We start from the raw sequence: 56,319 nt of genomic DNA on the forward strand, positions 1-56,319 counted from the left end.
TACTTACTACTTACTACTTACTACTTACTACTTACTACTTACTACTTACTACTTACTACTTACTACTTACTACTTACCTCGGAATATCCAGCCCGTTAATAATCTGCCGGATCACTTCTTCCTCTGTTACGCCTTCCATTTCTTTATCCGGCGCCAGGATAATGCGATGACGCAACACAGGCACGGCCACTTCGAGGATGTCTTCCGGCGTTACGAAATCGCGACCCGCCATTGCAGCTATTGCTTTGGATGCGTTCATGATCGCCAGCGATGCGCGTGGAGAAGCACCGAGATAAATGGATTTATGATTTCTTGTCTGATGAATAAGCTTTGCGATAAAGATCAGCAGCTTCTCCTCGATCAGCAATTCTTTGATTTGTTTGCGCAGCGCAACGATTTTGCTGCCATGCAGAACAGGTTTCACCACATCATCCACAACGGTATTACCCATGTGATGAAAGCGTGTGAGAATGCTGAGCTCCTCCTGTTCGGTAGGATAAGGCACTACGATTTTAAAAAGAAAACGGTCGAGTTGCGCTTCGGGAAGACGATAAGTCCCCTCCTGTTCAACCGGGTTTTGCGTGGCCAGTACCATGAAGGGTGCTTCCATTGGATAAGAACGGCCATCGACAGTAGCCTGTCTCTCTTCCATGATCTCCAGCAGGGCCGCCTGTGTTTTCGCCGGGGCGCGATTGATCTCGTCTACCAGCACGATGTTGCCGAAGACGGGTCCTCTTTTGAATTCAAAAGATGCTTCACGCGGATTGAACACGGGTGTACCGATAACGTCGGAAGGCATAAGGTCTGGTGTAAATTGCACGCGGGCAAACCGTGCGTCGACACTGCGCGCTACGAGTTTAGCCGCCAATGTTTTTGCCACACCGGGCACCCCTTCGATCAATACGTGACCATCGGCCAGCAATGCCGCCAGGATCAGTTTCACCATATCATCCTGCCCTACAATTATTTTCTGCACTTCGCTGCGGATGGCCATGACAGCACCGTTCAGTTCACTCAGGTCTGTACGGCTTTCAAAGAGCTGATCCTCTAACTGAGGCTGCTCCTGCTGTTGGTCTTGATATTGTTCTTCCATAAACGTAGTTTACTTATTCAGTATTAAGCCTGCTGGTAAAATTTCTCCAGCCGGCGGTAATAGGTTTCCAGTTGTTTGTCGTTTACCGACACGTTCGATTGCAACCTTACGGCGGTGTCGATGATTGGGCGCACCTCTTCTTCTGCCACACCGGTACGCTCCACCACCTGTTGTATAAAATCATCATTCAGTAATCCGGTTGCCAGTTGGTAGCGGCTGCGCAGGTGTTCCAGGAAATAAGCCGTCATCTTGCGTGCCAGGTTGGTATGGTCTCCTTTTTCAAAATAAAGGCGTCCGACTGTTTTTACAAAATCGAGTGAATCGTTGCGGAGTGGCGGCTGAGCAGGAATCGAGCGCTGGCGGCGGCGCATACCGAGTATAACATACAACAATAAAAATCCTGCCGCGATCAGCAAGGCCGCGAGCAGCTCGCGGTTTTTCGCCATGCTGGAAAACCAGTTGTTGCTTTTTGACTCATTCTGATCTTTCGGACGGTTGTTAAGAAAATATTCATCCCACACTACATGTGTTACGTTGGGATTGATAACGGACAATGCTTTTTCGTAATAATTTATATTACCTGGCTGCAACAGGAAATAATTGGAGAAGGACAGCGGCGAAAGATGGATGTACAGGTTGCCTTTACCGGCTTTCAGGTGGATGAAATTCACCTTGCCTTCGTGACCGCGGCCAAGTGGTGTGGCCAGGGTGGTGTCAAGTGGGTCAAAATATCCTTCCATTCTTTTTCCCTTATAACTGTATTGCCCTGACCAGGGTGTTACCAGCGACTCGGTCATGCCATCGGCTGCCAGATCGTTGTTCTTGAACCAGGAAATATCGGTATAATCCACATCGAGCCGGGCATAAGAAGAAACCGATGAAGAAACCGCCAGCGTACTGATGAATACATCGTTGCCATTTTCCGCGAAGCGTAACAGGTTTCTGAATTCATATTGCGAAGCCATTACCCGTGGTGAGAAAATAATAACGGCCTGGTCCGATCCGAAGAAAGCAATCGAATCCCACTGACCGGGCTGGTCGGCGGATGTGGTGATATTGGCTTTGGGAAAAAGATCCGCTAATCGTTCATAAGCGACATACAGGCCATAAGGCTTTTTGTCATTTTTGCGCAGCGTAACCTGGTTATCGGCCTTCGACCATTTCTTTTTGCCCTGAGAAGATTTGCCGGCTGAATTGCCCGGCGAGAACAGCAGTAACCCGATCGCAAGGATCAGCACCAAACCAAATATGACCGGTAATGCTCGTTTCATTTTTTAGATTTTCGCCCCCAGCTTTGCAAATTCATTACGGATGGTTGTGAAGATCTGTTCGCTTACGGGAAATTGTCCATACCAGCTATACTCATAGTGGCGTGTCACTCTGAAAAAATCGTTATACAGCGGCGTTTTATAAAGCTGTGCGAGGTAATCGGAGTTGGTGCTTTCCTGCCGGTAATGTATCCGTCCCTTGTCGGCCAGTTGTTTCAGCAGGCTGAGATAAAGCAGGCGGACCGCCAGGCGGTAATTGCCTGCGGCGATGGCTTTATCCAATTCACGCTGATAAGGGATTTTGAAAATATCCTCCGGCATCTCCTCCATCTCCGTTGCATCCGTGTTTTTCATTTTTCGGTTGCGTTGGAACAGTCGGATATTGCTGTTGCTGAGGTACCAGATTACCAACGCACCGAAACCGCCAATGATCAGCAGCCAAAGTAAGGCATTCATTCCTCCTCCGGAAAAACCGGAATCACCGGAACGATTATCGGAGCGGCTTGAGCGGGAAGACGATTTATCCTGTTCGGCTTTTTCTTTCTTTTGTTCTTCTTTCCTGTCTGCTGAGTCCGGAGCAACGTCGATATACCAGAAGCTTTTATCGCCTTTCAGTTTGTTCAATGCGGTAGGTGAAACTTTGCGCAGATCGCGTGTATCCGGGCCACCGCCGTGCGGTTGTAGCCAGCGATAGGTAAAATCACTTTCATCAGCTTCTTCCGGGTCAGCAATCTCCTCAACAGTGATCTCCTGCTTTACGACGGTGTCCATTTGATAATCCTGCGCCTCGCCTTTTTGAGAAAAGCCGGCTATCAGCGCTGCAACAAAAATCGTCCGCAGGCAGGCAGTATTGGAAATAAATGAGTGTGAAACCTTCACTTAGATCTCCTCCCGTTTGATCCCGAGTCTGCGGCGCAGCAAAATGGGATAGATGATAAAATACCAGATCACAAATATGGCCGATACGATAGTGATGCCGGTAGTGAGATACGAATATTTCTGATACAGTCGTGTGAACGTACTTTCGAACAAAGCTGCTCCGGCGAACACAGGCATCAGCCCGATCATGATCTTCATGCCGTCTTTGGCTCCTCGCCTGAATGCCTGCATACGGGTGAGTGTACCGGGAAAAAGAAAACTCGTTCCCATTACCAGGCCCGCTGCGCCGGCCACCACGATGCCCGTCATCTCTAACGTGCCGTGGACAAAAACAACCATCCAGAAGTCGGTACCATAACCATGTGCTGCAAAAAACTGATCGAAAATGCCCAGCATGACGGTGTTCTGTGCCAGGAAAAATAAAGTCGGTAACCCGAAAAACAATCCCGATATAAACATGATCAGTGCAATCTTATAGTTGTGGCTCATGAAATAAATGAACATCATGAACGGGTTGCCGCCTTCATAAATACCGAAAGGATTTCCCGAGTAAATATTGTCCAGCGTTTGTTCCACATACCCATCGCCGAAGAAATCGCGGGCAACCTGGGTATCCTGCCCGGAAATAAAATAACCGATGCTGAAGAATACGAGAGAGAATATAAAAGAAAATAGCAGGTAGCGATGATGCTTGGCAATGGTCAGCGGCACATCGTATTTCCAGAAACGCCAAAGGCGGTTGCCTTCTTCTTTACGGTTGTGGTAAATATCCAGGTAAATGCGGGAAGCCTGTTTGTTGAGATAGCCGGTTACTTTTCCCGAAGGATAAAAAGTTTTTGCGTAAGCAAGGTCTTCAACGAGTTGAGTGAAATCGCTGGCCATTTCGTCGGGGTTATCCGACGGCATGTGCTGGTTGCGGAGCCAGCGGTCCTTGTTTTTTTTGATAAATAATGCTTCACGCACGGGCGGCTCGGTTTTGGTTTGTAAAATAATGCTTTTTGCGGGAATGGTCAATGGTGAATCGTCAATCGTCAATATGGCTGCTTTACCTACCACCTATAACCTATTACCCTAGACCTTATACCTTATACCTTACACCTTTCACCAAAACTTACTACTTACTACTTAAAACTTACTACTTATTACTTAAAACTTACTACTTATAACTAAATTTGGCCATGGCTGTCATCAAAGTCCCCACCAGTTTCAACATCGATGTTGAATTTGAGATCCCGGAATTTTATCGCCGGCTGGTAGCTCTTTTAATTGATTGGGCGCTGATCGTATTGTATTTTATTCTCGTTACTTATTTGCTGAGCGACTATGCCAGGGAAGCGATGTTTGATGACGACGAATATTTCACCCTGCAAGCGCTCTGGACTGCCATGATGGTGCCGCCACTACTCTATTTCCCCTTAATGGAAATCACGACCAACGGTCGCAGTGCCGGCAAAGCCATTATGCATTTACGGGTGATCAATGAAAACGGCGGCAAGCCCAATATCGGCCAGTTCATGATCCGCTGGCTCCTGCGTGATATCTGGTTTGTGTTGCTGTTGTTTTTTGCCTTCAGTATCGGTCAGAGTGACTTCAAAGCGATTGGCTATTTTATCCTGATCGCGTCCATCATTTATTTTATTGCGGAGGTTGTATTTGTGGCGGCATCTGCCAAAGGCCAGCGACTTGGCGATATGCTGGCACACACCATCATAGTACAAACAAATGCGCGCGGAAATATCGAGGATACCGTATTCCAGGAAGTGGAGTCAACTTATCAGCCTGCTTATCCGCAGATCATGCAACTCAGTGACCGCGATATCAATGCCATCAAAAGCATTCTCACCTCCGCCAGAAGGAAAAATGATTTTGACCTGGCCGCCAATGCAGCCGACCGGATCAAAACCCATTTGAAAATCGAAACGTCGATGTCGCCGTTCGATTTCCTGGAAATTTTATTGAAAGATTACAATTACCTGTCTACAAGATAATTTTATCCAAGAGCTACCAGCAAAGCCAGCAACATAAAACCGACAAAAATACAGAGCAATACACCGATGACCTTGAAATAGGAAGCAAGATTGCCGAGTCCTGTTGTTATCAGCGCCTGGTTATTGGAATCGATGCCCTGTTTTGTTTTGCGGGCAAATCCTGACAGGAAATAAATCAGTACGCCCCATATAGCAAGTGTGATCACTGTTTGCAGAATTAATCCTCCCATAGAAGGTTCAGGCACACGAAAAGTATTGCTACTAAAACCTTCCATTTCCCTTTTCAATTCCGCAGCTTTGCCGTAAGTAACAAAACTGGCAATCAGGGAAAAAAGCACATTAATGCCCATAACGACAGCCGCTGTTCCCGCTACCACAGCAAAGGAACGAAGCGACACACGCACTTTGTCGTCAAGCGGTTTATCGGATATATCAAAAATGCTATTCATGGTAAAGGGTTAAAATATGTTGATGATTGAACCGAGAATGGACAACACGCCCAGGGTAATACTGATGGAAAAAAATATGCGCATAAAGCGGAAACCGTTGGCCAGCGCATTGCTGTCGCTGGCAGCAAGTCCGTCTTTCAGCAATCGTGCTCCCCGCAGTAAAAAGTAAAGCCATACACCCATGATGAGTACAGCCACCAGTACCAGGGTAATGATCATTCCCCATCCTTCACTGGCGCTCAATCCGGGAATGATCGTTTCCTGTGAAGCCGCACCGTGACCGGCCACTACGATGAGCGCGGCTATGCCCAACATACCCAGGACAAGAAAAGCAATGATCCGCGACCATTGAACAATGGCGGCAATGTGTTGCTGTGCTACCGGGTCCAACTGTACATCAAACAGCGAGGGACTTTCTTTTTCGTTGTTGAATAGTTCGTCTGCCATAGTCAGGTTATAAGTTTTAAGTAATAAGTAGTAAGTATTAAGTTTTAAGTATTGGTTCGTGTCTTCACGAACCAAGGCAGACCATTCACCATTGACAATTCACTATTCACCATTGACAATTCACCCTCACTCAATACGCTCTTGCAAACAGCACACGCTGCGTGGACGGTTTGCCGGTGAGAATGCACACCCCTTCTTCCTGCGGATTGTCCAGCGGAATACAGCGGATCGTTGCTTTTGTCTTTTCCTTGATGGCCTGTTCGGTTTCGTCGGTGCCATCCCAATGCGCGGCAATGAATCCACCCTTTTCGTCCAGCAATTTTACAAATTCTTCCATAGAATTTGCAGGGGTGATATGTTCTTCCTGGTAGGCTTTGGCTTTGCGGAACATTGCGTGCTGGATATCAAGCAGCAGGCTGTCTACGTGTTGGGCAATGCCTTCCAGGCTGATAGTTTGTTTTTCGCGGGTATCTCGGCGGGCGATCTCCACCATATTTTTTTCCAGGTCGCGGGCGCCAAGTGCCAGCCGCACGGGCACCCCTTTCTTCTCGTATTCGGCAAATTTCCAACCCGGGCGGTTGTTATCGTTGTTGTCGTATTTCACCCGCACACCGAGGCGTTTAAGATCGGCCACTATTTCACCGGCTTTTGCATCGATCAGTGCTTTCTGTTCATCGCCTTTGTAGATCGGCACGATCACCACCTGCAGCGGAGCAAGGCGCGGAGGCAGTACGAGTCCTTCGTCATCGCTGTGCGCCATTACCAGGGCACCGATCAGGCGTGTACTTACACCCCAACTGGTCGCCCATACATACTCGAGTTGATTTTCGCGGTTGGCGAATTTGACGTCGAATGCTTTGGCAAAATTCTGTCCGAGAAAATGCGAGGTGCCGGCCTGCAGGGCTTTGCCGTCCTGCATAAGGGCTTCAATACAGTAAGTATCTTCCGCACCGGCGAAACGTTCACCCGGTGTCTTTACACCGCGTATAACGGGCAATGCCATGTATTCCTCTACGAAAGTGGAATACACGTTCAGCATCTGGCGTGTTTCTTCAATGGCTTCGTCTTTGGTAGCGTGTGCCGTATGCCCTTCCTGCCACAGGAACTCGGCCGTACGGAGGAAAAGACGGGTGCGCATCTCCCAGCGCACCACGTTGGCCCATTGGTTCACGAGTATCGGCAGGTCGCGGTGCGATTGTATCCATCCTTTGTAGGTGTTCCAGATAATGGCTTCGCTGGTGGGCCTTACAACCAGTTCCTCTTCCAGTTTGGCTTCGGGATCGACGATCAGTTTGCCTTTGTTATCGGGGTCGGTTTTGAGGCGGTAATGCGTAACGATGGCGCACTCCTTGGCAAAGCCCTCGGCATTTTTCTCTTCGGCTTCAAAAAGGCTTTTGGGAACGAACAGGGGGAAGTAGGCGTTTACGTGACCGGTATCCTTGAACATGCGGTCCAGCACGTCGCGCATGTTTTCCCACAGGGCAAATCCATACGGTTTAATGACCATACATCCGCGTACGGCTGAATGATCGGCCAGATCGGCCTTCACCACAATGTCATTATACCATTGGGAGTAGTCCTGCTCCCTGGAAGTGATTTCTTTGCTCATAAGAAGCTATATGCTATTTTTTTAATAAAACCGTCTCTGTACTGCCATAACTAACGGGCGTTCACTTTTTTAACAACCCATTCTCAGTTTTAAAGCAAACTCCGTGTGTTTTTGTCGTAACTTTATCGGGTGAGGCGCAAAAATAGCTGTTAAAAGCCGAAATCTTGTGCCTGCTGGTGGAAATGAGGTTTTTGTTGCAGGATTTCCACCGACCGCCTAAACTTTAAAACTAAGCCGAATGAAACCCTCACTTTTTACCCTCGCAATAGCAACTGTTGTTGCTCTCAGTAGCTGTAGTTCAGCTTATAAAACAGGTCAGACACCGGATGATCTGTATTTCTCACCGGCCAAAGCTGAGGTACAGGATGAATACGTGAGTACCCCGCGTCAGAATGACCGGTTGTACCAGGGAAGCGATGAATATTATGAAGACCGTTTCCTGCGTATGCGCGCCGGTAATCCTTACCGCTGGTCTTACCTCGACGATTATTATTTCTCTTCGCCTTATGGCTATAATGCATTCCGCTATTCCGATCCCTGGGGTTGGAACAGCCCATGGAATAACTACTGGAGCTGGAACTATTATTACAATCCTTACTACGGCGGATTCCATCCCGGTTTTTACGGCGGCGGCGGCTGGGGCTGGGGTGGTTATGGTCCCGGCGTAATTGTAATTGGCGGCAGTAAAGTTCCCCGTGTATCTCCAAGCCGTCCGATCGCTTTCACACCCAACAGTTATTCAACAGGTGGTGGCAACAGCGGACGTTTCTACAACGCGAATAGTAACAATAACAACCGCATGATGAACTCGTACCGTGGCAGCAATTTCCAGGGGTATAACAATACCAACAGCGGAAATTATCGCAACAACGGACGCAGTTCCAATAGCAACAGCTATAACAACAACAACAACAACTCTCAACCTTCGCGCAGCTACACACCTTCTTCTTCCAATTCGGGAGGACGGAGCAGCGGTAGCGGATCAAGCGGAAGCGGCGGCGGTGTGAGCAGACCAGGCAGAAGATAACAGCGCACAAACACCACCTGCTTAATCTATCATTGAATATACTTGTGACAGGCTTATACGGCACTGTACCTGGCCGGTTATTTGCTGTACATTCCGACTCGCTGCTTACTGAAAGGATTTATATCAAAACGATTATGAAAAAAATCATCACCCTGATTTCCGCCACCATTATCGGGCAGGCTGTTATGGCTCAGGTTCCCGAAGATGTCCTGAAATATTCGTGGGGTCCGGTCAACGGATCAGCGAGGATCAATGCAGTGGGCGGCGCTACCGGTGCCCTGGGCGGAGACATCAGCGCCTTATATGTGAACCCCGCCGGTATCGGTTTTTACAAGTCAACGGATATCGTGCTGTCGCCGGGGTTTCAATTCAACCGCAACAAAGGTTCCTTCCGCGGTACAGATACCACACAACAGAATAATCGGTTTCAGTTAGGGCCAACCGGTGTTGTCTTCGGATGGCCTACTGCCGGCAAATGGCGATCACAGGCTTTGAGCTTTGCCGTAAACAGAAGCACCAGTTTTGCCAATAAAATTTATTACAAAGGCCAGAATGATTTTTCTTCTTATGGTGAACAATACGCCGCAGAGGCGGCTCAGGTAAGCCAGCAGACAGGCATGTCCATCGAAGAAATGATCAACAGCAATTCCGTGTCGTTCGGTACGCGTATGGCACTTTACAGTTACCTTATCGATACCGCTACGATCAGACCCGGCGGTGGGCCCGAGTTTGTAAGCATGGCCATGTACGACAAGCTGCGGAACAACGGCGACTTCCTGGTAAACCAGGAACACCTTATTGAAACCTCAGGAGGTGTTACCGATATTGCCTTGGGCTACGCCGGAAACCGCGAAGACAAATTCTATCTCGGCGGTGCGATCGGCATTCCCATTGTAAATTATGAGCGCATCAGTGTACTCCGCGAATCAGATGCCACCGGCAACGCAGCCAATTATTTTTCTTTCTCTGAAATGCGCGAGCGCTCTACCACAAAAGGCATCGGTTTTAACCTGAAGCTGGGTGCCATTTATAAGCCTACCGAGTCGGTACGTCTCGGCGCTACCATCCACACGCCTTCCTGGTATACACTCACCGATACCTACGAAGCCACCATGACCACCAATACCGAAAACTATGGTGTGATCGATAACGGTGTACCCGTTACATCCGGCTTTTTGAATAATGGCATGCGCGCAAGCTATCAATATGGCCTTTCGACCCCATGGCGTTTCATGATGAGCGGCGCTTATGTACTGCGTGAAGTGGAAGACGTGAGCAAGCAAAAAGGATTCATCAGCGCAGACATTGAATACGTGACCCATAAGTCAAACCGTTTCTCCAATGCGGATGAAACAGTGGAGGACGATGGTTATTATTCTTCCCTGAATAGTGTGGTAAAATCTTATTATAAAAATGCCTTCAACTTCCGCGTGGGTGGTGAATTAAAGTTCACCACGATCATGACACGTCTGGGTTTTGCTTATTACGGCAATCCTTATGCTGACGCAGCCCTGAAAGCAAGCCGCATGTTCCTGAGTGGCGGTCTTGGTTACCGCAACAACGGCATCTTCATCGACCTCACCTATGTGCATGCCATCAGCAAAGACGTAAGTTTCCCTTACCGTCTTCCTGATAAGGCAAACACCTTTGCGAATGTCCGCGGCACAGGCAGCAATATCTATCTGACTTTTGGATTCAAAATATAGACAGGACTAGGATAATTCCAGCCCTCTCAGGGAGATCTGATTGGTGGTAAGCCAGCGGATCTCCTTATCTTTTTTAAACCAGGTAAACTGGCGGCGTGCATACTGACGGGTATGCACTTTTATTTTTTCGATGGCCACGTCGCGGGAGTAAAGCCCATCGAAATAATCAAACATTTCCTCATATCCGACCGTCTGCAAGGCATTCAGATTCCGGTGAGCGATCAGTCCGCGCGCCTCTTCTTCCAGGCCATCTCCGATCATTTTATCTACTCGCTGATAAATCCGTTCATCCAGTTCTTCCCTCGAAAATTCGATGGCCACACGGATCACGTTGAAGTCGCGCTGTGCGGTGGCCCCTTTTTGAAAACTGCGGATTGACTGGCCCGTGGCTTCCAGCACTTCGAGTGCACGCATGAGCCGCTGCGGGTTACGGATTTCACCGGTTTCGTAATACAACGGATCTTTTTTCTGCACCTGTTCCTGCAGCCAGCCCAGTCCAAAACGATCGTACTCCGCAACAATCTTTTCGCGGATAGCCGTTTCTATGCGGGGAATATTGTCGAGTCCCTCGCAGAAGGCGCGGATATACAAACCGGTGCCGCCGACCATTACCAGCGTATCATTTTTCTTAAAAATTTCTTCGGCCTTGCCCAGGGCATACGCTTCAAAATCGGAAGCCGTCACCTGGTCTTGAATAGAATGGGAAGCAATGAAATGATGCGGAACGGCGGCCAGTTCGGCCTCAGAAGGCCGGGCCACACCAATATTGAGTTCGCGGTAGCATTGCCGGCTGTCGGCAGAGATAATTTCCGTACCTAATTCTTTGGCTAAACGTATGGCAGCGGCCGTCTTTCCGGAAGCGGTGGCTCCGGCCAATACGATGACTGTCCTGGATGGCTTTTGTTCCATAGCGATAAAAAGCCCCGAATTACTCCGGGGCCGAATATGTTTTTAGTAAACAGATTAAAGTTCTTCGTTACTGTCTTCGGTTCCCGCTTCCTCTGTTCCGTAGTCTTCGCCGTCAGCGTCTTTTTCCCCGAAGCCGTCGGCACCCTGCGAGAGATCATACTTCTCTTCCACTTCCGCAAATTTTTCCCCCAGCAATCCTTTGGTACCATACTGACTTGGACCGATCCCTTCCGTGCGCACGATGGCAGGATAACTGAGTTTGGGATTTTCTTCTTTTGACACGTTGATCAACTCGATAAGAAATGACCAGTTTTTATTGAAATCGTAGAGATAAAGGAATTTCTGATTAGGGATCTTGATCTCGGAACCGATGGTGGTTTCAGCCATTACCAGCGGTGGTGCTTTATATGGTTTATCGTATACTTCCAGCGTGATCTCCCGGCCCTGTTGCCAGTTATCATTACTGCGGTAAAAAGTAGCCTTGTGTTTGCTGTCGAACTCGTATGCCTTCAGGATGGTCTCATGCAGTTCGGAAAACTTTTGTGTATGACGGATGGCAATATCACGGTAAATACTTTCATCCTCTTCAAAATAAACACGGAATTTTAAAATAGCCATACTGCGAATTTAAGGAATGAATGACGAAATAGCCCAATTTATAGCGCTCAGGCCACCATTATCATGCCGTTAAATGGCAGGTATGTGCAGCCCCTGCTTTTTTACCTGCTGAAGGTTATCTTTGCGCCGATCATGGATATCCGGTGTACCGATAAGGAATTATTTTACCTGAAAAAAATTGCGGCAGCGGCTGCCGAACTGGGCATAGAAACTTACCTGGTTGGCGGCTTCGTACGCGACAAACTCCTTGACCGCCCTACCAAGGACGCCGATGTGGTATGCCTGGGTGATGGCATTGCGCTGGCCCATGCGGTAGCCAGCCGTTTCAAACCGGTTCCCAACGTCAATTTTTTTAAAAATTTCGGTACCGCACAAATCCGTGTCGACGATTTTGAAATAGAATTTGTGGGCGCGCGCAAGGAAAGTTATCAATCGGATTCCCGCAAACCCCATGTAACGCCCGGGTCATTGCAGGACGACCAGAACCGCCGCGATTTTACCATCAATGCATTGGCGGTAAGTCTGAACGAAGCCGACTATGGCCAACTGATCGATCCGTTCAATGGCATCGCAGATATGCGGGCAAAAATCATCCGCACGCCGCTGGAACCTGCGCACACATTCAGCGATGATCCCCTGCGTATGATGCGTGCCATCCGTTTTGCCGCGCAACTGCGGTTCGACATCGATGAAACCACCTTCCGGGGTATTATAGAAACGGCACATCGCATTGAAATCATTTCGCAGGAAAGAATCACAGATGAACTGAACAAGATCATCGCTTCTCCCAAACCATCGATTGGCTTCGACCTGCTTTACAAAAGCGGACTGCTGCAACTGATCTTTCCCAAAATGGTGGAACTGGCAGGTGCAGAATATGTAGATGGTTACGGGCATAAGGATAACTTCTATCATACACTGCAGGTACTGGACAATGTGGCCCGCGAGTCGGATGACCTGTGGCTGCGCTGGGCAGCTATCCTGCATGACATAGCCAAGCCGGCGACCAAACGATTTGAAGAAGGCCATGGCTGGACGTTTCACGGACATGAAGTGGTGGGCGGCCGCATGGTACCCAAAATATTTGCAAAGCTCAAACTGCCGCAGAATGAAAAAATGCGGTTTGTAAAAAAACTGGTGGAACTGCACCTGCGGCCGATCAGTTTAACGAAAGAAAATATAACCGACTCTGCCATACGGCGCTTGCTGTTTGATGCCGGCGAAGACCTCGAAGCACTGATGACACTTTGCGATGCCGACATCACGTCAAAAAACAAGCAAAAAGTAAAACGCTTCCAGGAGAATTTTCGCCTGGTGCGCGAGCGTTGTCGCGAGGTGGAAGAAAAAGACCAGATCCGCAACTGGCAGCCACCGATCGGCGGAGAAGAGATCATGACGATGTTCAACCTGCATCCGTCACGTGAAGTGGGTTTGCTGAAAGATTCGTTGAAAGATGCGATACTGGATGGTATCGTGGCCAATGAATATGAAGCGGCGAAGAATTTTCTAATGGAAAAAGCGAGAGAGATAGGAATCAGGTAATTTGAAAATTTGAAGATTAGATAATATAGGAAGATGGTGAAGACGCAGCCCAACGTGCACTATTCACCATTCACTTATTGACTTATTCACTTTTGAATTTTGACTTGTGACTTTTGAATTTGAAGAAGATATAACCAACAGCCTGCGCGTATTACGTGAAGGCGGCGTAATCCTTTATCCCACCGACACCGTTTGGGGACTGGGATGTGATGCCACGAATGCATCTGCGGTAAAACGTATCTATGAGATAAAAAAAAGAGCGGATGAAAAAGCGATGATCATCCTGGTTGCTGATGAACGGGATGTACTGAAGCATGTGGCCAGTCCCGATCTTTCACTTTTTGATTATTTGGCGCAACGCCCGAAACCCACTACGGTTATTTATCCCGGCGCATTGGGCCTCGCAGATAACCTGACGGGTGCAGACGGAAGTATTGCCATCCGTATCTGTAATGATATGTTTTGCAAGCACCTGATCAAAAGATTGGGCAAACCGATCGTATCTACTTCTGCAAATATTTCAGGGCAACCCACAGCCGGCTCTTTTGCAGCTATTTCAGAAGAAATAAAAAGTCAGGTGGACTATATTGTACATCACCGGCAGGAAGAGACGAAGCCGGCACAACCTTCCTCGATCATTAAATGGAATGGGGAGAATGATATTACGGTGATAAGGGATTAATTCAAAAGTAAAATCGTGAATGGTGAATGGTCAATCGTGAATGGTCAATCGTGAATCGTCAATCGTGAATGGGCTATTTCACTTATTACTTATTACTTAAAACTTATTACTTAAAACTTATGCCCGAAGTATCGGGCGGCTGTTTACTCTCTCATAAATGGCCATCACCGACGCCGCATACACCTCCGGTGCAAACCGCTGAATATGCGGACCGCTTAACTGAATCAACTGTTGCACCAATGCGCTGTCCGTAGCCAGGCGGAACATGCCTTCCGCAATTTCTTCCGAACTATTCGGATTTACATAATACGCACCGGGGCCGCCGACTTCGGGCAGGCAGGAAACATTGGAGGTAATAACAGGCACCTGGCTCCAATGAGCTTCGAGCACAGGGATACCAAACCCTTCAAAGAAAGACGGATATAACATGGCCGTGCTCATCTGGTACATCGCGGGAAAATCTTCCTGTGCCACATACCCTGCCGTCTCGGAAACAAAAATAATCTGCCGCTCCAGGTTCTGCTGACGGATATAATCTTTCACTTGTTCCAGGTACTTGCCGCCTTTCCCTACTACCACCAATGGAATATCCAACCGGCCGCGAAGGAGGAACAGTGCCTTGCAGATATTCAGCAGATTCTTTCTTTCAATAACGGTTCCTACGTACAGGAAATAAGTTTCAGGTAAACCATAGCGTACACGTATCGCAGCTCTTTGTTGCTCAGTCGCCCGCTGAGCAAACGCCGGATCAACACTTTGATAACAGACCGTAATACGCTCCGCAGGAATTTCGTAATAGTCGATAATATCCTGTTTGGTTTGTTCGCTGATCGCCATGATATGATCAGCTACCCTGCACGCATGGCGGTATTTTTTTTTATAGATGGCAACGTCGATCGGTTTAAACTGTTCAGGAAACCGCTCGGGAATGAGATCGTGCATGGCAACAACGGTGCGGATGCCCGTTTTTTCGATACCCATCGGCAATTCATGACTGAGACCATGATACAGATCGATCCCTTGTTTGAGCAGATCTTTTTTCACCCAACTACTCCGCCACGCCGAGCGGAATAATTTATCTAAAAAAGCCGTAGGCCGTACTTCATGCACGGCAGGAGAATCAGGATAGAATTTATCGGAGGATTTAGGATTGTATAAATAGTAATTATGCTCAGGATAATAATGAGCAAGCAGGTTGATCAGCGTGCGGCTGAAATAACCAAGCCCGGTGGTATTATGGTAAGCTCTTTTAGCGTCAAATCCGATCTGCATAGCTGCAAAGTTGCGGATAATTTGCCGATTGACCACAGGGAGGTACAGGGAGGAAATCAACCCGCCTTTCGGGCAGCATCCTTAACTTTGCAAAAAAATTACACTATGCAGGAATTGATCAGCCAGGCCTGGGCCAACCGCGAATTACTCAAGGAAAATCAATATACCGAAGCTGTACATACCGTGATGGAAGACCTCGATAAGGGGCGCATCCGTGTTGCCTCTCCCACCGATAATGGCTGGGTAGTGAATGAATGGGTAAAGCAGGCCATCCTGCTATATTTCAGCATCCAGCCCATGCAAACCTGGGAAGTAGGTCCGTTTGAATTTTACGACAAAATGCTGTTGAAGGATAATTACAAAGACCTCGGCGTACGTGCCGTGCCACATGCCATTGCCCGCTATGGCGCCTTTGTGGGCCGCAACGTTGTGCTGATGCCTTCGTATGTAAACATCGGTGCTTATGTTGATGAAGGCACCATGGTGGACACATGGGCTACTGTTGGCAGTTGTGCGCAGATTGGCAAAGGCGTTCACCTGAGTGGCGGTGTGGGTATCGGCGGAGTGCTCGAGCCATTGCAGGCATCACCGGTGATTATTGAAGATGGTTGCTTTATCGGCAGCCGCTGTATTGTGGTAGAAGGCGTAGTAGTGGAAAAAGAAGCCGTACTCGGCGCCAACGTGGTACTCACCCAGTCAACCAAGATCATCGATGTAAGCGGCAGCGAGCCCGTGGAAATGAAAGGCCGCGTTCCTGCCCGCAGCGTAGTAATTCCGGGTACGTATAACAAAAAATTCCCCGCAGGCGAATATGGTGTAAGCTGCGCCCTGATCATCGGTCAACGCAAGCCCAGCACTGACCTGAAGACAAGCCTGAATGATGCGTTGCGTGAGTTTAATGTGTCAGTGTAAGGTGAAAGGTATAAGGCTTAAGGTGTAAGGTGAAAGGCGTAAGGCCCGAAGCTTCGGGCCGATACTTCGGGCCGATACTTCGGGCCGAAGCTTCGGCCATAGGTTTTAGGTTTTAGGTGATAGGTGATAGGTCATAGGTAAAGTAACGATCTTCACCATTGACTCCCGAGGCTTCGGGATGACTATTCACCTCTCCCTGCATTTTCAAATCTTCAAATCTTCAAATTAATAAAAAAACGGCTGCCGAAGCAGCCGTTTTTTTATTTCCTCCTTATTGTTTGAGCAATTTAAACGTCTCCTCTTTTCCATTATATCTCACCCGCAGCAGATAAAGACCCGCCGGCCATTTCTGCATATCGATCTCTGTCAGCGACTGGCTGGTTGAGGCCTGCCAGAGCTGTTTGCCCTGGGCATCCACCACACTCAGTTCCGCACTTCCTTTCAATCCTTTTAAATTAACGGAGGTACTGCGCACAACAGGATTCGGATACACTTCTGCACGTTGCTCGCCCACGATCATTTCACCGGCGCGTGATGCTGTACCTGTTTGTACACGCAGTGTATAACAATTCGTCGCATTCGACGCATTGCTGTAACCATACACCTGCAAGAAATACGTACCCGCCGTAAAGGTGCGGCTGATGGTTTCGCTGGATGTTCCTCCATTCTGTGAAAGCGCCAATTGCGTTGTGCCATTGCTGCTGTAAAGACGCAGGTCATAATCCGCAGGTAATGTACTCAAGGTAACAGTGGCCGTGCCACCTGTGGTGATCACAAAACGATAGTAGTCTACATCCCCTGCAGGATTGATCAATCCTTTAATATCCGTATTCAGCGGAATAGTAGCCGCACCCGACGTAGTACCATTTGTACTTACATCGTACGTACCCGGGCAACTGCTGGAAACGGCCGTTACACCTGCATTCAGGTTATAACATACCGATGTGCTGAATGCACCGCTGTAACCGATCACACGGATATAATACGTGCCTGCTGCCTGGCTGGCAAGACTGATAGATTCATTGCTGGTACCACTTGCCATGGAACTGCCGATCTGCGTACCGGCTGAATTGTACAGGTAAAGATCATAGTCGCCCGGCAGGTTGCTCAAGGTAACAGCGAGGTTGCTCACACTGCTGACGGCGAAACTATAATAATCAACATCTGTACTGCTGCCGATGGCTGCTGAAACAACGGTATTCACCGGAATAGAAGCTGCTGCACCAATCGTTTCGTTCGACTCGTATGCAGCTACACATCCACCCGATCCGGTCGTGGTGAATTGCGCAGCAGCATAGGTGCTGCTACCGCCACTGCAATTGGTACGTACACGCCAGTCGTATGTTGTGGCAGCGGTAAGACTACCAATAGACACAGACGTTGAAGTAGTAGCAGCCGCGGCGGTTGTCCAGGTGCCGGACGCCGTTGTTTTATATTCTACCGTATAATTCACGGCGCCACTTACGGCAGCCCACGACACCGTAGCGCCGCTGCTGGTGATGGAGGAAGAAGCCAGACTACCCGGAGCCGCACAGGAAGATCCTCCTGTAATCGTAAAGTTTACATTGGAAATATCAAAGAAGATATTGCCCACGGCTTCCACTTTGATACGCGCCGTGCCGGTTGTATTGGCCGGCACCGTGATCGCTTCCGAGCCGTCGTTGGGCGTGCTGGCAGCCAATACGATCGGGAACGTAAGACCGCCGTCTGTGCTCAGGCTGATCTTCACGTTTGCACAATTGATCGGCGAAACATTGGTATTGTTTACACTCCAGGTAACGGTCTGGCTTGAACCGGTGGACCAGCTAACCGCTGTATTGGGTGCGGTAACGGCAAAAGGTCCTGCGCTCCCGTTAACGGTTACGATCATATCATCATCTTTTGTATTGCCACCACCGGCATTGTTGTCACGCACCATCAACCGGAAGTTGAGTGTACGTGCTACACCGGGAAGACGTTCCCACTGGTTTCCGTTGGTTCCATCCAGGATAGAACTCAGGACAGGAAACGTGCGCGAAGGATCCGTAGTGCCGGTGCGCGAACGGAACAGCGGGCCGGAAGTAGCCGTGGTACTGGGATTGGTTGTAGACGATGTACCTGCATTCATTTGCTCCCAGGTATAAGTGAGCACATTACCCGCATTCACATCGGTAGCCGAACCCGTCAACGTAAAAGGAGTAGCGCGGGGAATAACATAATCAGCACCTGCATTGGCAACCGGAGCGGTATTGCCGGTGATAGTGACGGTGGGACAAGCGCCGCCGCCCGTGCTGCTTTTGATATAATCAGAAATCTGTTCGATGCTGCGCGCATGAAAATAATCATCGCTATGCGGCTGCACGTCGGTAGCACCGGTGATGCCTGCATAACCCATGATAGTGGAACCGCTGCCTGGCTCAAACTGGCTGGCTGTGCCGCTTTCATTACTGAAAGTAAAGGTGTGGTTGGCGCCAAACTGGTGTCCCATTTCGTGTGTGAGATAATCCACAACAAACGGATCACCGACGGGTGCGGTGTGCGACGTGAATGCTCCACCCTTACCCACAAATGTATTGGGGTTGGTGCTGCCGTTATGTGTTTTACAAACGCAGGCGATGCAACCGGCATTACCGTTGTTGCTGCCGCGGTGCACGAGGTGACCGATATCGTAATTGGCATTACCGATCACGGCATCGATGGTTTGTTGTGTTTTGATATTGTACTCGCTGGTCCAAGGGTCGGTGGACGCGGTGAGGTAAATGATCGCATCGTTGTTGGCGATGAGTACCATGCGAATGCCCATATCGCGTTCGTAAATGGCATTGGCGCGTGTCATGGCGGTGTTCATGGCCGTGAGCACTTTGGCCTTGCGTTGGGCATCGGTGGTCTCGGTGCCGTTGAGAAAATACTGCGAATACTCTCCGGTAGAAGCCAGTGCGAGACGATACGTGCGCAGGCGTCCGTCATCAGCGGCTCTGCCAGCCGTCAGCGGAGGATTATCGGTGACAGCGGACTCGGGTGTTTCGCAGGAAAAATGGCGATCGCCGAGGGCGGCACTGCGGGCGAAGCTGACGTAATAACGGTTGTTCTCGCCTACCGGATCGATATAAACGGTGGGCTGTCCGGGCCGGAGGATCATGCCATGAAAGCCGTCGGTACCGGTGCTGAAGCGCACAGTTTGCGACGGGTCAGTGAGGCCGGTACCGGCATAAGATTGAATACCGGGATAGCGTGCGGCGAGAGCCGGATCCATTACGGGCGCCTCGACAACACGGAAAGAAAGCAGTTGTCCGTTTTCGTCGGGAAGGGAAATAATGAAAGAAGACTGCCGGGCGCTGACGGTAGATTCTGAAGGGGCCTGGCGGATTTGGGACTGCCACTGCTGTTCGTCAAGCTGCAGCAGGCTGTAGCTGGCGGGGCGATAGCGGTTGTTGAAAAGTGCGGACTCGTTGGTGGGCGTTGTGGCGCGTCTCCAGCCGGATTGCTGGGAAAAGGCTGCGCCTGCCGTAATCAGCCCGAGGCTGAGCAGGAGTAATGATCTTTTCATACAGTTGATTGGTTTAGTGTGTGTATGTGAACGTGATTCCGAATGTACACCGGTAACGCGAACGCTTGTTAGGTACTTTTGCGTGATTTTGCGGGGTGCTAAAAATGCGGTGGGGAAGCGGAAGAGTGCGTGTTGGTGGAGGGTGAAAAGGCGGTGAATGAGGCTGGGCGCGGGGTCGGGCGGAGGGGAAGAAATTTTTGCTATAAAAGCGTGGAAATAAATTCATTTCCCCTTATTTTTGCATCCCCTTTCGAAACCGCCCAGGTGGCGAAATTGGTAGACGCACTGTCTTCAGGTGGCAGCGCCGCGAGGTGTGCTGGTTCGAATCCAGTCCTGGGCACAGAAGCCTTCACAGAAATGTGGAGGCTTTTTTGTTTGAAACATGGTTCGAATCCACGCCGAAGTCTCGGCTCCGAATGGTCGGAGTGGGCACAGAAGCCTTCACAGAAAATGTGAAGGCTTTTTTGTTTCCAGCCCTTATACCTTGGTTCGTGTATACACGAACCAAGGAGCGGAAAGTGGAGACAGCACCAGCACACGCAGCAGCTTAGGTCCCGAGGCCTCAGGACGATGCTGCTGTTATATTGCACAACTATCATCCTTTTCTAACCGCAGCAGGACTTATTCCGAAGAATAATTTGAAGGCACGCCTGAACGAAGATTCGCTTTCATAGCCCAGCTTCAAGGAGATATCGGCGATCGAGTACCCGCCAGCCTGTATCAGCTCCAGCCCATGACTCATCCGTAGCTCATGGATGAACCCAAAAACGGTTGTATTAAACAGTTTACGAAAACCCGCTTTGAGTTTAAATTCATTCAGGAGAAAGGTGCGGCTGATCTGTTCCAGGCTATGCGCTTGCAGGAAATTCAGCGAAAGGTATTCCCGTACAGCATGTAATCTGTTTATGTCTTCTTTATTTAATCCGCTTATAGCGTCCGGCTTCGAAGACCTTCCCAACGTTAACAAGGTAAGCTCGCGAACTTTCGAGAGGAGGAAAGCAGGTTTCAGAGAGTCGGCGATGGGTGCGTCTTTTAATTGCCGCAGTACCTGTAATTGGTGAAAATCGGTGGTCATGCTTTCTTTAAAAAGGCCAAACGGTTTTTGATGAGCAGCATTCCTCAGCAGTTCATCACCGATCTCCCCGCATCCCTCGAGTATTGATTGAAAGAAGGATGGTTTAAGACCGACGCAAATGTATTCATAGTGGTCCTGTTGGGGAAAGATAAAGTCGCTTACAGGCGCTACACAATTTAACAGGTTATGAACGTTCGGTTTCATGCCCAGCGGCTGATTTAGCCCGGAGATACACGCATCGGAATGGCCGCGAAGCTGAAAGTGAAGACTGACATGCGTTATATCTTCCAAGGCATCGACACGAATGTCCTGATAAAACCGGCAAGTGAAATAAAGAATATCAAAATATTCATTCCTGGTCGTGCAGGTGGAGGAGCTAAAATAACCCGGATGATGGGATGTTGACTCGCAGATAGCCAGGTTACCGCCAAACGAACGGGGAATGAGTTCAATAAATTCTTTGCCTTGTATATGGAACATAATCCGTCCAGGTATGTTAAAAATCCTTTTATGCGCATCCCTTCTCCGGCATTAGCGGCAATTTGCCGGCATGCTGACAGATAACAAATATAAAATAAACCTCTCTACCTGGAAACGAAAAGACCATTATGCATTCTTCGGCTTATTCGAGCAACCGTTTTGGGGACTTACTACTGAGATCAATTGCACAAGTGCCTATAATTATTGCAAGATGGCTGGCGTGAATTTTTTTCTATATTACCTGCATAAATCCCTGTATGCAGCCAACTCGGTCAAACAATTCCGGCAGCGAATCAACCGGGATGGCCCGGTTGAATATTCCTCCATATCCGGATCAGTGACTGTATCCCGAACCGACCAGACTTTCGGATTTGCCTATTTTGACTATCATCCCGAATTCAAGGAATTTGCAGCAGGGGCTGGTGAAGCGCTGCGACAAGAAAAAATGAACTCCGGCCTTCGCCCGGCACCAGCATTGGACTCGATCATTCATTATTCTGTGCTGACCGGGATCCGGTTTACGAGCGTGCAACATGCACAGCGTCTTGGCGTGGCAGACTCCGTCCCTAAAATTGTTTTTGGCAAATTATCCGAGGAGAATGGACGGGTTCTATTGCCCATATCTGTACATGTGCATCACGGATTGGTAGACGGATTGCACGTCGATCAATTTATACAGCTATTCCAGGAGAAGATGGAAGTGAGATAGCCGGATTGGTTGTATGTTTATGGAATTCGATCATGCCTTGTAAACTACTTCGGTTGGCATTGGCATGAAGATCAGTCAGGATCCATCATACCAGAAAAAAATTCAACCGGTATATGATGATTGAAAGGAACGAGAGTGAGAATGGTGAGGCAATGCATTCGTGAATCTTCAAAATATATCTTCATCGGCTGCTTGTGCAGTGCCAATAAGACGATTTAAATAGTCCTGAAATCCACGATGTATTATTTCATATCTGGAGTCAAAAAACGTGGAGGCCTTTTTGTTTCCAACTCCTATGCCCTGGTTCGTGTATACACGAACCAGGGAGCGCAAAGTTGAGACGGCTCAGGCACACGCCGAAGTTTCGGCTCCGAATGGTCGGAATGGGCACAGAAGCCTTCACAGAAATGTGGAGGCTTTTTGTTTCCAGCTCTTATGCCCTGGTTCGTGTATACACGAACCAGGGAGCGGAAAATTGAGACGGTTCGGGCACACGCCGAAGCTTCGGCGCTGGGTGTTCCGCGTACGTACAGAAAAAACCCCGCAGATAAACTAACCTGCAGGGCTTTCTGATTGAGGCATTGAAGCCAGTGCCCGCAATTCAAAGCCGGTAAACAATCCTGCCAGTGCAGTTAAAAAAAGCAAGCCTGACCGGATGCTAAGTCCCGTTAGCGGTATTCACGTTATTGAAGCAGGTCGTTCGAATCCTCCGTCTATCCCGGTCAAATAAGTTGCCGCTGACGGACAATTTCTGAACGCACTTTATTCAGCAGGTTTTTCTTTCGCTGTCCGATTTTTTTTAAACCACTCAACAAATAAGGTGGAAGACACTCCTATCGCAGCAATAAGGAGTAGTATCCGAGCCCCCGTATAATCGCGATCTTTAAAAATCAGGACAAAACTCCAAAAAACCAGAATGGCGCATAAAACATAACGACCAGTCTTCCAGTAAAAAAATAGCTTTTTCAAGTATCTTATTTTTTATTTATGCAAGTAAACAAACGGCTGCGGCACCGCCTAAACAACTTGGAATAGCCAGACCACAGGCAATCGTACAAAGCCAATCCGATCCACATACGCCGACAATTAAACAATTCATGCACTCATAAAAAGGTTTGGATGAACAGCCTCCTCCGCCCGGTTCTTCCGGCACAAGAACTGCCTCTCTTGCAAATATCTTCGGCAGATCTTTAACGAATTTCCAATTCCCGATTTGATTTTTATCATTTAAATCGAACTGATAGAACAACTCGTCTGAAGATGATAGAATTTTATAGGTTGTCAAGCCGCTTTCCTGTTTTGTCTCCGTCAGCTTGGTGATTAAAAACTTCTCGCCCTGGATATAAACATTCAGGTACTGGTTCGATCCCCTATCGGCAGCAAGTGGTATCGTCACGAGAGAAATACCGCCACTGTACAGGTATGACCTTTTTATATCTTTTACAAGAATGTTGTTTTTTGCCGTCAGAGCCTTCCATTCAGGAGACGACTTGACAGAAGACAAGACCGAATTATCATATCCAATCCTCGTGACTTTTTCGATATTGCCTCCTATCACAAAGTCAGACATCTTTTTCTTTGACTCGTTTTTAAACAGGAGTTCTTCACGATTGTCTTCGATAGATTGCTGGTTGCTTTTTTGACAGGAGAAAAGAACAAGGGCTGCAATAAGGGCAAATGCCGACGTAAATGCAATTAATTTTGGTTTCATTTGATCAGTTTGAAGATTAAAGATCTCGTTGTCATTCTTTATACATGAATAACCGCGACATAACCAAACAATACTACTTCATCTTTCATTCGGCTTTTCATTTATTACGTGAACACCTGCTTAGCCGATGTGAAATCCATCAAAAAGGTTAAAGAATTATAAATACCGCACAAGACCTGGCTTTGACACCCCTCAGTTACGCTATTACCATGTTTCATTTAGGAAAACCCCAACATATACTATCGATGTGTTTACCAAGCCAAACGATACGTTTACATAAAAAGTTCGGAGCGCCTTGAAGGCTAAAAGATATTTGGATTCAGATGACTGCGGAAACAGGAATTAACAACCAAACCCTTCAACATGAATAATAGCAGAGAAATTTTCAACAATGCGCTAAGCCTTGATCAACTTCAAAGCCAATATGGGAAGTTAGTTGCGGAAATTTATTCTTTCCTTGATATTAGCTGCTGTTTCGACACGCAGCCACCAATGCCTCCGGGAAATCAACAGTAAACAGAAAAGGAATCTAAGAAAGATTCCTTTTCTGTTTATCAACATATCATCCTATAATCATTTTTATGAATAAAGCTGAGTTTACCCAAAAGCGCAATTCCATTATCAGGCAGTATTACGACGGATCGATCGTACAGACCAACGAAATAACGTATGGTTGCTATACCCTGACGAGCGCAAATCTTTCGAACTATATTTCTGATATGCCCCCTGCAAAGCACCAGCAGGTATTCGCCGGATTATTGACTCATCAACGCCTTAGTATACTGGAACAGCAAGCAGATTTCGTTCCAGGTTGTTCATACAGCGAGAATTTGACTGATGACCAATTGCAACTGCTGAAAACCCAACCGTCCATAATCTGTACGTTTCACACAGGCTCCTATCGCATTATCAATTCATTACTTGTTCAAAAAAACATTTCTTTTTCCCTTGTACTGGGCAGTAGCATTATCGCCGCCGAAGGAGAAAGCTATCTCTCACTCTATAAATCATTGACAAAGAAAAATAAAAATACAGGGCTTACAATTATCGATGCGGAAAATCCAAACAGTGGACTGCAAATGATCCGTGAATTGAAAAAGGGGAAAAGTCTTCTGCTATATATCGATGGCAATTCCGGCGCAGGCGTTTCGACTATTAGGAATAACAACAGTTGCCTCATAAACTTTCTCAACCAACAATTATTTGCGAGAAAAGGAATCGGATTCCTGGCTCATATCACAAATGTGCCGGTTATCCCGGCCATTAGTTACAGAGCAGACTGGGATGACATTCGCATCAAATTCTATGCCCCTATTTATCCCAATCTGCAGGAAAACAGAGACCGGTTCGCTCAGAAGATAACACAGAAACTTTATGATATACTAGCCCCCATGATCAATCGGTATCCTGAACAATGGGAGGCATGGCTATACCTGCACAAAGTGGCGAATATAATCAACCCTATCACTCCTTGCAGAGGCCGGACCAGCGGAACACATGTGCAATTTAACCTGAGAGATTACGGAATGTTCCAAATCGACAAAAGATCGTTTTTATTTAAAAAAAATAACTATACATCTTATCCAATAGAAACCTCATTATACAAAAAGTTAAGGCAATGCGCTGAAATGCCGGTAAATAAAACGAAGATTGAAACCGCAGTTCTGGCCGAACTTGAAGAAAACGGGGTATTACACTATCTTTAGTTCTCATTCCTGACCTTAACTATGAAGCCATGTACTCATTTCTTCCAGGAGGGAACAAAAAATTCTGGATAGTTGCGACCCATGTCGCCGCTTGGTTCGTCTATATTGGCTTCCTTTATGCTGCCAATAAATTATCAAATCCTTCCATAACAATCGGGCACGCAGTGCTGTTCATGCTTCCTTTTTGTGCAGTATTTTATACAAGTGTTTTCTGGATAAACAGATATAAAAAGATAGGGCCTTTTTTTAGCGTGGCTTCTTTCGTTGGAACATTTCTTATCCTCGCTGTTTTGACTTATGCATATATGTATAGGGCATTGCCCTCTGCCAATGTTCTGTTATATAAAAAAGACCAGTTCAGAGAATTTATCAAATACTCGGTGTTGGGATACGCTCAATATTATTCCTACGCACTTTTATACTTTGTTGTGGCAGGTTTTTTCAGAAAAGAACATGCGTTGCGGCAGGTCCAGGAGGAGAAATATAAAAAGGATTTGGAAAATGCAAGGTTAAAAGAACAGGAATTGACCGCTCAAAAAGAAAAACTTCAGATAGAATATGCTTTTTTGCGAGCCCAGGTAAATCCTCACTTCCTTCATAATACACTCAACACCTTGTATTCGCAGGCGCAGGAATACTCGGAAACCTTAGCATCCAATATTTCCAAGCTATCCAGCATGATGCGCTATTCTTTCGAGAATATAAACTATGAAAACGATTCTGTTCCAATTGAAAAAGAACTGAAGAATCTTAACCGTTTAATTGAAATCAATAATATACGGCATCAGCAAAATGATATGGTAGATTTTCAAATAACCGGGGACATTCAAAACCAGATGCTCCCACCTTTATCGTTGATCAGCATAGTCGAAAATGCCTTTAAATATGGAGATTTCAGCGATCCCGAATATCCACTTGTTATCAGGCTCACGTTGTTACCAGACGCAATTCTTTTTTACTGCCAAAACAAAATAAAAGAAAAGAGTGCACATAACACTTCGCACAACATAGGCATTCTCAATCTCAGAAAACGTCTTGACGTCTTATATAAAAAAAATCATTCCCTTTCGACCAAGATTGAGAATGGGTTTTATTCTATTGAATTATCCCTAAAAACCTGAGTTATGATTCGATGTATTATAATAGATGATGAAAAAGCGGCCATTGCCGTTTTAACAAGATTTGTCGAACGGATGCCTGAAATGGAATTAGTCGGAGTATCGACAAATCCATTGACAGGAATCGAGCTGATTAAAACCGAGAAGCCTCATGTTGTTTTTCTGGATATACAAATGGAAAGGAAAGATGGCATCGAACTGGCCAAAGAAATTGGCCACATGACTAAAATTGTGTTTTGCACAGCCTACTTTGAATATGCCGCTCAAAGCTATGATTTGAATGCAATCGATTATCTCCTGAAACCCATTGAGTTTGCACGATTTAAAATTGCCGTTCAAAAAGTTAATGACGCCATTACCGGCCACTCCACACCAGTGGAAGCCATTAAAGACGATTATATCCTAGTCAAGCACGGGGAAAGAGGAAAACTTCAAAAAATAGATATTGACGATATAGTTTACATCCAGGCAATGAATAATTATGTATCCTTTCATTGCCCTCCGCAAAAAACATTAGCCTACCTGAGTCTGAAAGAATTGGAGTATCGTCTTCCTACCTGTGGATTTATCAGGGTTCACAAATCCTACATTGTCTCAGTAAAATATATAAAAGCGGTGGACAACAACGAAATTATCATGAAAAGAGAGGATAAGAGAATCCCTATCGGAGCTAATTACAAAGAATCGTTTTTAGAGAAATTAAAAGGAAACCTGATCTGAGACTGACATTTACCATAACTATTTCTTGTATTAGGTACGACTTATAACTTATCATTGTGACTCACGCTGAACAATCTGACATAGCCGCAATTACCGCTCCGGACAGTAGCTGACACAAATTATGCATTGGCGGAATAATGCTGTTAAAAAAAAGGCCCGCCGATTTTGGCAGGCTCTTCTGTCTATTCCTGTATTGTTTTTTTATCCTTATTCCTGATCACAAATTTCCGCATCAGGTAAGTAAATAGCCAGTTTACTGGTCTCCGAAAAATAAGGTAACCCATTATCGCGGCTATTATCGAAATTCCGATCTGCCAAAAACTATCATATCCTGCACTGACTCCTGAAATAACAAAGAGGATAATGAACATGACAAGTGTCCAGGAATCCCAAAGTTTATATTCGGTCTTACTCATCTGATTTGATTTAATTAGCCCCAGAAAAAGTTCCGCACCCGATCCCATAAGTAGGATATTCCTGATGCACTAGCCGCTCCGGCCACCACACCAACAATAGCTCCACCGGCAAGTCCCGCGCCATTACCAAATGTAGCACCAATTCTCGCTCCTTTATAAGCTCCTTTTACCCCTCCGACCATATCAGCCCAAAGAGTTCCCTCATCGGGTGGAGCTTTGCGCATAACCCGGGCATCCCCTTCAAGGGCCGTATAACATGTTGAATTCCAATTGTCAATCTTTTCCAGCCAATAGCTGTTGGAGGCCTTACCTATGCTGACACCGTATTGAAAAGCTAAGATTTCCGCAGAATCTGTCAATAACTCTCCATACATGCCAACCACATTGTCTAAAGCTCCATCCAATTCTTCGGTGAAGCCGTGGTCAGCAACCGCGACTTCTAAAGCGTCTAAGGCATCAAGAAAATCTACGCTTGCATCATTGAATACCGATTCGCTGTTTCTCCAGCCAATAGTCGAATCCTCAATTGTTGTGACCAGTGTCGAAATTTCAGCAGGTGTTAGCCCGGCCGAACTGAAAGAGCTAGAAAAGCTGTTGTCGTTGTAATAATCCATTGAATAACTCAGAAACGCAGCAGGAATTCTCGAGTAAAAATTAGAAGTATCTAAACCATCGAAAAAGTTTATGGAGTCGGCGCGAATCTCTGCGAGAAAATAATCTAACATTGCATTGTGAACTTCGCCTGCATCGAATCCTGTTGTTATTCGCGCCGATAGCACAATGTCTCGCTGTTCGTTTGTTAATTCTTCACTACTTGGTTTCGTACAATTGACCATATATAACATGGTAAAAGCAGCAATTGCTGCGAGCTTTAATCTTTTCATAAATAAAGTTTAAGACCCGCAAACTAGCATAAATTATTTTTCCCAAATACGGGGAAAATGCCCCTTTCTTACTTAAACATAATTATAGCAATTTCTATTTTCCGGAAGAACGACCAGTATTAACAATTTTACTACCTTTTAAAAAAATCACTCATGATACACAAAATGGATTAGTAGAATTAAACTAAAATACTATGTATTAAAAGCCCATAGGTTTACGTACAGTTGCTAAAGCCAACGATAATTTCTGGTCTCGCCAGTAATACCTTACAATAATCACATCTTCCCCAACCGCTTATACTCCTTCCTCCCTAACTCACTCCGCTGAATCACAAAAGAAAAATTCCCCTCAGCGAGCAGCGTCAACACCAGGCCCTTTGAGTATTTGGAGACATAGGTTTTATCATCCACCTTTTTCCACTGATACCTTTTATTTGACAGCGTATTATTTAGCATTTTTTGATAACAGGAATCGCAGCCCAGCACGCGCGTTTCCCTATAACATTTACCCGATGCATCAAAATGCAATACCAGATCTAAATTTTGTTTTGCCGAATCTCTTATAAAAAATGTCAGCGTTGAATCGGTTTCGGTAGTGGCAGTTTGAAGTTTTTCTTTGGCACTGAATTTTGCGAGATAGTTCTTTGATCCGGTTTTGCTCAGATTGATAAACCCTTGTGCCTGAGCTGTCCCAAGCAGGAAAAGCGTTACAATTGCTAAAATTATTTTTTTCATACGCAGATAGATGGTTTGGGTGAGGCTAATAAAATCCCCTCGTTTAAGTTAATCACTTAAAGTCAGATATTTAAACGAGATGCCTCAACCGGCCGCATTACACAGTTCGCTGGTTCGCGAGAACATGAACCGGAAGTATTAAAGCCCTGTTTTTTTCTCTGTCAAATGCCGCCAATACCTTTTCGGCATGTGCTGCAAGTGCAATTTCATGTTTTTCCGGGCCTTGATATTCACGCTACCGAAATAACGCTGCCATAGTTGCTGAAAAAATAACTCCTTATCATCCCATATTTCAACGCCGCCGGATAATTCGTTGAAGGTCATTTCCACCACGGAAACTGAATTCAGATCATAATAGATGCCGTATTTCCTTTTATCATCATAGATCAGCCAGCGCTGGTCGGCATAGCGATCACTGAAATGTTTAGCGATCAACGTCAGCACGTCACAGTCAGGCTCCACCACAGCGTAATAGATTTGATCTTTGGTGAGCTGAAAACGCACAAATGCCTTCATCCGGTGCGATTCGCGGCGGACCATTTGCGCTGCCTTCAGGATATTCCATACGACCGGATTTCGCTGGTCGCCTTCCACGTTTATTTTGCTGGCAAATACATATTGTGCAAACAACCACATCTGTTGTTCTGCATTTTCTATTTCCGAGAAAAAGGTGTGGTATAGCTGCTGATATCCCTGCTGTGATAATCTTTGTTTCAATCCTTTTTTTACCCGTTCCGCTTTCAACAGATCGGTAGTCACCTGCCTGGTCGTGGAAAACATATTGGCCGACACGCCTTCGCTGGAAAATTCCACGTCCGTAAACCGGTATTCGTATATATCGAATAAAGCAGTCAGCCAGCCTTCGAAGGTTCCGTCACAGGCGAGTGTAATCATAGGATCAGAACAGGGTTATTTGCGAAGAGAAATTCTTTTCATATTTACTTTGCTGCAGTTTCAGTATCTGCTGTTTGATCTGCTCCTGCGTAAGATCTTTGTGCAGCGAAAACGGGGTGCTGAATGCCAGGAAGTATTTCGCGCGATTATAAGCGATACCCATTGTTTGCAGATGTTCGGGCTTCAGTCGTCTGTACCTGCGCGACTGCACAATTCTTTGCGCACTCTTCACGCCTACTCCCGGTATGCGTTTGATCATTTCCAGATCGGCCGTATTGATATCTACCGGAAATTGCTCCGGGTTGCGCAATGCCCAGGCCAGTTTGGGATCGATGTCGAGATCAAGATCAGGCTGATCCCAGCCGACCAGTTCATTTACTTTGAATCCATAAAACCGTAATAGCCAGTCTGCCTGATACAGACGATTTTCACGAATGATCGGAACCGGCGTACCCAATGCAGGTAAACGGTTATCCGTACTGATCGGCACATAGCCGGAGTAACAAACACGACGAAGATTCATCTTGCCATAGAAATAATCCGTCATCGCCAGGATTTCGAGATCGGTTTCCTTTGTAGCACCGATCACCATTTGCGTGCTCTGCCCTGCCGGCGCAAAAAGCGGTGCTTTCTTAATGATCTTTTTCTCCTCTTTACGGCCGGCAATTTCTTCTTTCAAAAATGTCATCGGTCGGATAACATCCTGGTGATTTTTATCCGGTGCCAGCAATTTCAAACTTTGCTCCGTCGGCATTTCCACATTCACACTTAGCCTGTCCGCATACAAGCCCGCTTCCCTGATTAATTCATCGCTCGCGCCGGGGATGGCCTTCAAATGAATATACCCGTTGAAATTTTCTTCCTTGCGCAGCTTTTTAGCTATCCTGACGAGCCGCTCCATCGTATAATCAGGATTGCTGAAAATACCCGAACTAAGAAAAAGTCCTTCAATATAATTCCGGCGGTAGAAACTAATGGTAATGTCGACCACCTCTTCTACCGTAAAGGCCGCTCTTTTGATATCGTTGCTTTTCCGGCTTACGCAATAAGCGCAATCAAAAATGCAATGATTGGTGAGCAGGATCTTCAGCAATGACACACAACGGCCATCTTCCGTATAGGCATGGCAAATCCCAAATCCTGATGAATTGCCGATGCCTTTGTTTTTGTTTTCCCGTTTACTCTGCCCCGAGGCACAGGAAACATCATATTTGGCAGCATCTGCCAATATCTCCAGCTTCTCCATCACCCGCTCACTCAATAACATAACCGGCTCCTTTTTCAAAATCAAATATACTAACTTATTTAGTAAATAAAATCCTAAATACATTAGTTAAGGAAAATACCTGAACCAGATCGTGTTTTTTGTGTTGTTGGTAGGATACCAACAACGGCGATTATAATTCTTTAAAATAAAAACATGACATATCTAAAAGGTAAAACGGCTCTTATCACCGGCGGCAGCCGCAGCCTGGGTAAAGCCACTGCTATTGCATTGGCCAAAGAAGGCGTCAACATCGCGATCACCGGCAGGGATACCAAAAAACTGGAAGAAACCGCTACTGAATTAAAAGCGTTAGGTGTCAATGTCACTTATGCAGCATTTGATGTAGCCAACCAGGAGGCAGTGAACGCAGGCATCGAAAAGATTGCGAAGCAATTTCCGAAGATAGATATATTGATTAACAACGCGGGAATTGCCGGTTTAGGGTCGGTGGAAGAAATGCCGACGGCCAAATGGGAAGAAATTATCCAGGTAAACGTTTTAGGCGTTTATTATGTAGCGAAAGCTGTTATCCCTTTGCTGAAAGCGAACGGCGGTGGTGATATCATCAATGTTGCGTCAACAGCGGGTTTGAAAGGCAGCGCAAATTACTCTGCCTACAGCGCTTCTAAAGCCGCTGTTATGCGTTTCTCCGAATCATTGATGCTGGAAATGCGGAAAGAGAATATCCGCGTCGTTACCCTCACGCCCAGCACGATTGCTACGGATATGACGATAACGGATTTAAAAATCACCGATGGCAACCCGGATAAAGTTTTACAACCCGAAGACTTCGCACAGTTAATTGTTGATATCCTGAAGTTCGAAAGAAGGGCGCTGATTGCGAATGCTTCGATTTTCAGCAGCAATCCCTGATAAATTTGAGTGCGATTGGAAAGCCTTTAAGTCCGAACCAGATCGCACGCAAAGGCGCACAAGGAGCAAAGGCGCAATTTTTGCACCTGGTGGAGCGGGTATAAGATATCAACCTGTTTGAACAAAAGCCGCGGTATTTTCTGCGGCTTTTTGTTTAACTAATTTTATTCTTCCCCCGCAAACATTCCTAACAACCAATCCACCGCGCCCTCGCTATGCAATCGCTCCGTTGATTCCAACGTCATTGCGGTCACCTCTGATGCGCGTGAAAGCATCTTTTTTTCATAAGCTGCAATGCCTTCACCTGAAGTCAGCGCTTCTGCCAACTCATACGCATCCTGCATCGCCATGTTTACGCCTTCGCCCGCATAGGGTGGCATGCGATGCGCCGCGTCTCCGAGCATGGTTAAGTTGGGGAGGGATTTCCATTCCTGGTCGGGCGGACAATGATATTGCGGGCGGGCGACAAACCATATTTTTTCCCCGGCAAATAATTCCTGCCATTCTTCATGCCATTCGCCGAAGGCTTTTTTAAACCAGTCGTGTACCTGTTGCTTTTTCGTGAAGTCGATGCCTGCGTTTTGCGCCCAGTTTTCCTCTACGTTGCAGCCGGTATAAAACGATAAACATCCATCTCCTTTGGCACTCAGTATAAGCGATTGACTTTTCCCTAAGGCAAACACCTTCCCTCCTTTCACCAGCTCCCAAAGTTTCGGCGCATTTTGCGAAGCATGATAGATATTGCCTTCAATGATCGTGATGCCGGAATAGACAGGTTTTATATCAGTGATATATGAACGGATTTTGGAATTGGCGCCGTCTGCCGCTATCACTATATCGGCGTATGCGGCTGTACCATTTTTGAATTGCAGTTGCCAGCCTTCGCCCTGCGGGCTCATGGATACAAACTGACTTTCCCATATTATGGTTCCGGCCTTTAATGAATCGAGTAAGATCATGCGCAAATCCGCGCGATCAATTTCAGGGCGATCTTCAGCAGCTCCCTTTTCGCCGGTATGCTCTTCGTACAAAATATGCATGTCTTCATCCATCACACGCAGCTTGCCCGCATCCGGCCGGTGATAGTTATAGAATGCTTCCAGCAAACCCGCGCGGCGCAATGCTTCGAGCCCCGACTCTTCGTGCAGGTCCAGCGTTGCTCCCTGCGATCTTGCTTCTTTGTGGTTGTCGCGCTCGTAGACTTTTATGTCCGCACCCTCCAATTGCAGCAATCTTGCGAGCACCAATCCACCAGGACCGCCACCGATGATGGCTATCTTTTTATCGTTTATCATACCGTTTTATTTACGGTACAAAATTATCAACGGGGCGTGGCGGGGAATTGTACTTTTCGGACGTTTTTGCGTCGCAAGTAATAAGTATTAGGTATTAAGTATTAAGTAGTAAGTATTAAGTATTAAGTATTAAGTATTAGGTATTCAGTAGTGCTTTGCTTCTTTGCATGAACCTGGTGCTCAGGTTACCACAGCCACTTTTTTCCTGACTTTTGAATTTTTACTTTTGATTTAGCAAAGCCAGCTGTATAAACTTTCCGTTTTTATTTTTATTCAATTCCTTCGGCAGTGCACCCGATAACTTTTTTACTTCTTTGATAAAATGCGACTGATCCGCAAAGTCCTGCTGCGGATACAACTTTCCCTCTTTGATGTGATGAAAGGACGCCCGGAAACGGATGATGTTACAGTACGCTTTCAAAGGCAAGCCAAACTGCGGCGAAAAATACCTGTTGAGCTGACGACTGGTCCAGCATAATTTATCCGATAATTCCTTTATAGTGACAGATCCGTTGGATGTATGTATCAGTTCAAACAATTTCTTTTTCCGTTCATCTGTTTTTTCCGGTAATCGTTGCTTTATTGCTGAAGAGGCTTTCTCACAAAACTCTTTAAAGTCTTGCAGATCTTTTTCCGCCAATTCCCAAAATCCGTCCGGCATTCGTTTCCCGCTATTGAGGATACCGGCCACCTGCGGGCCAAGCAATAACTCTGCTCCCAAAGGTTTGAAGCTGATGGCAAACATGATCGTTCCGGGTGCAATCTCCACCTGCTCAGGATGTGTGCTTATGCCTAACAGGCTTGCATGAAAAGGTTCCAACGCCGACCTGGAAAAAAACAGGTCGATGCGACCATCGGGCAGGATCACAACTTCCTTCGCTGTGGTCGATTTGTTTTGCAATAACCAGAAACTTTCGACATAGTCGGCCAGGAACGCGTCAGGTTTTACAAGTTGGTATGTGATGTCGTTCATCATTCAGAAAACGATTACAATAGCTAAAACATCGCTTGAAAAGCCGCGGGCTTCACGCAAAGGCGCATAAGAAGCAGAGCCGCCAAGATTACCTTATACCTTATGCCTTACACCTTACCCCTTATCCCTCACGCCTTACTTCCCCATTACTTTCTTCCGGTGTTCATGCCCCCAATCGGAAAGATTATTGATAACCGATTGCAGCTTGCGGCCGTATTCTGTTAATTCATATAAGACAGTTATGGGCTGTGTATCCTGCACAGTGCGTTTTACCAGCTTGTGCATTTCCATTTCCTTTAACTCTTTACTCAACATACGATTGGAAATACCTTTTACATCCGCAAGGATATCGGAGAAGCGCCGCTGCTGGTGAAAACAGAGTACGGCAATAATGGATATCGTCCATTTGCCATTGAGCACATCCATGGCATCGTGCACTGCCAGTATGTTTTTTTTACAGTCTTCGTGGGAATGTTTTTTGTCTGCCATATGTTACCTGGTTACCTGAAGGTAACCATTACTTTTGATTACCTTGTTACAAAAGTATACAAAGCCGGGCTAATTTTGTCTTTCATTAAAAAATAACTCCATGGCTTTACTAGACGATCTACAATGGCGCTATGCCACCAAAAAAATGAACGGCCAGCCCGTTCCCGCCGACAAACTCAATTACATACTGGAAGCCGCGCGCCTGGCGCCCTCGTCCTCCGGCCTCCAGCCTTACCGCCTTTTTGTGATCAGCAACAAAGAGTTGCTGGACAAGATCAAGGTTTTCTCTTTTAATCAAAGTCAGATCACCGATTGCTCGCATCTGTTGGTATGGGCCGCGTGGGATGGCTATTCATACGAGCGTATCAACGATGTATTTAATTATACGATCAAAGAACGCGGCCTGCCCGATGATGCCATGAACGATTACAAACAACTGCTTTGGGGCATGTACGAACCGCTGGGAGAAGATTGGCATAAAAGCCATTCTGCACGCCAGGCCTATATTTCTTTCGGATTGGCGATCGCCGCTGCAGCAGAACAAAAGGTAGACGCTACCCCCATGGAAGGTTTTGAACCTGCACAAATGGACGCAATTCTGGGTCTCGACAAATTAGGATTGAAAAGTGTGGTGATCCTTCCACTCGGCTATCGCGCCGACGATGGAGACTGGCTGGTGAACCTCAAGAAGGTACGCACACCGAAAGAACAATTTATTACAGAGATAGCTTAATCCCCTGATCGTTGCCGGTGCGCTTTTTCGTTGTACCGGCAACGATTTCATGACTTATGATTCGTACTATGCTCGGTTGAGCATCTTAATTACTGGCTGGTTCGTGAATACACGAACCAGGGTATATGGTTTGCATGAAAAAAGCCCGGGTTCACGCAAAGCCGCAAAGCATCATTTCCATATACCTATTACTTAATACTTACTACTTAATACTTACTACTTACTACTTAATACCTTTCCGCATCATCACATCCATCTGCTCATCCCCGCCAAGGCGGAATACATGTTTATCAAAAGGTATAAACCCATTTTTTTCATAAAAACGGATGGCCTTGTGATTCTCTTCCCATACCCCAAGCCAGAGACTGGTTTTATTCTTTTCCTTCGCTACTTCAAAAGCTTTATCATACAGTAACTGCCCGATTCTCTTTCCGTGATAGGCATTTTTAACATAGATACGTTCGATCTCCAGCGAAGTTGTTTCCTGCAATTCGGTTTGTGCGGCACCCGTATTTAGCTTCATGTAGCCGATGGCCGTTTCATTTTCCCAGGCAATAAAAAAGAAAGAGTCCGGGTTGTCGAGTTCTGATTGCAACACGGAAAGATTAAATTTTTCATCCAGGTATTGCTGCATGTCTGCTTCGGTATTGTCGCCTGCAAACGTCTCGTAAAAAGTTTCCCGGGCGATAGATCGGAGTTCGTTGATATGTTGCGCAGAGGCCGGACTGAGATGAATGGATTGCATTGCCGAAAAAACTGTTTGGTGACAAGGTAAAATATTTTCCCGCGCGGCCATTTAACAAATGATAAAGAAACGGGAAAAATCCCCTCCCCGCCGCGGCGGCGCGTGTTAATGCTTTACCGTAGGTTTACAATTACAACCTTATACAACCCTCAATTATGAAAAAGTCGCTCCTTATTCTTGTTTTTCTTTTCTCCGCCAACTTATGTTTTTCACAGGACATCGCCAGTTGCTGCACTTCGCCCAAAGATGAAGGCCGGTGTACAGGCTCCGCTTATTGTACTGCCTGCAAAAACTGCAGCCGCTGCGCCCATTGCGGCTCCGGCGGTACCTGCGGCGTGTGCGCCACTGTTGCAGAACCGGAAGAACCGAAGAAACCCCGTACGAAGACTAAGAACAGCCCATCCTCCGGTCAAACTGGTAACAAGCTCCGTCCCAAAACCGCTAACAATGATGAGTCAGCCATAAACGCGCCTGCGCAATTCGAAGCTATTGCTGAAGTCAACCTGCGTTCGGGTCCGGGCGAAAATTTCGGCATCGTGGAAAAGCTCCGTAAAGGAGCAAAATTGGTAAAACTCAGTCAGCGCGGTGCATGGTGGAAGGTACGCGTGATCAGCAGCAACAAAACAGGTTACGTTTTAAGCAAATATATCCGTTGAATTACCGTTTCATAATTTCTGGTGGCTATAACTAACCCTTAATACCGCATTTTAGGGAGCGGCAGAACTTTTTATTCCTTGTCTTTTTCATAGTTTTACTTAAGTCAGTTTTGATAATATCCTAATATGAAGAAGGCTCCGATTCCCTACAATGAACAACAGCGTTTAAAAGATCTCTATTCGTTCAATATTCTCGACTCGCAACAGGAAGAGGATTACGAAGATCTCGTTCATCTCGTGTCCGATATCTGCAACTGTCCGATGGCGAGTATTACTTTCATCGACAAAGACCGGCAGTGGTTCAAAGCCACAAAAAATATCGATTTCCCCGAAGGCAATCGTGGTGATTCTTTTTGCGGGCATGCCATCCTGGAAAAAGAAATATTGCTTGTAGAAGACGCTTCCAAAGACGAACGTTTTTTTGACAACCCGGATGTGACCGGCGGATTGAAAGTGGCTTTTTATGCGGGCGCTCCCATCGTCAGTCCCAATGGTTACGCGCTTGGCAGCGTTTGCGCCATTGACAAGGTCCCGAGGAAACTAACCGGTCAGCAGGTGGTGGCATTGCAACGGGTAGCCCGTCAAATCAGCCGCCTGCTGGAGCTGCGGTTAAAGAACCGGCAGATATTGGAAGTAACACAATTGTTGTTACAGGCCGAACAGCAAATTGCGCAGCTCAATATTAAAACCACTGAAAAAAATCAATTCAATACTGCATACCAGTTGCACGAAGAGATCGCGCAGACCTCCGCTGCGGTGAAGCTGTACATCAATCACGTTAAGAACGTGGAGCAGGTGTCCAGCGAATTCCTGGATTACAGCATTTTCGAACTCAATAACCTGATCAACTCTGTCAAGCGGCTTTCAAAAGACCTCATTCCTACCACATTCCTGAACGATAACTATGCGGCGCATATCGCCAAACTACTCGACGAATGCGATGTGCAGGAAACAATGCCCATCGAATACCAGCTGGACCAGCAATTACAGCTCAACGGTGAATACGGATTAATGGTATTCCGGATCATCCAGGATGCTTTGTGCCTCGCAAAAGTTTTGCATCCCGAATCTATTGTACTCAAAATCCAGACAGGGGAAGCAACAAATATTATTATTGATTACGTCAACCCAAAAGAGAAAGACTCGCACGAAATTCATTTACACGAAGCCAATATCTCCAACCGGGCAAATATTCTGAATGGAACAGTGGAGGCTACGTTTTACGAAGAAGATGGAGGCGGCTTTGAAGTGGCCATCAAACTTCCGCTGGAACTTCAGGTCGCCGGAGATTTAGAATAATTTTTCCCCGGAACTGATTTCCCAGCTTCCTTCGCTGATTTCGTTTTGCAATTCATCGTTATCCCAACCACAATAACCGATGAAGAGGCGGATATCCGCTGTTGTGAGCGTGTTATTATTGATCGCTTCGATGATCGTATTCATGTCTCCACCCAGATAGAGACCTTCGCCGACAGGTTCGCCACCTGCTATCAGATCGGGGCGCTGATGCAGGATAAACAAATGTTCACGGTCTACCGGACCGCCTTCGTTAAGTGGAAAAGGTTGCGCGTGGCTGAACTCAGCGAGGTCGTTCAGCTTGCGCGGAAATAACATGTTTATCACAAAGCCGGTTGCGCCTTTGTCGTTGGTTTCCGTAATAAGAAGGATGGCATTTTCAAAGAAGGTACCATTCAGTTCTCTGGTACTTTTAAGAAAGAAAGGTGCTTTCATTTTTCAAAGGTAACCTATCTGCTTTTATTCATATCCAGTACATACTTTATCCAGTCCTGTTCAGGAATCGTTTTATCAATATAATAATCCGGTTGCAACCCTTTGCTATCGATGGTCATGTCCGGGATGCGATAACTTTTAGACATACAATACCACAGTTTAAAATCTCCGCAGGGTGATGTTATACCATTCATATTGGAGATGTCGAGCGCACCGAATGTAGTAGTGCCGTACAGCTTCACTTTCCGGCTTTGTTTGGCCGCCAGCAGAAACTGTTCGGTGGTACTGGCATTTGCTTCGTTGATAACAATGGCCACATTGGCGGGATAAGGAAAGACCGTGTCACGTTTTTTAATCGTAACAATACTGTCGGCTACCTGTACAAACTCACCCGGAGATTTGCTCATTTTTTCATACCGGGTCATCAACCAGTCGCGTGTTTCTTTGGCAAAATTTGTATCGCGGGCGTAGGCAAGTATGGCCTGCGTATTTAATTCACTTGCGAGCATTTGCACACCGACCGTGCGTACCGGATTGGTATATAAAAAAGGAAGTATCTGACTAAAGGAAGCGTCGGCCCCTCCACCATTGTTACGAACATCAATGATCAGGTCTCTGGTGGATAAAATAGCCTTGCGATTGGCATTGATTACGCTATCGATCTTTTTCTTGTTGTTATAATCAAAACTGGGGATGCGCAGGTAAGCGGTACCGCCTGATAACAATTTAAAGTAAGGTTCTTCTGCGGATATAAATTCAAGATAGTCTCTGATCTCCTGTTCGTCCTGGTACGCCGGCGTCACTCTTTTCAAGTGAAGAATATTTGCCAGGCCCAGATAGTTTTTCCCAATCACTTTTACCGGCTGGCCAGTCATCGGAGAAAAGTTGCGCATCCAGAAATCCGCTTTGTAACCATCGCCCGCAGGATAAATTTTAAGTTTCAATTGATTTTTCTTCCAGGGTGTTCCAGGCGCTTCGATAATATAACCGCTGTAATGATCACCGGTTTTTATAATGCCCACCTTATAGGGGTTCGACTCCCATATCCCTTCGGGCGTTCCTTCGCTGGCAGCGGCGAGTTGCTGTTCAAATTTTTTGTTTGTCAACTTCAATCGCTCATGATTGGCCATAACAAGGCTATCGGGACCAGCTACGCCAACTGCCGACTCACTTTTCAACCGTTCGATACCAATATGTCCTTTACGGAAAAAGCGCATCCAGCTATACAGCAACTCCGTACATTCCGTCTCTGACTTAACAGTTTTAATCTTTGTGAGAGTCGTGGCATTATGGGCTTCATAGGCAGGCCGGCCTTTCTGGTCGATCACATACTGAAAACCTGCGTCATTTTGTTCGAACGTTTTTTTAACCCATTCAAAATTGCTTTCGCAGTTGCACGACTGTGCTGAAGCGAAAAGAGAAACCATAGAGAAGAAACATACCGACAGGATCTTGAAGAACGACATACAGCTTGTATTGATTGATCCTGTTCAACGACGAAGCTGCAAATATGTTACAACCAAATCATAATTTATACAACACGACATTAATTGGATCACTTAATCTCTTTGAGCACGCGGCAGGGATTACCGACGGCTACCACGTTCGCCGGAATGTCTTTTGTCACCACACTGCCCGCGCCGATTACGGTATTATCGCCGATGGTAACGCCGGGCAATATGCTGCAATGCGCACCGATCCACACATTATTGCCGATGGTGATGGGATAAGCATACTCCAATCCTTTGTTGCGCTGCTCCGCATCCAGCGGATGACCGGCGGTATAAAAGCCACAATCCGGGGCAATGAACACATTATCTCCAAATGTAACTTTCGCACCATCGAGGACGGTGCAATTGACATTGGCATAAAAATTTTCACCAATCTCTATGTTATAGCCATAATCGCAATAGAAGGGCTGTTCGATCAAAAACGAGTTGCCGGTTTTGCCCAACAACTTTTTCAGCAAAGCCGTACGCGCTTCCGTATCGGAGGGGCGCAATGAGTTGTAGTCAAAACACAGGTCTTTGCAAACGATCCGTTCGTTGATCAGTTCCTGGTCGTAATTGGCATCGTATAGCTGGCCGGCAGCGGCTTTTTGTTTTTCGGAGAGCATGGTCCAAAGTTAGCCAAGATGATTAATTTTGTTCAACATTCCCGGTATGTCCATCGATCAGATCCTTCAACAACCCTCTCCCCTCCCAACCGCTTCTTTGGACCAACTCAAAGAACACATAACCGAACAGCATTTCCCCAAAGGACATATTTTGCTGCAAGCCGACAAGATCGAATCGGTCATTTATTTTATAAAAAAAGGCATTGCGCGGGCCTATTCGCCCACAGACGATGCCGATATTACTTTCTGGTTTGGCAAAGAAGGCGATCCCGTTTTGTCCATGAAAAGTTATGTGGCAAATGAAAAAGGTTATGAAAACGTGGAATTGCTCGAGGATTCCGAGCTCTACGTGCTTCCTACCCGCGAGCTGCGCCAACTGTTCGAGCAGGACATCCACATCGCCAACTGGGGGCGCAGGCTGGCTGAAAAAGAATTGATCCGCACCGAAGAACGGTTGATCTGCCGCCAGGTGCGCACCGCCACCGAACGTTACAAAGACCTGCTCAACGATCATCCCGATCTTATCCGGCGCGTGCAATTGGGGCATATTGCCTCCTATCTCGGCATTACGCAGGTGAGCCTCAGCCGCATCCGGGCAGAATTGCGTTAGTTTTTTATCATAAGTAAAATTTTATTTGCGACCGGATCGGCAGCTTTGCTCCAAAAAAATCATGAGCTGGATTTTATTGGTTATTGCAGGCCTTTTTGAAGTATTGTTTGCCTCCTGTCTCGGCAAGGCAAGGGAAGCCACGGGCCCCGCGATGTACGGATGGTACGGAGGTTTCCTGGTGTCACTGATCATCAGCATGGCCTTGCTGATCAAAGCCACCCAAACCTTACCAATCGGTACCGCCTACGCAGTATGGACAGGCATCGGCGCCATTGGCACCGTGCTGGTGGGTATATTATTATTTAAAGAACCGGCCAGCGCCTGGCGGCTCTTCTTCCTCACGACGCTGGTAGGGTCGATTGTTGGATTGAAAGCTATTTCGCATTGAAGCGCGAAATAGCCAATACGATATTTGAAAATGGTCGCTTCTTTCCGTAAATTCAGGAAACCATTAACATGAAACCTTTTTCCGCAGTCCTGCTGCTCCTGTTGTTACGCGCCTATACCGCATCGGCTCAAACCAAACCCGTTCTCCCCGCCGACTATTTCGACAAGTTCAGTTATACCCTTTCTGATAGTTTTAATCTTAACAACGCCGATGCCACCTACAGGGAGGTGGGACAAATCTCCCGCCTCGTGATGCTTTATCTCCGGGAGGCTGAGAAAAATTATACAATCGATTCTTCCGAACTGTTTTCCTTTGCCAGCAATGAGGTAACGCCGGCCATTTTTGCCGGCGATTATTCAACCGGGCTACTTCAGATCAAACGCAGCCGGCAATTGAAACCTTTCGCCAACTACCGGATACCTTTTGGTTTTGTGCACGAAGCTTACCTGGCAGCCGCCAGTCTTCAAGCGGATGATCATGGAAAGGCTTTTGCCTCCCGGTTCAGACAGCAACTTGAACAGGCGATCAACCGGCTGGATCCTTCCTTCAGCGGAGATATTATCAATGCACAAAAAGGGAATTTCACCAAAGCATCAACCGATGTCAACCGCAAAGAGATCGAGAACATCGTCAATCAATCCATTTCACAAGCCGGCGGAAAACTGAATTTCGGTGCTGCCACCGCACTGATTGATTATTATTTCCGCTATTATATCCGGCAGTATTATCAATCCGATATCGAATCCCTTTTCTATGCGCTTTACCCCGAAACGGTGAAGGAAGAAACCGTCATGATCCCAATGCGCGACAGCATTCATCTCAATGCTTTTATCTATCGAAATATAGCGAGTAAGGATAAAGTACCGGCGGTAATTTCGCTCAGTCCTTATCCGAGTGGGAACGAAGCCACGCGCGGCAATGTATTTGCCACCAACGGTTATATATATGTATATGTAGACAACCGCGGCCGCCGCAAGAGTGAAGGTGATTTTTTCCCTTACGAAAATGACGCACGCGATTTTTATGACATCATCGATTGGGTAAGCAAACAACCCTGGTGCAATGGCCAGGTAGCAACCACCGGCGGCTCCTATCTTGGGTTTACACAATGGCAGGCTATTCGCAAAGAATACCGGCACCCGGCTTTGAAAGCTATCAACCCCATGGTTGCCGTAGGTTTCGGCGTGGACTTCCCGCGTTTCGCCAACCAGTTTTACAGTTATATTCTTCAATGGGCCACACTTGTCAGCGGCCGCGACCTCAACAATGCGGTATTCGCTGACTACGAATTCTGGAACCGGGTCAGTTATCAACTCTATAAAAACCGTTTACCCTTCAACAAGCTCGATTCCGTTGCAGGAGGCACCAATGCTTTTTTCCAGAAATGGATCAGCCACCCGGATTTTGACAGCTACTGGACTTCCATTTTACCTGATAAAAAAGATTACAGCAGTCTCGACATGCCGGTGCTGACCATCACCGGTTATTATGATGCGGACCAGGTGGGCGCTTTGTATTATTACAACCAGCACATGCGTTATGCATCGCCAAAAGGAAAATCCAATCACTACGTATTGATTGGCCCTTATGACCATGGCGGCGCACAATGGCAGCCAGGCCCCGTGCAATCCGGGCTCGACATCGAAAAAGAAGCCCAGATCCCGATCTATAAATACGTGATCTGGTGGTACGACTGGGTATTGAAAGGCAAACAAAAACCAGCCTTCCTGAAAGAGCAGGTAAACTATTTTGTTACCGGCACAAAAAAATGGGAAACGGCCCGCTCTTTTGACAAACTCGCTACGGATACCCTGTCACTTTATCTTTCGTCGCAACCGGTCAAACAAACAAGACGTGACAAATTATTATCTCTTACGCAGAAGCCGCCAGCTTCTTCATCCATTCTATACAAACACGATATCGCCGAGGTATTGGATTCAGCATTTTTATTTGCCATGCCCCGTCCCTTTGATGATTCGTTGTACATGACGTCGCCTTACAACATGGTTTTTGAAAGCCAGCCGATGACGAAAGACATTATTGTAACGGGAAAAATGATCACGGATCTTTATTTGTCGCTCAACGTACCGGATGCAGATTTTGGCGTGACAATTTTCGAGATCACGCCCGATGGCAGGAGCTACAATCTTGTAAACACGGCCTTGCGCAGCCGCTACAGGAATGGCGGAGAAAAGCCACAACTGCTGCATTCCGGGCAAGTAGCACAACACCGGTTCGACGACGTGTTTTTGTATATTAAAAAAATACCCAAAGGGAATAAATTGCGGCTGGTATTTGAAAGTGTCAATTCCCCCAACTTTGAAAAGAATTACGGCTTTGGTGGTGTGGTAAGCCGGGAAACGACTGCCCAACCGCGCATTATCGAAGCCACTATTCATACGGGAACCAGGTATCCAAGCAGGATATTAATTCCATACAGAAATGCGAGGTAGACACCTTTCACATTTATAGATTTCCGCCCGCCGGCTTAACAATTTCGTAACAAAGCAAAATGAATAGTTTTCAGTCAATTTGCAGCATGAATCCATTGATTGATCAATCCGGCGAAGCGATAGGATATCTTCACAACAACATTATTTTGTTACCCGATAATTTCGATGTAACCGGTGTAGTGCTGGGGCATTGTGTATTCAGCAAATCCGGCAAAGTAGCGGGCAAACTATTTGACCAGACTTTTTATACAGTAGACGGACAGATCGTGGCAGAGATCGGCTCACAGCCGGCCAAAGACCATTTTGATGAAAACGCCATAAGGATGCAGGCATGGGAAGTGATACAGACGATCCGGGATCATCAATGCCCCTGGATACAGCCTAAAGCAGACTGGGCTTCCACCCCGGTGACACAATTACTTCAATAAGCCCTGATTCTTTTCTGCTGCAGGCGCTATCAGGTCCCAGAGATTTCCGTACAAATCTGCGAATACGGCCACCCTGCCGTGCGGCTGGTCTTCCGGCTGCCTTACAAATTCAACACCTTCGCTTAGGTAGCGCTCATAGTCGCGTTGAAAATTATCGGTAAATAAGAACAGGAATACACGACCGCCTGTCTGGTTGCCGATGGCTTTACGTTGTTCTTCATTGGCCGCACGCGCCAGCAACAGGCAACATTCTTTTGCACCCGCTGGTGCCACCATTACCCAACGTTTCTCCTCCGTCAGCTTTGTGTCTTCCAGTAAGGTGAACCCTAATTTGTTTACATAAAAATCGATCGCTTCATCGTACTCGCGTACAACAAGCGCAATATGAGCCAGCCGTTGATACATGTCAAATGATTTTAAATCAGTGTGTGCAAAGGTAGCCGAAGCCTACTGCTGTTTTTTCCAGCTATTCATTTTTTCCCGCAACAATACGATCGCATTGGTATTGTCATCGATCTGATCGACTATGAGATTGAGAAAGGGTTTACCGGGATCGTCGGCAGGATTCATTACCGTAAGAAATGCACTGTGCGCCTGTGTTTCGCAGCAACGCCAGTCACCACCGGCCTTTGCGCCTGCTTCCATTGCCAGCATCAGTATTTCTTCCAATGGCAACCCTTTGTTACGCGCATCGATCGCGGCTTGTAAGATTTGCTGTGCTTCACCGGGATGGGCCATTACATTTCCCTGCACCGTAATTCCCGGTGCCGTCAGGGAAGCTTTATTGGGGTAAGTTGAGTCGCCTGTATAAGACAAGGGGTGAACGGCATCATTGAGACAGATAATACCGTATTGTTGATTGTATGGTTCGTAGAAAGCTTTGCCGAGTTCGGTCAATATCTGTTCGGCCGTAGCACCCGCCTTTATCATCGCTGCACCTTTTTCACGCGCGTCGTCATTGCTGTAAGCCTGTACGATGATGGCGCCTTTTCCGGGAACGATCGCTCCTATGCCATACACCGATGGCGTGCAGGAAGCCGCTGCCATGCCAATCCTGCCGGTCTTCGCATCTGCTACAATAATTGACCAGGTAGCCGATGCCGGCTTTACAATAAAAAGGAAAATTATCAGCGCCAATAATCGCATGCGATCGCTTTAGGAAAAGGTACACCTTTTTCCTGCACCATTTTTTACACCGCTGATGGTTTTCCTCAACAGTGAAACTATTTACCTGATCAATGTCACCGTTCCTTTTCTTTCAATCACGCCACATTGAGTGGTGGCACGGATGTAATAAACGTATACGCCGGCGGGCTGTGGTTGTCCCTGGAATCGTCCATCCCAGCAGGCGGTGGGTTGTGTACTGTAAAATACGCGCTGCCCACCGCGATTATAAACCGTCATTTCCATTTTGCTGATCACACCCCAGTATTTGATACCAAAGCAATCATTGACGCCATCGTTGTTCGGTGTAAAACCATTGGCCACCAGATTGGGACCTTGCCTGTCCGTAGTGATCTCAACCAACACAGCTGCCGTATTAACACAACCATTGGCATCCTCCCCGGTAACGGTATAGGTCGTATTCTGTTGCGGCGCCGCAACCGGACTCGCAATGTTTGGATTATTTAATCCGGTTGCGGGAGACCATGTATACTTTACGGCACCGCTGGCTGTAAGTCTTGTATCGCTATAGTTACAGTCAAGGTCATTTGTTTTTGTAATAAAGATATTCGGCAAGGCATTGACCACTACTGTGGTATTCACAACAGCACCCGGGCAACCATCTGCTACCGGTGTAATATGGTAATCTGCGATACCGCCGCCATTACCTGCAGTCAGTGTCTGTGCAATACTGTTGCCTGTACCGGCAGTAGCTCCCGTAGCGCCATTGGATGTTACGGTCCAACTGAACGTTGTTCCCGCCAGGTCCGATCCCAGCGCAAGCGAGGTTGTTTCACCGGAACAGATTGCCTCACCATTGGGTGTTACCGTTGCATGGGGAGCCGGTTTTACGGTTGTAATAGCCGTGATGGACGCACCCGGACAGGAATTGGCGGAAGGTGTAATGGTATAGGTTGCCGTCCCCATTGTAGTGGTAGTAGCTGTAAGATTCTGTGCAATGGTATTTCCCGACGCAGGCGTTGCGCCACTTACACCTGATTGGGTCACTGTCCAGGTATAGGTTGTGCCTGTTACGTCAGCACTAAGTGCGATGCCGGTTGTATTGCCCGAGCAGATTGTTTCAGCAGAAGGCGTTGCCATTGCATTGGGCAGTGGATTCACGGTTACAACAACCTGCACCGGTGCACCGGGACAAGTAGCGGCCGCAGGTACGATGGTATAAGTAGCTGTAGAGGCTGTTGGAGCAGCTACGGATAATGTCTGTGCAATGGTATTGCCATTGCCAGCGATTGCGCCCGTTACGCCCGGAGCGGTGACTGTCCAGGTGAAGGTGGTGGCCGGCTGGTCTGCATTTAGTGTAAGGGACGTGGAGCCTCCGGAACAAATTGCCTGAGAGCCCGGGGTTATGGTGCCAACGGGCAATGGATTAACGGTGATGATAACATTAACCGGTGTGCCGTCACAACCATTCGCGGAAGGCGTGATCGTATACACAGCCGTTCCCTGTGTGGATCCGGTTGTATTGATGAGCTGGGCAATCTGGTTTCCTGATCCGCCGGTAGCGCCGCTTACACCGTTTTGCACTACCGTCCAACTGAAAGTGGTGCCAACGACATCGCCTGAAAGACTAATGCCTGTTGCAGCGCCGGAACAAATCGTTTCGTTTACAGGTGAAGCCGTAGCTACCGGTCTTGGATTAACTGCTGCAGCGGCAGTGACCGAAGGGCCGGGACAGCCATTGGCCGTTGCGGTTACCGTATACACCGCCGTTCCCTGTGTGCCGGAGGTTGCCGTTAATGTTTGAGTGATGGCATTGCCATTTCCTGCACTGGCACCTGAAACATTGGTTCCGGCAACGGTCCAGTTGTAAGTAGCGCCGCTCACATCTGATGATAAGACGAACGCTGTTGAGCCGCCCGAACAGAGCACATCATTTGCCGGAGTCACCGTAGTATTGGGCAATGGATTTACGGTGATGGTAGCCGTTGCCTGTGGACCGGCACAGCCATTGGCTTCGGGAGTAATGGTATAAACAACTGTGCCAGGTGTTGCTGTGTTTGCCGTCAATGCCTGAGCGATAGTAACTCCACTGCCGGCAGAGGCACCGCTGACATTGGCTGGCGTAACGGTCCAGGTAAAAGTTGTACCGGGTGTTGAAGATGAAAGTGCAAAAGCGGTGGTGGCTCCACTACAGACAGCATCGGTAGTTGGCGTGACCATTGCAATCGCATCGGGGTATAAGGCAAGGTTCAATGTAGTAGTGCTGTCGCAACCGGTGACAACGGAAGGCATCGTGAATGTTGCCACGGCATTACCTGCAGCAGTGATGGTTTGTCCATTCCAGGTATAGGGTAATTGGCTGCTGCATATCGTCAGGTTTTCTGTTGCCGTGATCGCCGGGTTAACGGTAAGGTTCAGCGTAGTGGTACTATCACAACCGGTAAGCAGCGATGGGGTAACGAAAGTTGCCACGGCATTACCGCCCGCGGTGATCGTTTGACCGTTCCAGGTGTAAGGCAGTTGGTTCGCGCAAATAGTCATATCATCATCCGCCGCGGGCAAAGGATTAACGGTTAAGTTAAGCGTAACGGTGCTATCGCAGCCCGTAACCATTGAAGGGGTGGTAAACGTGGCGACTGCATTGCCACCTGCGGTGATCGATTGACTATTCCAGGAATAGGGCAATTGATCACCGCAGATTGTTACTGTTGCGGTAGAAGTGATCAAAGGATTTACGGTCACGGTAACTGCGGCGGATGTATCGCGGCAGGTGGTAGCACTATTAACCAGTACAACCGAATAATTGCCGGCAGTAGAGGCCGTATAAGAAGATGTAGCATTCGCCGGCACAACGGGTGTATTACCGGAAAGCCATTCGTAAGTAAATGTTCCGGTCTGTGCATCTAATACGACCGAACTGCCCTGGCAAAATGTAGTGGAAGATGCCGGCGTGATCACGGCTACAGGATTCGGATTAACAGTAAGTGTGCGCGTTTGTGTGTAAACAAACGGGCAACCGGGTGTGCCGTTCTGCATTCTGCAGCGGTACGTGTATCCGGAATAAGAAGCGGGCGGATTGGTCAGTGTAAGTGTTGCAGTAGCGGCGCCCCCGTAAATCGCGTTATTAGTAATATTCACAAAACCGGAGCCATTATCTACCTGCCACTGATAAGTAGCAACCCCTGTAGCTACAACGCGGAACATTGTATCACGTCCTGCGCAGATGGCGGCGTTGACAGGTTGTGTAGTGATGGTAATGGGGTTGCAGGGCGTGAACTCATCTGCGCCCATGTCGGGTGTGGCAGCACTTCTGGCATCGCCATCGATATCGACCGTAATACCAGCTAACGGCGAACCAAGATTGTTCAGCGCGGCATTGGCACCCGGATCGAGATGCAAATCATCAGGCCCGACGAAAACCGGCTGAATGTTTCTGCCATTACCTTCACTACCGGTATAAGTCTGAACCTGTGCCAGGCTATTGGTGATGCTGGCGTTGGTACCGGCACTGGTGAGATTGGTGCTGGTTGAATAATAGTTGTTATAATTAATGGCACCAAATACACCGGTACCGCTGGTAGCCAGGTTGGAAAGACAAAGACGGCTGTTGGCATTACCGACTGTCTGGGAGTTGGCAAAAATGTTGTTGCGGACATTGACGGCATTAGCTGCGGTAACGTTGGCCGTTATCAATAAGCAGGATGCTTTGTGTCCGCCGGTAAGGGTCTGATTGGTGTTGAGATGAATAGTATTGAAATCGATATTGTAACCGCCGCCGCCATCGATCACGACTCCGTTGCCGTTGTCGCCTGATGCGTAACCGTTATAACCATAACCGGCAATGTCCCACAGGAAATTGTTGCGCAGATTTGTATTGGCGGTATTATTGGTTGCTGCCAACACCATCCCTGCGCTCCCATAGCCGGAGGTATTGTTATTTTTAATGTTGCTGAACTGGTTGGCGTCTATCGTGATGCCGGAGGCAGCACTGTAAAAAAACAGGCCCATCGTTGTGCCAGTGCCGTTTGAACGCAAACCCGAGACGGTATTCCTGGTTACGCGGACATTTGCATTCACCACGCCCGGTGAAACGTTGATACCAATCGGCGCATAGGAGGAGGTACCGGTATAGGCAAGGTCATGTATATTATTCCCCGAAATCGTTGCATTAATGGTAGCTGTTGCCAGCCAGATGGCCCGGTCGAATTCAGGACTGGCTGTTTCAAAATTTCCGATCTGGTTGTTGCGAACAGTGAACCCGTTCACGCCCTGCCCGTAAATACCCACCAGGCGGATGGCATCCGCTCCTGAATTATCCAGAATATTATCTTCTACAACTGTATTGTTATTGAGCGCACTTACGGTAGCATATAAATAGATGCCGATATAAGCACGGCGAATGTCATTGTTCCGCAAGGTGAGATTGGAAAAGTAGCCGGGATTACCGGGTACGGCCCCGTCCCCTGCCAGAACTGCGGTGGAGTTGTTGGCACCGTTCGTCAAAATTGTATTCCGTACGGTTACATTATTGATGGCTGTTGTACCTACAGAACCAATCTGTAATACGTTGGAGGATGAGGTGCTGGTATTAACAATACTCAGGTTGCGGCTGGTCGTATTGTTATTGGACCCGTCGATGGTTACGTTATTGGAGCCATTTAACCGAACGACCGGACCACTGCTGATATTACCGCTCACCACCGGATTGGTGCCTGCGGCAGGACGGATATCCACGGAAGTATAAACGGCGGCCCCGCTCCCACTGGCATTCAGAACCACGGTTGCCGCTTCAGTAGTATTGGCATTGATGCGGATGTTGATCGCTCCCCGGTGTGTACCTGCATTGACGGCTGCAAATGCGCCACCCAACGTGGTATAATTTGTAGGTCCGGGGGTGCCTGCTGTGGCAGTAACCACCACTTGCGCACGCGTAACGACAGAAAAAACAAATACCAGGATCAGGGGCAGGAAATACTTTCTCATGGATAAGGCAGTTGGCGCTCCGGTAGCAGATGCCGGAGAAGTTACAGGAGGTTGATAAGCAGCAGTGGCACGGTAGAGTGCAGACAGTTTTCTTGTTTCGGTAAAAGGCATTGATTAGGTCTATTTAAAGCTTTGCCTGTCCGCATTCTTTGGAAGCAGAACTGATTTAAGCTATAAAACGACGGGAAGTGAGTGCAATGTACAAATTTCTGGGAATTGGCAATGGTCAATGGTGAATAGTGAATAAAACAGCAGCCGTTGTTCACCTATTACCTAAGGCCGAAGGGTCGGCCCTATAATCTTACACCTTATACCTTAGCCCGAAGTATCGGGCCTTATGCCTTATGCCTTACGCCTTACTCCTCACACCTTACTATACCTTTCCTTATAAGCGAGCGGCGACATACCCGTGATTTTCCGGAAGACCTCCCTGAATGCCTTTATATCCGAATAACCTACTTCATACATCACCTCGTTGATCGTTTTGCGCGTGCTTTCAAAAGTGCGCTTGGCCGATTCTATTTTTACGCGTTGCGCATATTCGATCGGTGTATTACCTGTAGCTTTTACAAACCGGCGGTCGAAGTTGCGGCGGCTCACCGCAAATTGCTGCGACAGGTCTTCCGCACTGATCTTCTCCTGCACATTTTCTTCTATGTATTGCTGCGCCTGTCTGACCACGTCATCATCATGATGCTTCTGTCCTGTAAAGATGGTGAACGCCGATTGCGACTGCCGGTCGATATCGATCTGGAAAACCTTTGCACAAAAGATGGCCGTTTCCCGGTCATAATATTTCTCAACGAGGTAAATCATCAGGTTGAGAAATGAATAAGCGCCGCCATTGGTATAGATACCATGTTCATCCGTAATCAACCGGTCGGCCTGCAACTCGACCTCCGGGAACAATGAACGGAAATCATCTGCCGCGGACCAATGCGTTGAACACAGTTTCCCATTCAGTAAACCGGATGAGGCCAGCAGGAATGCGCCGGTGCAGATACTCGCCACCTCAGCCCCATTCGTGTATTGCTCCCGGATCCATGTTATCATTTCGCCATTGTCTTTCACGGACTGATGATAATTATGATTCAATGAAGGTATAATGATGAGGTTGGTCTGTGCTATCGTTGATATAGCTGTATTGGGCTTAACAGAAAACAATCCTCCGTAGAAATCCACTTCCGCTGCAAGACCTGCCAGGTCGATTTTAAACACGGCCTGTTGTCCACGTTTCTGCCGATATTGATTTGCCCGGCTGAAAATCTTATAGGCGCCCACAATACTGCTGAGATTATTTTCTCCTGCCGGCACAAGGATGGTCAGGTGTTTCATGATCAGGTTTTGTATGCAAGGTATTAAGTTTAAGGCATAAGGTTTAAGGTGTAAGGCGTAAGGCCCGACACTTCGGGCTAAGGCGTAAGGTTTTAGGGCCGATCCTTCGGCCTTAGGTATAAGGTGTAAGGCCTTCCGGATAATTGACGATTCACGGTTGACGATTCACGATTCACCTATCCGGCAAAAAAAAACTGCCGGCACCAATGGCTACCGGCAGTCGGACAAATAAACGCAAAACAAAGCCTTAACAGGATGTGTTCAGGAATGAATCTCCTTCGGACTTTCCATCAAAAATATGGATGGTGACCGCGCAGGGCAATCCCCCGAAAAGGTGATATGTATTTTTTATATTTCACCATGCTATATGCCTGATATAACATCTTTGTTTTACTTTTGCCGCGTGCAGCGTATTCTTACTGCCATACTCGCAATTATTTTCCTGGCGCAAACCTTTAACCAGGGACTCCTCTACCTCGACTACATGGTAGACAAGGCCGAATACCTGAAACAGTGCGAAAACAAATCACGCCCGCAATTACATTGCGATGGCAAATGCCTGTTGATGAAACGCATCCGCGAGCAAGAACAGAAAGAACAACAAAAGGCACCTGAAATGAAGGTTGTCAAAGCGGAGACCGGATCAAACAGCAGTTCTTTTGCACAATGCCCACCTGCACTATCCACACCGGACAAGACTATTTATTTCCCCTTCACCACAGGCACTCCTGTTGACCAGCCCCGCTCGCTTTTTCACCCTCCTGATTGTTGATTGACGGCACAACCCTTTACTGTCCGGACATACACCTGCCCGGCAGGGATTCTATTATCTACAATCCCGTTTTATGACGCGCAATTACTATTGGTATAAACCTGCGCAGGTCAGAAGATTACGTATTGCCCTCAGCATAATCATCGTGCTGATATGGGCCATGCTGATCTTGCTGCAGCGCAACAACATTTCACTCCTGTGGAAGGAGTTGTTTTAATAATACATAAATAATCATGAAAAAATATTTCATACTCGCGGCCATCATCGCCGTGGCCTTTACCTCCTGCAAAAAAGAAACGATCGTAACCGAACACGACGGAGAAGCTACCGTTCAGTTTGATGCGAAAGTCAACAACAACGATTTCGTGCTCAACCAGAACATCACCATCGGTGCAAGAACTTATAATTTTAAAAACCTCCGGTACTGGGTAAGCAATGTTGCTCTTGTACAGGCCAATGGCACAGAAGTAAGCGTTCCTAATTCTTATTTTCTGCTCGAAGAAACCAATGCCGTTACGGTACAGGATGGTGCCTACACCTATCCGGCCAGCAAGCGGGAAAATGTTGTCGTTAAAAACATTCCGCAAGCCGATTACAAAGCGATTAAATTTTCTATCGGTGTAGATGCCCGGCACAACGACAACCTGAGCCTCCAGGCTGGCGAGCTATCGCAATTAAGCGGCATGACCAACGTATCGTGGATGTGGCATACCAGCTATATCTTCTCTACGCTGCAGGGAACCGTAAGTGACGGAGTGAGTACTAAAAACTTCAAAGCGGAAACCGGCCTTAATACCAATTACAAAACCGTTACATTGAACTTCCCCGAGGCGGTAAAAATCAACTCGGCGAAATCTACCAACCTGATCTTTGGTCTTGATATCGCCAAAGTATTGCAGAACATCGACCTGATCACTAACCCGAATGTCGGCGCAGCGCAGGCTTCGATCATGACAACACTGGCCGATAACTATGCCGGCGCATTCAGCGTGCAGCTTGTTAAATAATGAAAAGACAACTCATTATATTATTACTGCTGCCAGCTTGTTTCGCTGCTTGTCGTAAAACAGATACAAGCCGTGGACCGGTACCTGTGCCACAGGAGGTCCCGGCTTTCTTTCCGACTCCAGCGGCAAACATTGACAACCCGCTGACACAGGAAGGCATTGAACTCGGAAGACGGCTGTTTTACGACAAAAGATTGTCCGGACTCAATCAACTTTCGTGCGCCAGTTGTCATCATCCTGATCTGGCATTTACAGACGGCGTTGCCCTCAGCCAGATCGGAGCATCCGGGTTACCACTTCACCGTAATGCACCGGCACTATTCAACATGGCCTGGAACAGCAATGGTTTTTTCTGGGATGGTGGTTCTACCAACCTCGAATCGCAAGCCTTTGCGCCACTGACAAGTCCGGATGAAATGCACCAAAACCTGTTCCAGTTAATCGATGAACTCAAAGCGGTGCCTGATTATGTCCGGCGATTTGAAGAAGCGTTTTCAGATGGAGAGATATCGACCGGTAACATTGCACGTGCGCTTGCCCAGTTTCAGCGAACATTGGTTTCGGCCGGCTCACGCTACGACCGTTACCGGCGACGAGAAGAAGCATCGCTGAATGCGCAGGAACTGCAAGGGCTGCAACTTGTACAACAACGCTGCGCCAGTTGCCACGATGGAGAATTGTTTACGGATAACAAGTATCATAACAATGGTATAGATGCCGACTTTTCCAACGAAGACGCCGAAGGTATTTACCAGGGACGGTTTCGTGTTACCAGAAATCCTGCGGACCTCGGTAAATTCAGGACGGCCAGCCTCCGCAACCTGTTGTTCACAGCACCTTATATGCACGACGGTCGCTTTGCAACATTGCAGGAAGTACTGGATCACTATGATCATGGCGTAAAGGAATCCACTACCCTCGACCCGCAAATGAGACAACGGGCCGGGCAGGCTGGTATCCCATTGGACAATAACGAAAAACAGGCGATCATAAAATACCTGGCAACCTTAACCGATACGGCATTTGCACGTAACCCGCGGTTTGCCGCTCCCTGATACCATCTTGACAGACAAAAAGCCGGCAGTTGATTCAGCCGGCTTTTTTTATGACCCCGATGATCGTTCCACAGCATTTTTTACATAACGGCCATAATGATTTTTTACATTACTCGTTTCGATGTTCCACCGGAATAGGACGTTTCTCTTCATCGATCGCCACCATGGAAAATTCGCCGCTGATGGCCTTGATGCGATGATCGGCATACATTTGTTCAACAAACACATCCACCCGTACACGCAAACTTGTACGGCCAACTTTAACAACCTGGCCGACCAGTTCTACAATCGTACCGGCGGGAATGGCGTGGGTGAAGTCGATACGATCGCTGCTCACGGTCACCATGCGCTGACGGCTGTAGCGGGTAGCGGTGATAAACGCCACTTCATCCATCCAATGCATGGCCGTGCCGCCAAATAAAGTATCATAATGATTGGTGGTATTGGGGAAAACAGCTTTGAACAATCTTGTCTCGGAAGCGATAACTCTTTCTTGTATCATTCTTTAAATTTTATAAAGCCCGTTGTAAAACAAAACGAAAATAGGCTAATTTGAAAAATAGAGTGATGGTCAATCGTCAATCAATGTCGTTTCCTTAAGGCTTTAGAGGTGTTTATAGTTTGAGTTTGGCGGTTTTTTTTTGAGGTGTTTCCGGGGGAAGCGTCTTGCTGGCCGGATAATTTCCTTTGTTTTCAGCAGTATACTGTCGATCGCTTTCAGACATGGAACAACCATTCCTTTGACCACCATTACATGCAAGTGATATTTGACGATGGCTAATGTATTAGTACGATTGACCTTGTATTTGTGCTTATTGCTGGTTTGGGCCTGTTCTTTTTTCAAGCGCTCTTCCACCGGAAAGGCCAGTACCGCCGCACTGGTCATCATGAACAAGCGGGCAAAAAAATC

The 56,319-nt window shown here is 47.2% G+C and carries 53 protein-coding genes and 1 tRNA gene; 23 read left to right on the plus strand and 31 right to left on the minus strand.

Going from position 1 to position 56,319, the window contains the following annotated elements; genetic code table 11:
* Nucleotides 1–73: 73 nt before the first annotated feature.
* From H608_RS0119860 to H608_RS0119880, 4 genes are read right to left on the minus strand one after another with little or no spacing between them, the layout of a single operon-like run.
* Entirely contained in the window at nucleotides 74–1,093 is a 1,020-nt protein-coding gene (locus tag H608_RS0119860) for an AAA family ATPase (protein ID WP_051268542.1), read from the minus strand.
* Nucleotides 1,094–1,116: 23 nt separating this feature from the next.
* Nucleotides 1,117–2,364 (minus strand): DUF4350 domain-containing protein, encoded by a 1,248-nt coding sequence (locus H608_RS0119865; RefSeq protein WP_028789222.1) that lies wholly within the window; start codon nucleotides 2,362–2,364, stop codon nucleotides 1,117–1,119.
* A 3-nt stretch (nucleotides 2,365–2,367) separates the two neighbouring features.
* The gene (locus H608_RS23930; RefSeq protein ID WP_155990272.1) at nucleotides 2,368–3,240 is read right to left on the minus strand and encodes a DUF4129 domain-containing protein; all 873 of its coding nucleotides are present in this window, start codon (nucleotides 3,238–3,240) and stop codon (nucleotides 2,368–2,370) included.
* Complete coding sequence (locus H608_RS0119880; RefSeq protein ID WP_155990273.1) at nucleotides 3,241–4,296, minus strand: stage II sporulation protein M; 1,056 nt, start codon at nucleotides 4,294–4,296, stop codon at nucleotides 3,241–3,243. It abuts the gene before it with no gap.
* Nucleotides 4,297–4,418: 122 nt separating this feature from the next.
* On the opposite strand from H608_RS0119880, the gene H608_RS0119885 reads away from it, so the two are divergent.
* Nucleotides 4,419–5,228 carry an RDD family protein gene (locus H608_RS0119885; protein WP_028789224.1) on the plus strand — a complete coding sequence of 270 codons (810 nt, stop codon included), beginning with the start codon at nucleotides 4,419–4,421 and terminating at the stop codon, nucleotides 5,226–5,228.
* A 2-nt stretch (nucleotides 5,229–5,230) separates the two neighbouring features.
* Here the strand turns inward: H608_RS0119885 and H608_RS0119890 are convergent, their stop codons facing one another.
* The 3 genes from H608_RS0119890 to proS form a co-directional block, all read right to left on the minus strand.
* The gene (locus tag H608_RS0119890) at nucleotides 5,231–5,677 is read right to left on the minus strand and encodes a hypothetical protein (RefSeq protein ID WP_028789225.1); all 447 of its coding nucleotides are present in this window, start codon (nucleotides 5,675–5,677) and stop codon (nucleotides 5,231–5,233) included.
* A gap of 9 nt (nucleotides 5,678–5,686) precedes the next feature.
* On the minus strand, nucleotides 5,687–6,124 hold the full coding sequence (locus tag H608_RS0119895; RefSeq protein WP_028789226.1) for a hypothetical protein: 438 nt from the start codon (nucleotides 6,122–6,124) through the stop codon (nucleotides 5,687–5,689).
* 130 nt (nucleotides 6,125–6,254) lie between these two features.
* Entirely contained in the window at nucleotides 6,255–7,733 is a 1,479-nt protein-coding gene (gene proS / locus H608_RS0119900) for a proline--tRNA ligase (RefSeq protein WP_028789227.1), read from the minus strand.
* Between the two features lie 238 nt (nucleotides 7,734–7,971).
* Here proS and H608_RS0119905 point away from each other — a divergent pair, with 238 nt between their 5' ends.
* Both H608_RS0119905 and H608_RS0119910 read left to right on the plus strand, forming a co-directional pair.
* Complete coding sequence (locus H608_RS0119905; RefSeq protein ID WP_028789228.1) at nucleotides 7,972–8,760, plus strand: hypothetical protein; 789 nt, start codon at nucleotides 7,972–7,974, stop codon at nucleotides 8,758–8,760.
* 134 nt (nucleotides 8,761–8,894) lie between these two features.
* On the plus strand, nucleotides 8,895–10,466 hold the full coding sequence (locus H608_RS0119910) for an OmpP1/FadL family transporter (RefSeq protein WP_028789229.1): 1,572 nt from the start codon (nucleotides 8,895–8,897) through the stop codon (nucleotides 10,464–10,466).
* Between the two features lie 6 nt (nucleotides 10,467–10,472).
* Here H608_RS0119910 and miaA read toward each other — a convergent pair whose 3' ends face one another.
* On the minus strand, nucleotides 10,473–11,375 hold the full coding sequence (gene miaA / locus H608_RS0119915; RefSeq protein WP_038009221.1) for a tRNA (adenosine(37)-N6)-dimethylallyltransferase MiaA: 903 nt from the start codon (nucleotides 11,373–11,375) through the stop codon (nucleotides 10,473–10,475).
* Between the two features lie 54 nt (nucleotides 11,376–11,429).
* Entirely contained in the window at nucleotides 11,430–11,993 is a 564-nt protein-coding gene (locus H608_RS0119920; protein ID WP_028789231.1) for an IS1096 element passenger TnpR family protein, read from the minus strand.
* An 84-nt stretch (nucleotides 11,994–12,077) separates the two neighbouring features.
* On the opposite strand from H608_RS0119920, the gene H608_RS0119925 reads away from it, so the two are divergent.
* Both H608_RS0119925 and H608_RS0119930 read left to right on the plus strand, forming a co-directional pair.
* On the plus strand, nucleotides 12,078–13,535 hold the full coding sequence (locus H608_RS0119925) for a CCA tRNA nucleotidyltransferase (protein ID WP_245565782.1): 1,458 nt from the start codon (nucleotides 12,078–12,080) through the stop codon (nucleotides 13,533–13,535).
* A gap of 106 nt (nucleotides 13,536–13,641) precedes the next feature.
* Nucleotides 13,642–14,217 (plus strand): L-threonylcarbamoyladenylate synthase, encoded by a 576-nt coding sequence (locus H608_RS0119930; RefSeq protein ID WP_028789233.1) that lies wholly within the window; start codon nucleotides 13,642–13,644, stop codon nucleotides 14,215–14,217.
* Between the two features lie 117 nt (nucleotides 14,218–14,334).
* On the opposite strand, the gene H608_RS0119935 is transcribed toward H608_RS0119930, so the two are convergent.
* On the minus strand, nucleotides 14,335–15,489 hold the full coding sequence (locus H608_RS0119935) for a glycosyltransferase family 4 protein (RefSeq protein ID WP_028789234.1): 1,155 nt from the start codon (nucleotides 15,487–15,489) through the stop codon (nucleotides 14,335–14,337).
* 105 nt (nucleotides 15,490–15,594) lie between these two features.
* Between H608_RS0119935 and H608_RS0119940 the strand changes: the two genes are divergently transcribed.
* Complete coding sequence (locus H608_RS0119940; protein ID WP_028789235.1) at nucleotides 15,595–16,401, plus strand: 2,3,4,5-tetrahydropyridine-2,6-dicarboxylate N-succinyltransferase; 807 nt, start codon at nucleotides 15,595–15,597, stop codon at nucleotides 16,399–16,401.
* A gap of 271 nt (nucleotides 16,402–16,672) precedes the next feature.
* Here the strand turns inward: H608_RS0119940 and H608_RS0119945 are convergent, their stop codons facing one another.
* Nucleotides 16,673–19,927 carry a reprolysin-like metallopeptidase gene (locus tag H608_RS0119945; RefSeq protein WP_028789236.1) on the minus strand — a complete coding sequence of 1,085 codons (3,255 nt, stop codon included), beginning with the start codon at nucleotides 19,925–19,927 and terminating at the stop codon, nucleotides 16,673–16,675.
* Between the two features lie 258 nt (nucleotides 19,928–20,185).
* Here H608_RS0119945 and H608_RS0119950 point away from each other — a divergent pair.
* Nucleotides 20,186–20,267, plus strand: a tRNA-Leu gene (locus H608_RS0119950).
* Nucleotides 20,268–20,522: 255 nt separating this feature from the next.
* Here H608_RS0119950 and H608_RS0119955 read toward each other — a convergent pair.
* Nucleotides 20,523–21,482: a helix-turn-helix transcriptional regulator gene (locus tag H608_RS0119955; protein WP_028789237.1), complete on the minus strand. Its 960-nt coding sequence runs from the start codon at nucleotides 21,480–21,482 to the stop codon at nucleotides 20,523–20,525.
* 70 nt (nucleotides 21,483–21,552) lie between these two features.
* Between H608_RS0119955 and H608_RS0119960 the strand changes: the two genes are divergently transcribed.
* Nucleotides 21,553–22,191: a CatA-like O-acetyltransferase gene (locus H608_RS0119960; protein WP_028789238.1), complete on the plus strand. Its 639-nt coding sequence runs from the start codon at nucleotides 21,553–21,555 to the stop codon at nucleotides 22,189–22,191.
* A 762-nt stretch (nucleotides 22,192–22,953) separates the two neighbouring features.
* On the opposite strand, the gene H608_RS0119965 is transcribed toward H608_RS0119960, so the two are convergent.
* Both H608_RS0119965 and H608_RS0119970 read right to left on the minus strand, forming a co-directional pair.
* Complete coding sequence (locus tag H608_RS0119965) at nucleotides 22,954–23,160, minus strand: hypothetical protein (protein ID WP_028789239.1); 207 nt, start codon at nucleotides 23,158–23,160, stop codon at nucleotides 22,954–22,956.
* 16 nt (nucleotides 23,161–23,176) lie between these two features.
* The gene (locus H608_RS0119970; RefSeq protein WP_028789240.1) at nucleotides 23,177–23,902 is read right to left on the minus strand and encodes a hypothetical protein; all 726 of its coding nucleotides are present in this window, start codon (nucleotides 23,900–23,902) and stop codon (nucleotides 23,177–23,179) included.
* A 581-nt stretch (nucleotides 23,903–24,483) separates the two neighbouring features.
* Between H608_RS0119970 and H608_RS0119975 the strand changes: the two genes are divergently transcribed.
* Genes H608_RS0119975 through H608_RS0119985 form a run of 3 tightly spaced genes read left to right on the plus strand, consistent with a single transcriptional unit; the run spans nucleotide 24,484 to nucleotide 27,446 of the window.
* Nucleotides 24,484–25,608: an LpxL/LpxP family acyltransferase gene (locus H608_RS0119975; RefSeq protein WP_028789241.1), complete on the plus strand. Its 1,125-nt coding sequence runs from the start codon at nucleotides 24,484–24,486 to the stop codon at nucleotides 25,606–25,608.
* 29 nt (nucleotides 25,609–25,637) lie between these two features.
* Complete coding sequence (locus H608_RS0119980) at nucleotides 25,638–26,729, plus strand: sensor histidine kinase (protein WP_028789242.1); 1,092 nt, start codon at nucleotides 25,638–25,640, stop codon at nucleotides 26,727–26,729.
* A gap of 3 nt (nucleotides 26,730–26,732) precedes the next feature.
* Nucleotides 26,733–27,446, plus strand: coding sequence for a LytR/AlgR family response regulator transcription factor (locus H608_RS0119985; RefSeq protein WP_028789243.1), 714 nt, complete (start codon nucleotides 26,733–26,735; stop codon nucleotides 27,444–27,446).
* A gap of 430 nt (nucleotides 27,447–27,876) precedes the next feature.
* On the opposite strand, the gene H608_RS0119995 is transcribed toward H608_RS0119985, so the two are convergent.
* The 4 genes from H608_RS0119995 to H608_RS0120010 form a co-directional block, all read right to left on the minus strand.
* Nucleotides 27,877–28,746, minus strand: coding sequence for a hypothetical protein (locus H608_RS0119995; RefSeq protein ID WP_028789245.1), 870 nt, complete (start codon nucleotides 28,744–28,746; stop codon nucleotides 27,877–27,879).
* 276 nt (nucleotides 28,747–29,022) lie between these two features.
* On the minus strand, nucleotides 29,023–29,481 hold the full coding sequence (locus H608_RS0120000; RefSeq protein ID WP_028789246.1) for a hypothetical protein: 459 nt from the start codon (nucleotides 29,479–29,481) through the stop codon (nucleotides 29,023–29,025).
* A 138-nt stretch (nucleotides 29,482–29,619) separates the two neighbouring features.
* Nucleotides 29,620–30,375 (minus strand): TIGR03915 family putative DNA repair protein, encoded by a 756-nt coding sequence (locus H608_RS0120005; RefSeq protein WP_028789247.1) that lies wholly within the window; start codon nucleotides 30,373–30,375, stop codon nucleotides 29,620–29,622.
* 4 nt (nucleotides 30,376–30,379) lie between these two features.
* A complete protein-coding gene (locus tag H608_RS0120010; protein ID WP_038009224.1) occupies nucleotides 30,380–31,642 on the minus strand; it encodes a putative DNA modification/repair radical SAM protein in 1,263 nt (420 codons plus the stop codon).
* Nucleotides 31,643–31,795: 153 nt separating this feature from the next.
* Between H608_RS0120010 and H608_RS0120015 the strand changes: the two genes are divergently transcribed.
* Complete coding sequence (locus H608_RS0120015; RefSeq protein ID WP_028789249.1) at nucleotides 31,796–32,515, plus strand: 3-ketoacyl-ACP reductase; 720 nt, start codon at nucleotides 31,796–31,798, stop codon at nucleotides 32,513–32,515.
* A gap of 164 nt (nucleotides 32,516–32,679) precedes the next feature.
* On the opposite strand, the gene H608_RS0120020 is transcribed toward H608_RS0120015, so the two are convergent.
* The 3 genes from H608_RS0120020 to H608_RS0120030 all read right to left on the minus strand — a co-directional run bounded on the left by H608_RS0120020 (nucleotide 32,680) and on the right by H608_RS0120030 (nucleotide 35,272).
* Entirely contained in the window at nucleotides 32,680–33,810 is a 1,131-nt protein-coding gene (locus tag H608_RS0120020; RefSeq protein WP_028789250.1) for an FAD-dependent oxidoreductase, read from the minus strand.
* A gap of 220 nt (nucleotides 33,811–34,030) precedes the next feature.
* A complete protein-coding gene (locus tag H608_RS0120025) occupies nucleotides 34,031–34,786 on the minus strand; it encodes a helix-turn-helix domain-containing protein (RefSeq protein ID WP_028789251.1) in 756 nt (251 codons plus the stop codon).
* Between the two features lie 132 nt (nucleotides 34,787–34,918).
* Nucleotides 34,919–35,272 carry a winged helix-turn-helix transcriptional regulator gene (locus H608_RS0120030; RefSeq protein WP_028789252.1) on the minus strand — a complete coding sequence of 118 codons (354 nt, stop codon included), beginning with the start codon at nucleotides 35,270–35,272 and terminating at the stop codon, nucleotides 34,919–34,921.
* Between the two features lie 100 nt (nucleotides 35,273–35,372).
* Here H608_RS0120030 and H608_RS0120040 point away from each other — a divergent pair, with 100 nt between their 5' ends.
* A complete protein-coding gene (locus H608_RS0120040; protein WP_028789253.1) occupies nucleotides 35,373–36,005 on the plus strand; it encodes an NAD(P)H-dependent oxidoreductase in 633 nt (210 codons plus the stop codon).
* 223 nt (nucleotides 36,006–36,228) lie between these two features.
* On the opposite strand, the gene H608_RS0120045 is transcribed toward H608_RS0120040, so the two are convergent.
* A complete protein-coding gene (locus H608_RS0120045; protein ID WP_028789254.1) occupies nucleotides 36,229–36,750 on the minus strand; it encodes a GNAT family N-acetyltransferase in 522 nt (173 codons plus the stop codon).
* A gap of 155 nt (nucleotides 36,751–36,905) precedes the next feature.
* On the opposite strand from H608_RS0120045, the gene H608_RS0120050 reads away from it, so the two are divergent.
* Nucleotides 36,906–37,406: an SH3 domain-containing protein gene (locus H608_RS0120050; RefSeq protein ID WP_028789255.1), complete on the plus strand. Its 501-nt coding sequence runs from the start codon at nucleotides 36,906–36,908 to the stop codon at nucleotides 37,404–37,406.
* Nucleotides 37,407–37,532: 126 nt separating this feature from the next.
* The gene (locus H608_RS23935) at nucleotides 37,533–38,705 is read left to right on the plus strand and encodes a GAF domain-containing protein (protein ID WP_051268548.1); all 1,173 of its coding nucleotides are present in this window, start codon (nucleotides 37,533–37,535) and stop codon (nucleotides 38,703–38,705) included.
* Here the strand turns inward: H608_RS23935 and H608_RS0120060 are convergent.
* The 3 genes from H608_RS0120060 to H608_RS24855 all read right to left on the minus strand — a co-directional run bounded on the left by H608_RS0120060 (nucleotide 38,697) and on the right by H608_RS24855 (nucleotide 41,253).
* Complete coding sequence (locus H608_RS0120060) at nucleotides 38,697–39,137, minus strand: YqgE/AlgH family protein (RefSeq protein ID WP_028789256.1); 441 nt, start codon at nucleotides 39,135–39,137, stop codon at nucleotides 38,697–38,699. The genes H608_RS23935 and H608_RS0120060 overlap by 9 nt on opposite strands.
* 14 nt (nucleotides 39,138–39,151) lie before the next feature.
* A complete protein-coding gene (locus H608_RS0120065) occupies nucleotides 39,152–40,603 on the minus strand; it encodes a S41 family peptidase (RefSeq protein ID WP_038009226.1) in 1,452 nt (483 codons plus the stop codon).
* 89 nt (nucleotides 40,604–40,692) lie between these two features.
* Entirely contained in the window at nucleotides 40,693–41,253 is a 561-nt protein-coding gene (locus H608_RS24855) for a sugar O-acetyltransferase (RefSeq protein WP_028789258.1), read from the minus strand.
* A gap of 46 nt (nucleotides 41,254–41,299) precedes the next feature.
* On the opposite strand from H608_RS24855, the gene H608_RS0120075 reads away from it, so the two are divergent.
* The 4 genes from H608_RS0120075 (at nucleotide 41,300) to H608_RS0120090 (ending at nucleotide 45,132) form a co-directional block, all read left to right on the plus strand.
* Nucleotides 41,300–41,863, plus strand: coding sequence for a Crp/Fnr family transcriptional regulator (locus H608_RS0120075; RefSeq protein ID WP_028789259.1), 564 nt, complete (start codon nucleotides 41,300–41,302; stop codon nucleotides 41,861–41,863).
* Nucleotides 41,864–41,924: 61 nt separating this feature from the next.
* Entirely contained in the window at nucleotides 41,925–42,251 is a 327-nt protein-coding gene (locus tag H608_RS0120080) for a DMT family transporter (RefSeq protein ID WP_028789260.1), read from the plus strand.
* 68 nt (nucleotides 42,252–42,319) lie between these two features.
* Complete coding sequence (locus H608_RS0120085) at nucleotides 42,320–44,704, plus strand: CocE/NonD family hydrolase (protein WP_028789261.1); 2,385 nt, start codon at nucleotides 42,320–42,322, stop codon at nucleotides 44,702–44,704.
* 86 nt (nucleotides 44,705–44,790) lie between these two features.
* The gene (locus H608_RS0120090) at nucleotides 44,791–45,132 is read left to right on the plus strand and encodes a 4-fold beta flower protein (protein WP_028789262.1); all 342 of its coding nucleotides are present in this window, start codon (nucleotides 44,791–44,793) and stop codon (nucleotides 45,130–45,132) included.
* On the opposite strand, the gene H608_RS0120095 is transcribed toward H608_RS0120090, so the two are convergent.
* The 4 genes from H608_RS0120095 to H608_RS0120110 all read right to left on the minus strand — a co-directional run bounded on the left by H608_RS0120095 (nucleotide 45,121) and on the right by H608_RS0120110 (nucleotide 52,575).
* Nucleotides 45,121–45,537: a VOC family protein gene (locus H608_RS0120095; RefSeq protein WP_028789263.1), complete on the minus strand. Its 417-nt coding sequence runs from the start codon at nucleotides 45,535–45,537 to the stop codon at nucleotides 45,121–45,123. The genes H608_RS0120090 and H608_RS0120095 overlap by 12 nt on opposite strands.
* A gap of 42 nt (nucleotides 45,538–45,579) precedes the next feature.
* Nucleotides 45,580–46,278, minus strand: a complete 699-nt coding sequence (locus tag H608_RS0120100) for a DUF1028 domain-containing protein (RefSeq protein ID WP_028789264.1) — start codon at nucleotides 46,276–46,278, stop codon at nucleotides 45,580–45,582.
* Nucleotides 46,279–46,359: 81 nt separating this feature from the next.
* A complete protein-coding gene (locus H608_RS0120105) occupies nucleotides 46,360–51,351 on the minus strand; it encodes a PKD-like domain-containing protein (RefSeq protein WP_028789265.1) in 4,992 nt (1,663 codons plus the stop codon).
* Between the two features lie 252 nt (nucleotides 51,352–51,603).
* Nucleotides 51,604–52,575, minus strand: a complete 972-nt coding sequence (locus H608_RS0120110; protein WP_028789266.1) for a GlxA family transcriptional regulator — start codon at nucleotides 52,573–52,575, stop codon at nucleotides 51,604–51,606.
* Nucleotides 52,576–52,942: 367 nt separating this feature from the next.
* On the opposite strand from H608_RS0120110, the gene H608_RS23940 reads away from it, so the two are divergent.
* The 4 genes from H608_RS23940 to H608_RS0120130 all read left to right on the plus strand — a co-directional run bounded on the left by H608_RS23940 (nucleotide 52,943) and on the right by H608_RS0120130 (nucleotide 55,409).
* A complete protein-coding gene (locus H608_RS23940; protein WP_051268552.1) occupies nucleotides 52,943–53,347 on the plus strand; it encodes a hypothetical protein in 405 nt (134 codons plus the stop codon).
* Between the two features lie 73 nt (nucleotides 53,348–53,420).
* A complete protein-coding gene (locus H608_RS24495) occupies nucleotides 53,421–53,564 on the plus strand; it encodes a hypothetical protein (RefSeq protein WP_155990274.1) in 144 nt (47 codons plus the stop codon).
* 16 nt (nucleotides 53,565–53,580) lie between these two features.
* A complete protein-coding gene (locus H608_RS0120125) occupies nucleotides 53,581–54,354 on the plus strand; it encodes an MbnP family protein (RefSeq protein ID WP_028789267.1) in 774 nt (257 codons plus the stop codon).
* Nucleotides 54,354–55,409, plus strand: coding sequence for a cytochrome-c peroxidase (locus H608_RS0120130; protein ID WP_028789268.1), 1,056 nt, complete (start codon nucleotides 54,354–54,356; stop codon nucleotides 55,407–55,409). Before H608_RS0120125 ends, H608_RS0120130 begins: the two co-directional genes overlap by 1 nt.
* Before the next feature lie 109 nt (nucleotides 55,410–55,518).
* Here H608_RS0120130 and H608_RS0120140 read toward each other — a convergent pair whose 3' ends face one another.
* Complete coding sequence (locus H608_RS0120140) at nucleotides 55,519–55,911, minus strand: acyl-CoA thioesterase (RefSeq protein WP_028789269.1); 393 nt, start codon at nucleotides 55,909–55,911, stop codon at nucleotides 55,519–55,521.
* 102 nt (nucleotides 55,912–56,013) lie between these two features.
* Nucleotides 56,014–56,319, minus strand: a 306-nt coding sequence (locus tag H608_RS24545) for a hypothetical protein (RefSeq protein ID WP_028789270.1), incomplete at its 5' end; no start/stop codon positions are given.

It is taken from the genome of Terrimonas ferruginea DSM 30193 (genome assembly GCF_000425585.1).
Taxonomy (GTDB): domain Bacteria; phylum Bacteroidota; class Bacteroidia; order Chitinophagales; family Chitinophagaceae; genus Terrimonas; species Terrimonas ferruginea.

Coding starts and splice junctions, on each gene's coding strand:
- H608_RS0119860 (WP_051268542.1), bottom strand. CDS start 1,093: ATGGAAGAACAATATCAAGACCAACAGCAGGAGCAGCCTCAGTTAGAG.
- H608_RS0119865 (WP_028789222.1), bottom strand. CDS start 2,364: ATGAAACGAGCATTACCGGTCATATTTGGTTTGGTGCTGATCCTTGCG.
- H608_RS0119885 (WP_028789224.1), top strand. CDS start 4,419: ATGGCTGTCATCAAAGTCCCCACCAGTTTCAACATCGATGTTGAATTT.
- H608_RS0119890 (WP_028789225.1), bottom strand. CDS start 5,677: ATGAATAGCATTTTTGATATATCCGATAAACCGCTTGACGACAAAGTG.
- H608_RS0119895 (WP_028789226.1), bottom strand. CDS start 6,124: ATGGCAGACGAACTATTCAACAACGAAAAAGAAAGTCCCTCGCTGTTT.
- proS (WP_028789227.1), bottom strand. CDS start 7,733: ATGAGCAAAGAAATCACTTCCAGGGAGCAGGACTACTCCCAATGGTAT.
- H608_RS0119905 (WP_028789228.1), top strand. CDS start 7,972: ATGAAACCCTCACTTTTTACCCTCGCAATAGCAACTGTTGTTGCTCTC.
- H608_RS0119910 (WP_028789229.1), top strand. CDS start 8,895: ATGAAAAAAATCATCACCCTGATTTCCGCCACCATTATCGGGCAGGCT.
- miaA (WP_038009221.1), bottom strand. CDS start 11,375: ATGGAACAAAAGCCATCCAGGACAGTCATCGTATTGGCCGGAGCCACC.
- H608_RS0119920 (WP_028789231.1), bottom strand. CDS start 11,993: ATGGCTATTTTAAAATTCCGTGTTTATTTTGAAGAGGATGAAAGTATT.
- H608_RS0119935 (WP_028789234.1), bottom strand. CDS start 15,489: ATGCAGATCGGATTTGACGCTAAAAGAGCTTACCATAATACCACCGGG.
- H608_RS0119940 (WP_028789235.1), top strand. CDS start 15,595: ATGCAGGAATTGATCAGCCAGGCCTGGGCCAACCGCGAATTACTCAAG.
- H608_RS0119945 (WP_028789236.1), bottom strand. CDS start 19,927: ATGAAAAGATCATTACTCCTGCTCAGCCTCGGGCTGATTACGGCAGGC.
- H608_RS0119955 (WP_028789237.1), bottom strand. CDS start 21,482: ATGTTCCATATACAAGGCAAAGAATTTATTGAACTCATTCCCCGTTCG.
- H608_RS0119960 (WP_028789238.1), top strand. CDS start 21,553: ATGCTGACAGATAACAAATATAAAATAAACCTCTCTACCTGGAAACGA.
- H608_RS0119970 (WP_028789240.1), bottom strand. CDS start 23,902: ATGAAACCAAAATTAATTGCATTTACGTCGGCATTTGCCCTTATTGCA.
- H608_RS0119975 (WP_028789241.1), top strand. CDS start 24,484: ATGAATAAAGCTGAGTTTACCCAAAAGCGCAATTCCATTATCAGGCAG.
- H608_RS0119980 (WP_028789242.1), top strand. CDS start 25,638: ATGTACTCATTTCTTCCAGGAGGGAACAAAAAATTCTGGATAGTTGCG.
- H608_RS0119985 (WP_028789243.1), top strand. CDS start 26,733: ATGATTCGATGTATTATAATAGATGATGAAAAAGCGGCCATTGCCGTT.
- H608_RS0119995 (WP_028789245.1), bottom strand. CDS start 28,746: ATGAAAAGATTAAAGCTCGCAGCAATTGCTGCTTTTACCATGTTATAT.
- H608_RS0120000 (WP_028789246.1), bottom strand. CDS start 29,481: ATGAAAAAAATAATTTTAGCAATTGTAACGCTTTTCCTGCTTGGGACA.
- H608_RS0120005 (WP_028789247.1), bottom strand. CDS start 30,375: ATGATTACACTCGCCTGTGACGGAACCTTCGAAGGCTGGCTGACTGCT.
- H608_RS0120010 (WP_038009224.1), bottom strand. CDS start 31,642: ATGTTATTGAGTGAGCGGGTGATGGAGAAGCTGGAGATATTGGCAGAT.
- H608_RS0120015 (WP_028789249.1), top strand. CDS start 31,796: ATGACATATCTAAAAGGTAAAACGGCTCTTATCACCGGCGGCAGCCGC.
- H608_RS0120020 (WP_028789250.1), bottom strand. CDS start 33,810: ATGATAAACGATAAAAAGATAGCCATCATCGGTGGCGGTCCTGGTGGA.
- H608_RS0120025 (WP_028789251.1), bottom strand. CDS start 34,786: ATGATGAACGACATCACATACCAACTTGTAAAACCTGACGCGTTCCTG.
- H608_RS0120030 (WP_028789252.1), bottom strand. CDS start 35,272: ATGGCAGACAAAAAACATTCCCACGAAGACTGTAAAAAAAACATACTG.
- H608_RS0120040 (WP_028789253.1), top strand. CDS start 35,373: ATGGCTTTACTAGACGATCTACAATGGCGCTATGCCACCAAAAAAATG.
- H608_RS0120045 (WP_028789254.1), bottom strand. CDS start 36,750: ATGCAATCCATTCATCTCAGTCCGGCCTCTGCGCAACATATCAACGAA.
- H608_RS0120050 (WP_028789255.1), top strand. CDS start 36,906: ATGAAAAAGTCGCTCCTTATTCTTGTTTTTCTTTTCTCCGCCAACTTA.
- H608_RS23935 (WP_051268548.1), top strand. CDS start 37,533: ATGAAGAAGGCTCCGATTCCCTACAATGAACAACAGCGTTTAAAAGAT.
- H608_RS0120060 (WP_028789256.1), bottom strand. CDS start 39,137: ATGAAAGCACCTTTCTTTCTTAAAAGTACCAGAGAACTGAATGGTACC.
- H608_RS0120065 (WP_038009226.1), bottom strand. CDS start 40,603: ATGTCGTTCTTCAAGATCCTGTCGGTATGTTTCTTCTCTATGGTTTCT.
- H608_RS24855 (WP_028789258.1), bottom strand. CDS start 41,253: ATGCTCTCCGAAAAACAAAAAGCCGCTGCCGGCCAGCTATACGATGCC.
- H608_RS0120075 (WP_028789259.1), top strand. CDS start 41,300: ATGTCCATCGATCAGATCCTTCAACAACCCTCTCCCCTCCCAACCGCT.
- H608_RS0120080 (WP_028789260.1), top strand. CDS start 41,925: ATGAGCTGGATTTTATTGGTTATTGCAGGCCTTTTTGAAGTATTGTTT.
- H608_RS0120085 (WP_028789261.1), top strand. CDS start 42,320: ATGAAACCTTTTTCCGCAGTCCTGCTGCTCCTGTTGTTACGCGCCTAT.
- H608_RS0120090 (WP_028789262.1), top strand. CDS start 44,791: ATGAATCCATTGATTGATCAATCCGGCGAAGCGATAGGATATCTTCAC.
- H608_RS0120095 (WP_028789263.1), bottom strand. CDS start 45,537: ATGTATCAACGGCTGGCTCATATTGCGCTTGTTGTACGCGAGTACGAT.
- H608_RS0120100 (WP_028789264.1), bottom strand. CDS start 46,278: ATGCGATTATTGGCGCTGATAATTTTCCTTTTTATTGTAAAGCCGGCA.
- H608_RS0120105 (WP_028789265.1), bottom strand. CDS start 51,351: ATGCCTTTTACCGAAACAAGAAAACTGTCTGCACTCTACCGTGCCACT.
- H608_RS0120110 (WP_028789266.1), bottom strand. CDS start 52,575: ATGAAACACCTGACCATCCTTGTGCCGGCAGGAGAAAATAATCTCAGC.
- H608_RS23940 (WP_051268552.1), top strand. CDS start 52,943: ATGCCTGATATAACATCTTTGTTTTACTTTTGCCGCGTGCAGCGTATT.
- H608_RS24495 (WP_155990274.1), top strand. CDS start 53,421: ATGACGCGCAATTACTATTGGTATAAACCTGCGCAGGTCAGAAGATTA.
- H608_RS0120125 (WP_028789267.1), top strand. CDS start 53,581: ATGAAAAAATATTTCATACTCGCGGCCATCATCGCCGTGGCCTTTACC.
- H608_RS0120130 (WP_028789268.1), top strand. CDS start 54,354: ATGAAAAGACAACTCATTATATTATTACTGCTGCCAGCTTGTTTCGCT.
- H608_RS0120140 (WP_028789269.1), bottom strand. CDS start 55,911: ATGATACAAGAAAGAGTTATCGCTTCCGAGACAAGATTGTTCAAAGCT.